General features: G+C 71.4%; 51 protein-coding genes and 4 pseudogenes (1 of these 55 cut by a window edge). 22 read left to right on the top strand and 33 right to left on the bottom strand.

All coding sequences use genetic code 11. The features are described from left to right. The 6 genes from ABZ876_RS19425 to ABZ876_RS19400 all read right to left on the bottom strand — a co-directional run. Positions 1 to 769 carry the 5' portion of an LLM class F420-dependent oxidoreductase gene (locus ABZ876_RS19425; protein ID WP_361782226.1) on the bottom strand. The gene continues 155 nt to the left of window position 1, outside the view, so the window shows 769 of its 924 coding nt (coding positions 1-769); it begins with the start codon at positions 767 to 769; its stop codon lies beyond the left edge, outside the window. 124 nt (positions 770 to 893) lie between these two features. Continuing rightward, positions 894 to 1,370: a DUF6099 family protein gene (locus tag ABZ876_RS19420; protein ID WP_361782223.1), complete on the bottom strand. Its 477-nt coding sequence runs from the start codon at positions 1,368 to 1,370 to the stop codon at positions 894 to 896. A gap of 189 nt (positions 1,371 to 1,559) precedes the next feature. Then, the gene (locus ABZ876_RS19415) at positions 1,560 to 1,913 is read right to left on the bottom strand and encodes a nucleotide pyrophosphohydrolase (RefSeq protein WP_361782220.1); all 354 of its coding nucleotides are present in this window, start codon (positions 1,911 to 1,913) and stop codon (positions 1,560 to 1,562) included. 4 nt (positions 1,914 to 1,917) lie between these two features. Continuing rightward, positions 1,918 to 3,111, bottom strand: coding sequence for an ATP-binding protein (locus ABZ876_RS19410; RefSeq protein ID WP_361782217.1), 1,194 nt, complete (start codon positions 3,109 to 3,111; stop codon positions 1,918 to 1,920). A gap of 142 nt (positions 3,112 to 3,253) precedes the next feature. Next, a complete protein-coding gene (locus ABZ876_RS19405) occupies positions 3,254 to 3,670 on the bottom strand; it encodes a cell division protein SepF (protein WP_361782680.1) in 417 nt (138 codons plus the stop codon). Positions 3,671 to 3,689: 19 nt separating this feature from the next. After that, positions 3,690 to 3,863, bottom strand: a complete 174-nt coding sequence (locus tag ABZ876_RS19400) for a hypothetical protein (RefSeq protein WP_361782214.1) — start codon at positions 3,861 to 3,863, stop codon at positions 3,690 to 3,692. Between the two features lie 155 nt (positions 3,864 to 4,018). Here ABZ876_RS19400 and ABZ876_RS19395 point away from each other — a divergent pair, with 155 nt between their 5' ends. Both ABZ876_RS19395 and ABZ876_RS19390 read left to right on the top strand, forming a co-directional pair. Beyond that, a complete protein-coding gene (locus tag ABZ876_RS19395; protein WP_361782211.1) occupies positions 4,019 to 8,146 on the top strand; it encodes a bifunctional nitrate reductase/sulfite reductase flavoprotein subunit alpha in 4,128 nt (1,375 codons plus the stop codon). A 220-nt stretch (positions 8,147 to 8,366) separates the two neighbouring features. Further along, positions 8,367 to 10,052, top strand: a complete 1,686-nt coding sequence (locus tag ABZ876_RS19390; protein ID WP_361782208.1) for a hypothetical protein — start codon at positions 8,367 to 8,369, stop codon at positions 10,050 to 10,052. A 55-nt stretch (positions 10,053 to 10,107) separates the two neighbouring features. Here ABZ876_RS19390 and ABZ876_RS19385 read toward each other — a convergent pair whose 3' ends face one another. Then, the gene (locus ABZ876_RS19385) at positions 10,108 to 10,872 is read right to left on the bottom strand and encodes a YcnI family protein (protein WP_361782205.1); all 765 of its coding nucleotides are present in this window, start codon (positions 10,870 to 10,872) and stop codon (positions 10,108 to 10,110) included. 37 nt (positions 10,873 to 10,909) lie between these two features. Then, positions 10,910 to 11,494 (bottom strand): hypothetical protein, encoded by a 585-nt coding sequence (locus ABZ876_RS19380; RefSeq protein WP_361782202.1) that lies wholly within the window; start codon positions 11,492 to 11,494, stop codon positions 10,910 to 10,912. A 119-nt stretch (positions 11,495 to 11,613) separates the two neighbouring features. On the opposite strand from ABZ876_RS19380, the gene ABZ876_RS19375 reads away from it, so the two are divergent. From ABZ876_RS19375 to ABZ876_RS19350, 6 genes are all read left to right on the top strand, one after another. Further along, positions 11,614 to 12,012 (top strand): helix-turn-helix transcriptional regulator, encoded by a 399-nt coding sequence (locus tag ABZ876_RS19375; protein ID WP_361782200.1) that lies wholly within the window; start codon positions 11,614 to 11,616, stop codon positions 12,010 to 12,012. Between the two features lie 156 nt (positions 12,013 to 12,168). Then, complete coding sequence (modA, locus tag ABZ876_RS19370; protein ID WP_361782197.1) at positions 12,169 to 13,005, top strand: molybdate ABC transporter substrate-binding protein; 837 nt, start codon at positions 12,169 to 12,171, stop codon at positions 13,003 to 13,005. Beyond that, complete coding sequence (gene modB, locus ABZ876_RS19365; RefSeq protein ID WP_361782194.1) at positions 13,002 to 13,853, top strand: molybdate ABC transporter permease subunit; 852 nt, start codon at positions 13,002 to 13,004, stop codon at positions 13,851 to 13,853. Before modA ends, modB begins: the two co-directional genes overlap by 4 nt. Next, complete coding sequence (locus ABZ876_RS19360; RefSeq protein WP_361782191.1) at positions 13,850 to 14,941, top strand: ABC transporter ATP-binding protein; 1,092 nt, start codon at positions 13,850 to 13,852, stop codon at positions 14,939 to 14,941. The genes modB and ABZ876_RS19360 overlap by 4 nt, the downstream gene beginning before the upstream one ends. Before the next feature lie 93 nt (positions 14,942 to 15,034). After that, the gene (locus ABZ876_RS19355; protein ID WP_361782188.1) at positions 15,035 to 15,454 is read left to right on the top strand and encodes a TOBE domain-containing protein; all 420 of its coding nucleotides are present in this window, start codon (positions 15,035 to 15,037) and stop codon (positions 15,452 to 15,454) included. Between the two features lie 212 nt (positions 15,455 to 15,666). Further along, complete coding sequence (locus ABZ876_RS19350; RefSeq protein ID WP_361782185.1) at positions 15,667 to 16,332, top strand: DedA family protein; 666 nt, start codon at positions 15,667 to 15,669, stop codon at positions 16,330 to 16,332. A gap of 46 nt (positions 16,333 to 16,378) precedes the next feature. On the opposite strand, the gene ABZ876_RS19345 is transcribed toward ABZ876_RS19350, so the two are convergent. Together ABZ876_RS19345 and ABZ876_RS19340 are read right to left on the bottom strand one after the other, a co-directional pair. Next, positions 16,379 to 17,353, bottom strand: a complete 975-nt coding sequence (locus tag ABZ876_RS19345) for a YbhN family protein (protein WP_361782182.1) — start codon at positions 17,351 to 17,353, stop codon at positions 16,379 to 16,381. Continuing rightward, a complete protein-coding gene (locus ABZ876_RS19340) occupies positions 17,350 to 18,870 on the bottom strand; it encodes a hypothetical protein (RefSeq protein WP_361782179.1) in 1,521 nt (506 codons plus the stop codon). The genes ABZ876_RS19345 and ABZ876_RS19340 overlap by 4 nt, the downstream gene beginning before the upstream one ends. A 253-nt stretch (positions 18,871 to 19,123) precedes the next feature. Here ABZ876_RS19340 and ABZ876_RS19335 point away from each other — a divergent pair, with 253 nt between their 5' ends. The 6 genes from ABZ876_RS19335 (at position 19,124) to ABZ876_RS19310 (ending at position 25,435) form a co-directional block, all read left to right on the top strand. Next, the gene (locus tag ABZ876_RS19335) at positions 19,124 to 19,537 is read left to right on the top strand and encodes a BlaI/MecI/CopY family transcriptional regulator (RefSeq protein WP_361782177.1); all 414 of its coding nucleotides are present in this window, start codon (positions 19,124 to 19,126) and stop codon (positions 19,535 to 19,537) included. Beyond that, positions 19,534 to 20,436 (top strand): M48 family metalloprotease, encoded by a 903-nt coding sequence (locus ABZ876_RS19330; protein ID WP_361782174.1) that lies wholly within the window; start codon positions 19,534 to 19,536, stop codon positions 20,434 to 20,436. Before ABZ876_RS19335 ends, ABZ876_RS19330 begins: the two co-directional genes overlap by 4 nt. 174 nt (positions 20,437 to 20,610) lie before the next feature. Further along, positions 20,611 to 21,279, top strand: a complete 669-nt coding sequence (locus tag ABZ876_RS19325) for an RraA family protein (protein WP_361782172.1) — start codon at positions 20,611 to 20,613, stop codon at positions 21,277 to 21,279. Positions 21,280 to 21,670: 391 nt separating this feature from the next. Further along, entirely contained in the window at positions 21,671 to 22,570 is a 900-nt protein-coding gene (locus tag ABZ876_RS19320; RefSeq protein ID WP_361782169.1) for an aminoglycoside phosphotransferase family protein, read from the top strand. Positions 22,571 to 22,608: 38 nt separating this feature from the next. Continuing rightward, positions 22,609 to 24,501, top strand: coding sequence for an ABC transporter ATP-binding protein (locus ABZ876_RS19315; protein WP_361782166.1), 1,893 nt, complete (start codon positions 22,609 to 22,611; stop codon positions 24,499 to 24,501). A gap of 196 nt (positions 24,502 to 24,697) precedes the next feature. Then, the gene (locus tag ABZ876_RS19310) at positions 24,698 to 25,435 is read left to right on the top strand and encodes a GAF and ANTAR domain-containing protein (RefSeq protein ID WP_361782163.1); all 738 of its coding nucleotides are present in this window, start codon (positions 24,698 to 24,700) and stop codon (positions 25,433 to 25,435) included. A gap of 72 nt (positions 25,436 to 25,507) precedes the next feature. Here ABZ876_RS19310 and ABZ876_RS19305 read toward each other — a convergent pair whose 3' ends face one another. From ABZ876_RS19305 to ABZ876_RS19265, 9 genes are all read right to left on the bottom strand, one after another. Then, positions 25,508 to 26,446: an isocyanide synthase family protein gene (locus ABZ876_RS19305; protein WP_361782160.1), complete on the bottom strand. Its 939-nt coding sequence runs from the start codon at positions 26,444 to 26,446 to the stop codon at positions 25,508 to 25,510. A gap of 137 nt (positions 26,447 to 26,583) precedes the next feature. Beyond that, on the bottom strand, positions 26,584 to 27,840 hold the full coding sequence (locus ABZ876_RS19300; protein ID WP_361782157.1) for a cytochrome P450: 1,257 nt from the start codon (positions 27,838 to 27,840) through the stop codon (positions 26,584 to 26,586). 12 nt (positions 27,841 to 27,852) lie between these two features. After that, positions 27,853 to 29,679 carry an asparagine synthase (glutamine-hydrolyzing) gene (asnB, locus tag ABZ876_RS19295; protein ID WP_361782154.1) on the bottom strand — a complete coding sequence of 609 codons (1,827 nt, stop codon included), beginning with the start codon at positions 29,677 to 29,679 and terminating at the stop codon, positions 27,853 to 27,855. A 13-nt stretch (positions 29,680 to 29,692) separates the two neighbouring features. Beyond that, a complete protein-coding gene (locus tag ABZ876_RS19290; RefSeq protein ID WP_361782151.1) occupies positions 29,693 to 31,093 on the bottom strand; it encodes an MFS transporter in 1,401 nt (466 codons plus the stop codon). Beyond that, complete coding sequence (locus ABZ876_RS19285; RefSeq protein WP_361782148.1) at positions 31,090 to 31,917, bottom strand: ABC transporter ATP-binding protein; 828 nt, start codon at positions 31,915 to 31,917, stop codon at positions 31,090 to 31,092. The genes ABZ876_RS19290 and ABZ876_RS19285 overlap by 4 nt, the downstream gene beginning before the upstream one ends. Further along, complete coding sequence (locus ABZ876_RS19280; RefSeq protein ID WP_361782145.1) at positions 31,914 to 32,990, bottom strand: iron ABC transporter permease; 1,077 nt, start codon at positions 32,988 to 32,990, stop codon at positions 31,914 to 31,916. The genes ABZ876_RS19285 and ABZ876_RS19280 overlap by 4 nt, the downstream gene beginning before the upstream one ends. A 2-nt stretch (positions 32,991 to 32,992) precedes the next feature. After that, positions 32,993 to 34,075: an ABC transporter substrate-binding protein gene (locus ABZ876_RS19275; RefSeq protein WP_361782142.1), complete on the bottom strand. Its 1,083-nt coding sequence runs from the start codon at positions 34,073 to 34,075 to the stop codon at positions 32,993 to 32,995. Between the two features lie 227 nt (positions 34,076 to 34,302). Next, on the bottom strand, positions 34,303 to 34,968 hold the full coding sequence (locus tag ABZ876_RS19270; RefSeq protein ID WP_361782139.1) for a sigma-70 family RNA polymerase sigma factor: 666 nt from the start codon (positions 34,966 to 34,968) through the stop codon (positions 34,303 to 34,305). A gap of 212 nt (positions 34,969 to 35,180) precedes the next feature. Next, a complete protein-coding gene (locus ABZ876_RS19265) occupies positions 35,181 to 35,936 on the bottom strand; it encodes a hypothetical protein (RefSeq protein WP_361782137.1) in 756 nt (251 codons plus the stop codon). A 219-nt stretch (positions 35,937 to 36,155) separates the two neighbouring features. Between ABZ876_RS19265 and ABZ876_RS19260 the strand changes: the two genes are divergently transcribed. Then, complete coding sequence (locus ABZ876_RS19260) at positions 36,156 to 36,737, top strand: WHG domain-containing protein (RefSeq protein WP_361782134.1); 582 nt, start codon at positions 36,156 to 36,158, stop codon at positions 36,735 to 36,737. Positions 36,738 to 36,813: 76 nt separating this feature from the next. Here ABZ876_RS19260 and ABZ876_RS19255 read toward each other — a convergent pair whose 3' ends face one another. Continuing rightward, entirely contained in the window at positions 36,814 to 38,253 is a 1,440-nt protein-coding gene (locus ABZ876_RS19255) for a DHA2 family efflux MFS transporter permease subunit (RefSeq protein WP_361782132.1), read from the bottom strand. A gap of 95 nt (positions 38,254 to 38,348) precedes the next feature. On the opposite strand from ABZ876_RS19255, the pseudogene ABZ876_RS19250 reads away from it, so the two are divergent. Then, positions 38,349 to 38,598: pseudogene (locus ABZ876_RS19250) on the top strand (FBP domain-containing protein); the annotation flags it as partial. A 117-nt stretch (positions 38,599 to 38,715) separates the two neighbouring features. Here ABZ876_RS19250 and ABZ876_RS19245 read toward each other — a convergent pair. From ABZ876_RS19245 to ABZ876_RS19215, 7 genes and pseudogenes are all read right to left on the bottom strand, one after another. Next, positions 38,716 to 39,366, bottom strand: a complete 651-nt coding sequence (locus ABZ876_RS19245; protein ID WP_361782705.1) for a hypothetical protein — start codon at positions 39,364 to 39,366, stop codon at positions 38,716 to 38,718. Between the two features lie 7 nt (positions 39,367 to 39,373). Continuing rightward, positions 39,374 to 39,769 (bottom strand): annotated as a pseudogene (locus tag ABZ876_RS19240) (response regulator); the annotation flags it as partial. A 133-nt stretch (positions 39,770 to 39,902) separates the two neighbouring features. Then, positions 39,903 to 40,571, bottom strand: coding sequence for a potassium-transporting ATPase subunit C (locus tag ABZ876_RS19235; RefSeq protein ID WP_361782129.1), 669 nt, complete (start codon positions 40,569 to 40,571; stop codon positions 39,903 to 39,905). 5 nt (positions 40,572 to 40,576) lie between these two features. Beyond that, positions 40,577 to 42,712, bottom strand: a complete 2,136-nt coding sequence (gene kdpB / locus ABZ876_RS19230; RefSeq protein WP_361782126.1) for a potassium-transporting ATPase subunit KdpB — start codon at positions 42,710 to 42,712, stop codon at positions 40,577 to 40,579. Continuing rightward, on the bottom strand, positions 42,712 to 44,373 hold the full coding sequence (kdpA, locus tag ABZ876_RS19225) for a potassium-transporting ATPase subunit KdpA (protein ID WP_361782123.1): 1,662 nt from the start codon (positions 44,371 to 44,373) through the stop codon (positions 42,712 to 42,714). Before kdpA ends, kdpB begins: the two co-directional genes overlap by 1 nt. 7 nt (positions 44,374 to 44,380) lie before the next feature. Further along, positions 44,381 to 44,470, bottom strand: coding sequence for a K(+)-transporting ATPase subunit F (gene kdpF / locus ABZ876_RS19220; RefSeq protein WP_234513787.1), 90 nt, complete (start codon positions 44,468 to 44,470; stop codon positions 44,381 to 44,383). Positions 44,471 to 44,751: 281 nt separating this feature from the next. Beyond that, positions 44,752 to 45,205: pseudogene (locus ABZ876_RS19215) on the bottom strand (amino acid permease); the annotation flags it as partial. Between the two features lie 116 nt (positions 45,206 to 45,321). Between ABZ876_RS19215 and ABZ876_RS19210 the strand changes: the two are divergent. After that, on the top strand, positions 45,322 to 45,567 hold the full coding sequence (locus ABZ876_RS19210) for a hypothetical protein (protein ID WP_361782119.1): 246 nt from the start codon (positions 45,322 to 45,324) through the stop codon (positions 45,565 to 45,567). A gap of 62 nt (positions 45,568 to 45,629) precedes the next feature. Here ABZ876_RS19210 and ABZ876_RS19205 read toward each other — a convergent pair whose 3' ends face one another. Next, on the bottom strand, positions 45,630 to 46,451 hold the full coding sequence (locus tag ABZ876_RS19205; RefSeq protein WP_361782116.1) for an SDR family oxidoreductase: 822 nt from the start codon (positions 46,449 to 46,451) through the stop codon (positions 45,630 to 45,632). 37 nt (positions 46,452 to 46,488) lie between these two features. Here ABZ876_RS19205 and ABZ876_RS19200 point away from each other — a divergent pair, with 37 nt between their 5' ends. Together ABZ876_RS19200 and ABZ876_RS19195 are read left to right on the top strand one after the other, a co-directional pair. After that, positions 46,489 to 46,698: a hypothetical protein gene (locus ABZ876_RS19200; protein ID WP_361782113.1), complete on the top strand. Its 210-nt coding sequence runs from the start codon at positions 46,489 to 46,491 to the stop codon at positions 46,696 to 46,698. 276 nt (positions 46,699 to 46,974) lie between these two features. Continuing rightward, complete coding sequence (locus ABZ876_RS19195) at positions 46,975 to 48,183, top strand: phospholipase D-like domain-containing protein (protein WP_361782677.1); 1,209 nt, start codon at positions 46,975 to 46,977, stop codon at positions 48,181 to 48,183. Positions 48,184 to 49,116: 933 nt separating this feature from the next. Here ABZ876_RS19195 and ABZ876_RS19190 read toward each other — a convergent pair. Then, a complete protein-coding gene (locus tag ABZ876_RS19190) occupies positions 49,117 to 49,287 on the bottom strand; it encodes a hypothetical protein (RefSeq protein ID WP_037952753.1) in 171 nt (56 codons plus the stop codon). A 139-nt stretch (positions 49,288 to 49,426) separates the two neighbouring features. Between ABZ876_RS19190 and ABZ876_RS19185 the strand changes: the two genes are divergently transcribed. Both ABZ876_RS19185 and ABZ876_RS19180 read left to right on the top strand, forming a co-directional pair. Further along, complete coding sequence (locus tag ABZ876_RS19185; protein ID WP_079133780.1) at positions 49,427 to 49,600, top strand: CsbD family protein; 174 nt, start codon at positions 49,427 to 49,429, stop codon at positions 49,598 to 49,600. A 449-nt stretch (positions 49,601 to 50,049) separates the two neighbouring features. After that, positions 50,050 to 50,901, top strand: a complete 852-nt coding sequence (locus tag ABZ876_RS19180) for a YihY/virulence factor BrkB family protein (protein WP_361782110.1) — start codon at positions 50,050 to 50,052, stop codon at positions 50,899 to 50,901. Positions 50,902 to 51,286: 385 nt separating this feature from the next. Here ABZ876_RS19180 and ABZ876_RS19175 read toward each other — a convergent pair whose 3' ends face one another. From ABZ876_RS19175 to ABZ876_RS19165, 3 genes are all read right to left on the bottom strand, one after another. Then, entirely contained in the window at positions 51,287 to 52,132 is an 846-nt protein-coding gene (locus tag ABZ876_RS19175; protein WP_361782107.1) for an RNA polymerase sigma factor SigF, read from the bottom strand. Between the two features lie 96 nt (positions 52,133 to 52,228). After that, positions 52,229 to 53,992 carry a thiamine pyrophosphate-dependent enzyme gene (locus tag ABZ876_RS19170; protein WP_361782104.1) on the bottom strand — a complete coding sequence of 588 codons (1,764 nt, stop codon included), beginning with the start codon at positions 53,990 to 53,992 and terminating at the stop codon, positions 52,229 to 52,231. Positions 53,993 to 54,005: 13 nt separating this feature from the next. Then, positions 54,006 to 55,589, bottom strand: coding sequence for an FMN-binding glutamate synthase family protein (locus ABZ876_RS19165; protein ID WP_361782102.1), 1,584 nt, complete (start codon positions 55,587 to 55,589; stop codon positions 54,006 to 54,008). Positions 55,590 to 55,619: 30 nt separating this feature from the next. On the opposite strand from ABZ876_RS19165, the gene ABZ876_RS19160 reads away from it, so the two are divergent. Further along, the gene (locus tag ABZ876_RS19160; RefSeq protein ID WP_361782099.1) at positions 55,620 to 55,814 is read left to right on the top strand and encodes a hypothetical protein; all 195 of its coding nucleotides are present in this window, start codon (positions 55,620 to 55,622) and stop codon (positions 55,812 to 55,814) included. 554 nt (positions 55,815 to 56,368) lie between these two features. On the opposite strand, the pseudogene ABZ876_RS19155 reads toward ABZ876_RS19160, so the two are convergent. Continuing rightward, positions 56,369 to 56,584, bottom strand: a pseudogene (locus ABZ876_RS19155) (RNase J family beta-CASP ribonuclease); the annotation flags it as partial.

The following is a 56,584-nucleotide window of genomic DNA, read 5'->3' as shown; positions in this document are numbered from 1 at the left end:
CCTTCAGCTCGCCGACTTCGCGGCCGATAGCGGCGGCGCGGCGGGCCACCTCCTGGTCGTCCCTGCCGACACAGGCCACCAGCACGTTCGAGTACGTCAGGGCGTCGGCGCCGCGTCCGGCCTCCTCCGCCGCCGCACGGACCCGGCCGAACTGGCGCTCACTGTCCTCGACGGAGGCGAAAGGGACGTTGAACTCATCGCCGAACCGCGCGGCCAGCCGCGGGGTGCGGGTCGCGCCGTGGCCGCCGATGAGTACCGGGACCTTGGACTGGGCGGGCTTGGGCAGGGCGGGCGAGTCGGTCAGGTCGTAATACCGGCCGTGGAAGGTGAAGGTCTTGCCGGGCTCGGTCGCCCACAGACCGGTGACGATCGCCAGCTGCTCCTCGAGACGGGCGAACTTCTCCTTGGGGAACGGAATGCCGTACGCCTTGTGCTCCTCCTCGAACCAGCCCGCCCCCAGGCCCAGTTCGACGCGGCCTGCGGACATCTGGTCGACCTGGGCGACCTGGATGGCGAGGGCACCGGGCAGGCGGAAGGTGGCGGCGGTCATCAGCGTACCGAGGCGGATGCGCTTGGTCTCGCGGGCCAGGCCGGCGAGGGTGATCCAGGCGTCGGTGGGACCGGGAAGGCCGTCCCCGGCGCCCATCTTCAGATAGTGGTCCGAACGGAAGAAGGCGTCGAAGCCCAGCTCCTCCGTGGCCTTGGCGACGGAGAGGAGGGTGTCGTAGGTCGCCCCCTGCTGGGGCTCGGTGAAGATGCGAAGATCCATACCTCCATGGTGCACGCTCGAACACCGGGCGGCTTCGGCGCTGCCGCCGGTCTTCGGCGGACTCGCTCGGGTGGAATCCGCGGGACTCGGCCGGGTGCTCCCGGCCTGGGCACGGAGGGCGTGCTCAGCCCGCCGTTCTGTAGCGCTCCCGTATCTCGCCGTCCCGGGCCGCCAGTCTGCGCAGCATCTCTCTCACCCGGTCCCTCGACTCGTCGGCCGCGTCTATGGCCTCCATGCACTGCCAGTAGGTGCCCTCGTCGTCCGCCGCGCTCGCGACCGCGACGAGGGCCATGCCGAGTTCCGTCAGGAGGGTGCCCAGGTCGACGAGGGCCTTGCCGGCATCACCGAGATCCGTGAGCTGGGCGGCCCGCAGGTCGGCCACGTCGATGGGGGGAGTGTCCAGGACACCGCAGCCTCTGCCCGCCAGTTCCGTCAGACCCAGTGCCTCGCCGCGCAGTTCGGGTGGTCCCGAGACCGCCAGGCGACTGCCGATCGCCTGCGCCAGAGCGTAGGCCTGCCACGCCTCCTTCATGATCCTCGGCCCGCCCTCGCTCCCCGCCAGGGCGCGCCTGCTCGCCACGATGAGCCGCACCGCGTCCATGCGCTGCCCCCACTCTGTCCCGACGGGCTCCCACACGTCATGCCCGAACTCCGTTGTCCACTACCCAGAGTGAGGGTTCGCGGGCCGAAAAGCCAGAGCTGGACCGAAATCTGTGGACAACCCGAGGGATGGGGACAACTCAATGACTCCGGAGAGTGACCGCCAGCGGTTGCGGGGGCGGGTTCCGTCTCAGTCGGTGCCCGGCGCCGGGAACCGCTCCTCGTTGCGGTCGATCTTCGCGTCGAGCGCCGCCAGCGCGTCGATGCCGAGGACGTCGCACAGCTGGAGCAGATACGCGAGCACGTCCGCGACCTCGTCCCTCACCCGATGGGCGGTCGCGGGGTCGTCCATCACCCGGCCGGACTCCTCGGGTGTCAACCACTGGAAGATCTCGACCAGTTCGGACGCCTCGACGCTCAGCGCGGCCGCCAGGTTCTTGGGCGTGTGGTAGGGCTGCCAGTTGCGCGCCGCGGCGAAGTCCGCGAGGCGCCGCTGGAGCCGCGCCACATCGAGGCCCTCGGGTGCTCCGGGTTCCGGAGGCACGGGCTCAGGCTCTGGTGTCACGGCTCAGGTCTACCACCGTCACCCCGTCGTCCGCCTCTGTCGCCCGGGGCGCCTCGCTCACCGCGCCCACCAGGCGGATATGGCCGCGTTCGCACATCCGTGCCGCCAGCCGGAGCAGTTCCCGTGTCTGCCTGGAGTCCATGCAGCGGTCGAATCCGTCCGCCAGCACCGTGAGGGTCTGCAGGGCCGCCGGCACCTCCCCCACCGGGTCGACTTCGAGGACGCCCGGACCGGTCAGGAGCACCAGCGCCAGGGCCACATAGCGCAGTTCGCCGTCGCCCAGGAGTTCCAGCGGTGTGCGCAGCCCGTCGCCCCGGTCCAGCAGAGCGCGGATCCGTCCGTCACCGAGCGGCTCGGCCAGCAGATCCACCACCCCTCCCGCGCATCCGGCCCCGACCGCCGAGGTCAGCAGCGCATGCCGGCGGACGCACTCCGCGCGGGTACGCCACAGCACGTCGGCGAGGTTCTCACACCCCGGCAGCAGCCGGCCCGCGCCCGGCGGGACGGGGGCGCGCATCCGGCGGGGGCGCGGGTCACAGGCGAAGACCGAGCGCAGGGCGACCACCATCTGCTCGGCCGCGGCGAGCACGCGGCGCTGGCCGTCGGTCTTGCCCGCGACCCGCAGTGGCAGCAGGGCGGTGCCGAGGCGATCGTCCGGAAGCGGAGCCCGGGTGACCGGTGAGGAGCCCGCCGTGTGCCAGGCCGCCTGCACCGCCGCCCGGCCCGGGTCGCGCAGCGCCGTCTCCAGCAGTACCAGCCCGCCGGAGGTCAGCCGCTCGCCGACGATGCGCAGCTCGGGCTCGGCCTGGACGGCGAGGTCGAGCCGGACGGGCCCCTGAGGGCCGTCGGCCGTGCAGCCGATGCGGAAGCCGCGCCGCCGCTGGGCGTCGGGCCGCGCCCGCTCGGGGACGCAGGCCGCCGGGGCCGGGAACGCCTCCCCCAGCTCGGCTCCGCCGCCGAGCCGCGCCAGCGCCTCGTACGCCTGTAACGCCCGGGATTTGCCCGAGCCGCTGGGCCCGGTGAAGAGCGTCAGCGGGCCCAGCGGGAAAACGGCCTGCCGGTGCCCGGCGAACGCGGACAGCCGCAGCTCGGTGACGCAGGGGCGGTCCGGCCGGTCCGGATGGGCGTCGGGGGTGCCGGGGCGGTCCGGCAGGTACAGCGCGGGGGTGGCGGTCATGTCCGGGACGGTAGGGTCGCCTGCCCCGGGCGAACCGTTCCGCCCTCGCGTCCTTCCTACGATCGGGCGACCGAGGAAGCGGCACGTCGACGCCCTCGGTCACCGGCCCGCACGACCGACCCGTATGGGCGGACCCCGGCGATCAGACGCCGGGAACCACCGCCCCCTCCATCAGGCCCCGCACCTCGGTCCCCGGCGGGGTCAGCAGGAAGACATTGCGGTCGACGCGGTGCATCCCGCTGGCCAGGCCGAAGACGACACCCGTGCTGAAGTCCAGCACCCGCTTGGCGACCTCGGTCTCCGCACCCGTGAGGTCGAGCAGCACGGGCACCCCCGCCATCAGCGTCTCGGCGACCTCGCGGGCGTCCGCGAACACATTGACCCGCAGGACGACGAAACGGCGGCGCGCCTCGGTCTCCGCCTCGGGTATGGACCGGTGGCCGACCGCGGACGGCCAGGCGTCCCGGCCACGCAGCGGAACGACCTGAGCGAGCCCTTCCCACTGTTCGTCGGTGACATCGTGGCTGTTCACCGGCCCTCCCCGCTGGCTCGCACTCATCGTCTGCATCGGTCAATTCTTACGCATGGTCACCCGTTCGGCCCAACAGCGACACGGGCTGCGACACCGGCGGGGGCAGCTTCGGCCACTTCGGCCCCTCGGCCCCCTCCACCTCGGTGACCTCGGCCCCCTCCACCTCGGTGACCTCGGCCACCTCCACCGTGACCTTCGCCACCTCGGCCACCACTGCCACCTCGGTTCCTTCGCCGCTTCGGCCCTATCGCACCCCGTCGGTACCGCCCTCGCGCCCGCCTCACACCGGCCGAGCGCCTCCTGTGCAGCTCCCGTAACCCCTCAAGATCGAGGCGCGTGACATCGGCGTAACGGCCGGTTCTTACGGTCGTCGTCATGACGACAAGTCCCGGAACGCAGCAGATACGGACCGTCTGCTCGTACTGCGGCGTCGGCTGCGGGATCGTGCTCGACGTCGCGACCGGCGCCGACGGCCGCCGCCGCGTCGTCAAGGCGTCCGGCGACAAGGAGCACCCCGCCAACCGCGGCCGGCTGTGCACCAAGGGGGCGACCACCGCGGATCTGCTGGCCGCTCCCGGGCGGCTGACCGCAGCGCTCGTCCGTGACGACCGCGGTGCGGAGCCGGCGCCCGCGTCCGTCGACGCGGCCGTCCGCACGACCGCACGCCGGCTGCGGGAGATCGTGGACGAGCACGGCCCGGACGCGGTCGCGTTCTACGTTTCGGGGCAGCTCAGCCTGGAGGCGCAGTATCTGGCGAACAAACTCGCCAAGGGGTTCGTGCGGACGAACCGGATCGAGTCCAACTCACGGCTGTGCATGGCGAGCGCCGGCGCGGGCTACAAACTGTCGCTGGGTGCCGACGGGCCGCCGGGCTCGTACGACGATCTGGACAAGGCGGATGTCTTCCTGGTCATCGGTTCGAACATGGCCGACTGCCATCCGATCCTCTTCCTGCGGCTGATGGACCGGGTCAAGGCGGGCGCCAAGCTGATCGTGGTCGACCCCCGGCGCACCGCGACCGCGGCGAAGGCGGACCTGTTCCTGAAGATCCGGCCCGGGACCGATCTCGCCCTGCTCAACGGGCTGCTGCACCTGCTGTATGAGAACGGTCGCACGGACGCAGACTTCATCGCCCGGCACACCGAGGGCTGGGAGGCGATGCCCGGCTTCCTCGCCGACTACGCGCCCGCGGCCGTCGCGGAGATCACGGGTCTTGCCGAGGACGACATCCGGGAGGCGGCTCGGCTCATCGGCGAGGCCGGGGAGTGGACGAGCTGCTGGACCATGGGGCTCAACCAGTCCACGCACGGCACCTGGAACACCAACGCGCTGGTCAATCTGCATCTGGCGACCGGGGCGATCTGCCGCCCGGGCAGCGGCCCCTTCTCGCTCACCGGCCAGCCCAACGCCATGGGCGGCCGGGAGATGGGCTACATGGGGCCCGGGCTGCCGGGCCAGCGGTCCGTCCTCGTGGCCGAGGAGCGGGCGTTCGTCGAGGAGTTGTGGGGGGTGCCGTCCGGCACCCTCCGCGAGGACGGGGTCGGCCGCGGGACCGTCGAGATGTTCCGGAAGATGGCCGAGGGAGAGATCAAGGCCTGCTGGATCATGTGCACCAACCCCGTGGCGTCGGTGGCCAACCGGAAGACCGTCATCGAGGGGCTGGAGGCCGCGGAGTTCGTCGTCGTGCAGGACGTGTTCGCGGAGACCGAGACCAACGCGTACGCCGACGTCGTGCTGCCCGGCGCGCTGTGGACCGAGACGGAGGGCGTCCTCGTCAACAGCGAGCGGGGGCTGACCCTTGCACGGCCCGCGGTGGACCCGCCGGGCGAGGCGACGGCCGACTGGCGGCTGATCGCGGCCGTCGCGCGCGAGATGGGGTACACGGACGGGTTCTCGTACGACAGCGCGGAGGAGGTCTTCGAGGAGATCGGGCGGGCGTGGAACCCGAAAACGGGCTGGGATCTGCGAGGGGTGACCTACGGGCGGCTGCGGTCCGGGCCCGTGCAGTGGCCGGCCGCGCGGGAGGACGGCCCGGCGCGCAACCCCATCCGGTACGTCGAGGACGGGCTGTCCTTTCCGACGCCGAGCGGGCGGGCCGTGTTCCACGCGCGGCCGCATCTGCCGCCCGCGGAGCTCCCGGACGACGACTTTCCGTTCCTGCTCAACACCGGGCGGGTGCAGCACCAGTGGCACACGCTGACGAAGACCGGGAAGGTCGCCAAGCTCAACAAGCTCAGCCCCGGGCCTTTCGTGGAGGTGCACCCCGAGGACGCCGAACGGCTCGGGATCGTCGACGGCGACCGGCTCGAGGTGGCCTCGCGGCGCGGGCGGGCCGTCCTGCCGGCGGTGGTGACCGACCGGGTGCGGCGGGGGTGCTGTTTCGCGCCGTTCCACTGGAACGACCTGTTCGGCGAGTATCTGAGTGTCAACGCGGTGACCAGCGACGCGGTGGACCCGGTGTCGTTCCAGCCGGAGTTCAAGGTGTGCGCGGTGGCGCTGACGAAGGTGGCGGAACCGCCGGCCGTCGAGCACGGCGGCCAGGCTCCCGCCCTCGCCCCGGCACCGGACGCGGCCCCGCTCACCACCCCAGCGGACACCACCCCGCCCCCCGCCGCACCGGCCGGCGCCGCCTTCGGTTTCGTGCCCTCACCACCGCCGGTCCTGACCAGCCGCGAACGCCAGTACCTGACCGGTTTCCTCGCGGGTCTCCCCTCCGGCATGCCGGGCGTGCCCGTGCTGCCGACGGACGCGCCCTTCAGCCCCGAGCACGCCCTGTGGGTCAACGGGGTCCTCGCGGGCCTGTACTCCAGGTCCGGGACGGATGGCACGCCCCGGGAGCCGGCCGGGCGAGAGGTCGTCGTGCTGTGGGCCTCGCAGACGGGGAACGCGGAGGAGTTCGCGGCCGCCACCGTGCGGCGGCTGACCGCGACCGGACACCGGGTCACCCTGGCGGGCATGGACGAGACGGATGTGCGTCACCTCCCGCGCGGCGCCGATCTGTTGCTGATCACCAGCACGTTCGGCGACGGGGAGGCCCCCGACAACGGCTCCGGCTTCTGGAACGACCTCTCCGGTCAGGAGGCCCCGCGGCTCGACGGCGTGCGGTACGCCGTGCTCGCCTTCGGGGACTCGTCGTACGACGACTTCTGCGGGCACGGGCGCCGGCTGGACGCGCGTCTGCACGAGCTGGGCGGGGTGCGCCTCGCGCCGCGCACGGACTGCGAACCCGATTACGAGCCGTCGGCGGGGGCCTGGCTCGAGGAGGTCCTCGGAGCCCTCGCCGGCCCGGCATCGGAACAGGACCCGAAGGCGCCCGGTGCGGGAACCCCGGCCCCGGCGGCGCCCGGCGCGGGCGAACCGGCTCCGGCGGCGGCGCCCCGGGCCGCGAAACCCGCCCCGGCCGCCGCCCGCCTCGTCGGCAACCGGCCGCTGAGCCGGCCCGGTGCGGGCAAGGAGGTGCGGCGGTTCACCTTCGACACGAGCGGCACGGACCTCTCGTACGAGGCCGGGGACGCGCTCGGGGTGCACCCGGTCAATTCCCCCGCCCTCGTGGAGGAGTGGCTGGAGGCCACGGGGATCGACGGCTCCACGGCGGTCGAGGCCGTGGACGGCGGCGAGACCTCCTTCGCGGACCTCCTGCTCCGGCATCTCGACATCACCCGGATCGGCCCGGACCTTCTGCGCTTCGTCGCCGAACGCGCCCGTGACGGCCGGGAGCTGCGGCAGCTGATGCGGCCCGACAACAAGGACGGGCTGGCACGCTGGTCCTGGGGGCGGCAGGCGGTCGACGTGGTGGCCGAGCACGCGGTGAAGGCGTCGGCGGAGGAGTGGACCGGGGTGCTCAAGCGGCTGCGGCCGCGGCTGTACTCGATCTCCTCGAGCCCGCTCGTCGATCCGCAGCGGGTGTCGCTGACGGTGTCCGTGGTGCGCTACGAGGGCCTGGGCGGGCGGCAGCGGGCGGGGGTCTGCGGCGGTTTCCTCGCGGACACCGAGCCGGGCACCTCCGTGCCGGTCTTCGTGCAGCGCTCCCCGCACTTCCGGCCCCCGGCCGACGGCTCGACGCCGATGGTGATGGTGGGGCCCGGGACCGGAGTCGCGCCGTTCCTCGGTTTCCTCGAGGAACGGCGCGAACTGGGACACAAAGCGCCGAACTGGCTGTTCTTCGGGGAGCAGCACCGCGCCACGGACTTCTACTACGAGGAGGAGCTGGCGGCGCTCCGGCGGGGAGGCCTCCTCACCCGGCTCGACACCGCCTTCTCCCGGGACCAGCGGGCCAAGATCTACGTGCAGGACCGGATGCGCGAGCACGGCCTGGAGCTGTGGCACTGGCTGCGGGACGGTGCCCGCCTCTATGTCTGCGGGGACGCCTCCCGCATGGCCAAGGACGTCGACCGGGCGCTGCGGGACATCGCGACCGTGCACGGCGGACTGAGCGAAGCGGAGGCGGCCGCGTATGTGAAGCAGCTGGCCGCCGAGAAGCGCTATGTGCGTGACATCTACTGACCAAGATGACCGATCGAGGAGACCGGCGGAGGAGACCGGCGGAGGAGTGCGTACATTGCCCAGTCGGTACACCCCCGTACAGGTAGTTCTTACGACCCTCACACCGGACTCTTCACCTCCAGGGGGTCGACGTTCATCCTGTCGCCTTACGTTCCGTGGCGTGCAGTTGGCAGAAGTGAGGCCCTCTACAAGCGGCCGATGGACGCGTCTGCGCCCTCTGGTGGCGCCGGACGAGCAGGAACAGACCCCCGCGCAGTGGCACCGCATCCTGACGCTGCTCGCGAACATCAGCCTGCTCATCGGCACCCGCGCGGTGTGGTCCTCCGCCGCAAGCCACAAGCTGGTGATCGCCGCGATCATCTCCATCTGCTACGCGTCGATCCTGGTCACCGGTGTCCTGACGCTGGTGGTGCGGCGCAGCCGGTCGCTGGCTCGGCTCGACCTCGTCGTCCTGGTGACGGCGGTCACACTCGTCTACTGCGCCCTGACCGTGAAGCACACCTTCAGCGACGAGTCGATCCTCACCACACAGGCCGCCCGTGAACTGATACACGGCCACCCGGTGTACGGGCAGCCGTGGCCCTGGCTGTTCGGCCACGGTATCGCCTACACCCCGACGGTGACGGGCGGCTACGACTACACATACGGCTACCCGCCGCTGACCGCCCTGCTCACCGCGCCCCTGCTGTGGATCGGCCACGGTGCGGTGCCGGAGACGCTGGTCGTCACGACCGCGCTCGTCCTCGGCACGATCGTCCTGTGGAAGATGCTGCCGACGCCGTGGCGCTCCGCGGCCACCATGGTGTGCCTCGGCTTCGGGATGATCCCGGCGTACGCCCGGCTCGGCTACCCGGCGGTCGTCGCGCTCGCCTTGCTGATCCCCGTCGTGGTGCGCTGGACGCGGATGGGCGCGGGCGGTCCGGCCGACTGGGCGCGGGCCGCGTGTCTGGGCGCGGCCTGCGCCACCCAGCAGCTGCCCTGGTTCCTGGCGCCGTTCCTGCTCGCCGGGGTCTACGCGCTGCGCCGCGGGGAACTGGGGGCGCGCGGGGCCGCCGCGGCCGTGGGGCGCATCCTCGCCATAGCCGCCGGAACGTGGCTGCTGATCAACGCGTACTTCGTCGTGAGCGAGCCACGCACCTGGATATCGGGCATAGCGCTGCCGCTCACCCAGGGCGCGGTGATCCACGGCCAGGGCCTGGTGGGCATCTCCCTGTACTACACCGACGGCAGCGACCGGCTGACCTGGTACTCGCACGCCAGCATGCTGCTGGCGGCGGGACTGCTGGCACTGTTCGTGCTGTTCGTGCGCCGGCTGGGTCCGGCCGCGACCGTGCTGCCGTGGTGTGCGTTCTTCCTCGCGACCCGCTCGCAGGACGGGTACTACCTGCTGATGACGCCGCTGTGGCTGGCGGCCGCCGTCACCGTGCCGCCCACGGCCTTCACCACCGCCTGGCAGCCCCGGCTGCCGTACGGACGGCGGGTGGCCCGCACGGTGCTGGCCGGCGCCCTGGTGGCCCCGGCCCTGGTGGCCGTGGCGGTGGCGGCGACCGGCACGCCGCCGCTCCATATGAGCGCCGCTGCCGCCTCCCGGACTCCCCTGACGGTCCAGACCCTGAGGGTACGGGTCGCCAACACCGGTGACGCGGCCGTGGAGCCGCACTTCGCGGTGACCACCGGGCAGGGTATGAGCCGCTACTGGAAGGTGCTCGACGGACCCTCGTCGGTCGCCGGTCATGCGACGGCGACCTATCGGATCCAGGCGCCGGGCGGCCGCTTCGTGATCCCCAGGAAGGGCATCCGCATCCGGTTGCGTGCCTTCTCCGCGTCACCGATGACCCTGTCGAGCCAGGACATTCACCTGGAGCGCGAGCAGGTGCCCACCAGGACGTCGGGCGACCGCGGCTGACGTCCGGCTCCCCGTCCCGCCGACGGTGACCGCCGTCGGCGGGACGGGAGTCCGGTTATTCGGAGGCGGAGGTGCGTCCGCGGCCGCGGACGATCGCGAAGGCCGCGGCGGCCAGACCGAGGACGCCGACGACCAGGCCGGCGATGCCGAGCCCGCGGGCGGTGGAGTCGTCGGAGGAGGCGCTCTTCGTGGTGGCCTCGCCCGGCTTGGCGGCGGTGCCGCTGCCGGAAGCGGCCGCCGTCGAGGCGCCGCCCTCCGCCGCGCCCTCGGCCGTTGCCTTGGCCGTAAGCCTGAGGACCGGCGCGGGGCTCTCCGGCTCGTCCCCGCCCTTGGGGGTCTCCTCGATCCAGCGGACGACGTTGCCGTCGGAGTAGGACTGCAGTGTCTTGAAGGTCAGCTGGTCGGTGTCGTCGGGGAGTTGGCCGAAGGCGACGTGGAAGTCCTGGTACTGGCCGTGCCGGATACGCCCGCCGGTCCAGGTGATCTCGGAGACCGCGTCGGTGATGGTTCCGTCGTCCGTCTTGACCGGCGTCTTGAGTTTGGTGGTGGTCACCTGCGCGGTCCAGCCGGCCTCGGGAGTGACCAGCACGCCCAGCACCGGGTGGTCGGTGGGCAGGAACACCTGCACCTTGGTGGTCGCGGCGGTGTCCTCCTCGTTGGGCACGCGGAAGGTCAGCACGCCGTCCGTGGCGCCCTTGGCGTAGCTCTCGGGATGGACGGTGACATGGGCGAAGGCCGCGCCCGCGGCGGCGAGGACACCGGCGGCCGTGAGGGCGGCGACGGTGGAGGCGCGGCGCAGGGTGGTACGCATGGGGGACATGGGTGGTGGTGCTCCGTACGTGTGCTCGGTGTCGGGGTCAGATCGAGTACGGGGCTGCCGGGGGCGGTCCGCGCCGGGACAGGGCGTGGCGGAGCAGCGCCTGCCGGAGGGGGCGGCGCGGGCGCTCGTCCGGTCGCGGGAGTCCGGCGTACACGGGCAGGGGCACCGTGCGCCACCAGGCGACGAGGCGCGGGACGAAGGCCACGGCCTTGCGCAGCAGCGACCACAGGGCGGCCTCGCCGCGCCTAAGGCACCAGGAGGCGAGGAGAGCGGCGGCCAGGTGCGCGGTGACCGCGTGCGAGGTCAGGGCGTGCGGCTGGGTGGCCATGTCCATGCCCTGAGGCATCCCCGGCATGGACATCGTGTCCGGCGGCCCGGCCGCACCGAAGGCGAGGTGCAGTCCTCCCTGCACAAGGAGCATCGCCAGGCCGATGCCGAGGAGTGAACACTCACGCCCGGCGAGCAGCGCACTGCCCGCGAACACGGCCAGAAATGCGGCCGCGTACACCCAGCCCGCAGGCACCGCGCCGGTGGCCAGCGTGTGTCCCCCGGCGGCGAGCAGCACGCACACGACGGCGAACACCGCCGCGCGCACGCTCCGCACCGTCCAGGACACATCCATGGGGTGGGATCCTGCCATGCGGGCGGAGGGGGTCACCCGGGTTTCCGCAGATCCGGGCGCGCCGGGGGCGTCGGGTGCGTGGCGCGGCCGGGGCCCCGAAGGCGCCTATCGTGGCGCCCATGCAGTCCTACACAATCGGTCAGGCCGCCCGTCTGCTGGGGGTGAGCCCGGACACCGCGCGGCGGTGGGCGGACGCGGGCCGGGTGGCGACCCACCGCGACGAGAGCGGGCGCCGGGTCATCGACGGCAAGGACCTGGCCGCTTTCTCGGTCGAACTGGCGCGCGGCGGCACCGGGGAGGACGACGCCCCCTCGTACACCTCCGCCCGCAACGCCTTCGCGGGGATCGTCACCGCCGTGAAGCTGGGTGACGTGGCCGCCCAGGTGGAGATCCAGGCGGGTCCGCACCGCCTGGTCTCGCTGCTGACCAGGGAGGCGGTGGAGGAACTCGGTCTGGAGGTGGGAATGGAGGCGACCGCCCGTGTGAAGTCGACGAACGTGCACATCGACCGCCCGTAGAAACGCACATGCGGGACTGCGTCCGCGGTCCTCCCAGCTCATGCGATGCAACAGGAGACTTCCGGATGGCATCTGCGTCAGTATGATCGGCGTATCGGAGGGGTCCGGGGGATCTCTCCCTCGACGCACAAGAGGCACAAGGGGAGTGGACCCGTGATGACCCGATCCGCGCGCCGGACCCGCCGGATGCTTCAGGTGGCCGGTGCGGGGGCCGCCGCGCTGCTGGCCCTCAGCGCCTGCTCCTCCTCGTCCGGGTCCGACTCCGGCTCCGACTCCGCCAAGAAGTCGGGCTCCTCGGCGTCCTCGGCGCCGAAGCTGTCCGGCACGGTCACCGTGTTCGCCGCCGCCTCCCTGAAGGAGAGCTTCACGGCCCTGGGCAAGGAGTTCGAGAAGGAGCACCCCGGCACGAAGGTCAGCTTCAACTTCGGCGGCAGCGACACCCTCGCCGCGAGCATCACCGGCGGCGCCCCCGCCGACGTCTTCGCCGCGGCCAGCCCCAAGACCATGGCCGTCGTGACGGACAAGAAGGACACGGCCGGCACCCCGGTGACCTTCGTACGCAACCAGCTGGAGATCGCGACCCTGCCCGGCAATCCGCACAAGGTCTCCTCCCTGAAGGACCTCACCAAGTCCGACCTGAAGGTCGTGCTGTGCGACAAGACCGTCCCCTGCGGTGCCGCCGCACAGAAGGCGCTGGACGCGAGCAGGCTGAGGCTCACCCCGGCGTCCTACGAGCAGGACGTCAAGAGCGCCCTGACGAAGGTGGAGCTGAAGGAGGCCGACGCGGCGGTCGTCTACCGGACCGATGTGAAGGCGGCGGGCGACAAGGTGCAGGGCGTGGAGTTCCCCGAGTCGGCCAAGGCCGTCAACGCCTATCCGATCGCCCTGCTCAGGAACGCGCCCAACACCGAGGCGGCCGAGGCGTTCATCGCGCTGGTGCGCTCCGCCGAGGGCCGCAACGTCCTGACCGAGGCCGGGTTCCTCCAGCCGTGACCCGTTCCGACACCTCCGGCGCCGCGGCCGCCCCCCTCACGGGCGGACCGCGGCGCGGGCGTGTCCGCGGACCCGGGGTGCCGCTGCCGCTGCTGCTGCCGGCGCTGGCCGGTCTGGCGTTCCTGCTGCTGCCGCTGGTGGCCCTGCTGGTGCGGGCCCCGTGGCGCGCCCTGCCGGCCCAGCTGACCGGCACGGAGGCGTGGCAGGCGCTCCAGCTGTCCCTGGTGAGCGCGACCGCCGCCACCGGGGTGAGCCTGGTGCTGGGCGTCCCGCTGGCGTGGCTGCTGGCCCGCACGGACTTTCCGGGGCGGGGGCTGGTACGGGCCCTGGTGACCCTGCCGCTCGTGCTGCCCCCGGTGGTGGGCGGTGTGGCCCTGCTGCTTGCGCTCGGGCGCAACGGGGTCGTGGGGCGGTGGCTGGACGCATGGTTCGGGATCACGCTGCCGTTCACCACGGCCGGGGTGGTGGTGGCGGAGGCTTTCGTGGCGATGCCGTTCCTGGTCATCAGTGTGGAGGGCACGCTGCGGGCCACCGACCGACGGTACGAGGAGGCCGCGACGACTTTGGGCGCCTCCCGCTTCACCGCTTTCCGCCGGGTCACCCTGCCGCTGGTCGCGCCGGGCGTCGCGGCCGGAGCCGTACTCGCCTGGGCCCGGGCGCTCGGCGAGTTCGGGGCCACGATCACCTTCGCGGGCAACTTCCCCGGCCGGACCCAGACGATGCCGCTCGCCGTGTACCTGGCACTCCAGAACGACCCGGCGGCGGCGATCGCCCTGAGCCTGGTGCTGCTGGCCGTGTCGATCGCGGTCCTGGCGGGACTGCGGGACCGTTGGATGACGGCGTCATGACCCACACCGGCCACACCGCCGCCCGGCCCGCTGCCGACGATGCGTCCGGCCAGGGCCTGGACGCGCGCATCGTCGTCGAGCGCGGCTCCTTCCGGCTCGATGTCGCGCTGGCCGCGGCGCCCGGGGACGTCGTCGCGCTGCTCGGGCCCAACGGCGCCGGAAAGACCACCGCACTGCGGGCCCTGGCCGGGCTCGTGCCGCTCTCCGATGGTCATCTGCGGCTCGACGGCGCCGAGCTGGACCGTACGCCGCCCGAGTCGCGTCCCGTGGGCGTCGTCTTCCAGGACTATCTGCTCTTCCCGCATCTGACCGCCCTGGACAACGTGGCGTTCGGCCCGCGCTGCCGGGGCGCGTCCAAGGCGCAGGCGCGGGCGGTCGCCGCCGGGTGGCTGGAACGCATGGGTCTCACCGATCACGCCGACGTCAAGCCGCGGCGGCTGTCCGGCGGCCAGGCCCAGCGGGTCGCGCTCGCCCGGGCACTGGCCATCCGCCCCCGCCTGCTGCTGCTGGACGAGCCGCTCGCCGCGCTCGACGCCCGTACCCGGCTCGAGGTGCGGGCCGGGCTGCGACGTCACCTCGCCGAGTTCGAGGCGGTGGCGGTGCTCGTCACCCACGATCCGCTCGACGCCATGGTCCTCGCCGACCGGCTGGTGGTCGTCGAGCACGGCCGGGTGGTCCAGGAGGGTACGCCGTCGGACATCGCCCGCCATCCGCGTACGGACTACATCGCCCGGCTCGTGGGGCTCAACCTGTACCGGGGCGCGGCCGAAGGACACTCCGTACGGCTCGGCGCCGGCCCCGCGGTCACGACCGACGAGGCCCTGTCCGGGCCGGTCTTCGTGGCGTTCCCGCCGGGCGCCGTGACCCTGTACCGGGAGCGGCCCACCGGCTCCAGTGCGCGCAATCTGTGGCGTTGCGAGGTCGTGGGCTTCGAGACCCACGGTGACCGGATCCGCGCCGAACTGACCGGTGAGCTGCCCCTGGTCGCGGATCTGACCACCGTCGCCGCGGCCGAACTCGGTCTCCAGCCGGGAGCCACGGTCTGGGCGACCGTCAAGGCGGCGCAGACGCACGCGTACCCGGCCTGACACGCCGCGCGGGCGCGAGCCGCCGATCCGGCCGTCGTGGGCTCAGCATGGGGACAGACGCTGACATGACCCCACGTTCCGCGAGGCGCGCCCATGAACCTGAGCATCCGCAACCGGCTTCCCGGCACCGTGACGACCGTCACCCCCGGCGAGGTCATGGCGACCGTCAAGGTCAGACTGACCGGCGGCCAGGACGTCACCGCCGCGGTCACCACGGAGGCCGTCGACGAGCTGGACCTCGCCCCGGGCGCCTCCGTGTACGCGCTCGCCAAGTCCACGGAGGTCGCGCTCGCCACCACGGCGGTGGAGAACGTCTCCATCCGGAACCAGTTGCCGGGCACCGTCGACCGAGTCACCACGGGAGGGGCCATGGCGTCGGTCACGGTCAGCGTCGTCGGCGGCACGCTGACGGCCGTGATCACGAGGATCGCCGTGGAGGATCTCGGCCTGGCGCCCGGCTCCTCGGTCGTCGCCCTGATCAAGTCGACCGAGATCTCTCTCGCGACAGCCTGATCTCGAGAGCCTGAGCGCGAAAGCCTGATCGCGAGAGCCTGAGCGCGGCAGGCCGGCATTCGCGCGGACACGGTCGCGCTCACCCGTCAGGGTGAGCGCGGGAACGTTCGCCGTCCGGCTGTCGTCTACAGTTCAGTAGACGGTCTGCGGGATTGCAGTCAGCCGCCGGGCGACGCGGTGTCGCGCCCGGCCCCATGGAAGGGCTCGCGACGATGGCCACCCTCCTGTCACCGGGAGCGCAGCTCGCGGTGAATGTGCTCGACGCCCAGTCCCTGCTCGCCGCCTTCGGCGTGCTGGGTGTGGGCGTCGTGATGTTCGCCGAGACGGGCCTGCTCATCGGCTTCTTCCTGCCCGGCGACTCCCTGCTGTTCACGGCCGGCCTGCTGTGCACCGGCTCGGGACCGCACGGAGTGAAGCTGTCGTTGCCGGCGCTGCTCGTCGCGGCGGCCGTGGGCGCGCTCGCCGGAGCCCAGTGCGGCTATCTCGTCGGGCGCAAGGCGGGCGGCGCGCTGCTCGCCCGCAGCCGCTCGGCCCGGCTGAAGGAAGGCGCTCAGCGCGCCGAGGAACTCCTCGACCGGTACGGACACGCGAAGGCGATCGTCCTGGCCCGCTTCGTCCCCGTGGTGCGCACGGTGCTGAACCCGATGGCCGGGGCGCTGCACGTGCCCGCGCGCACCTTCGCCCTCTGGCAGGTGGCCGGCGGCCTGGTGTGGAGCCTCGGCCTGACCCTCGCCGGGTACGCACTCGGCTCCTCGGTGCCGAACGTCGACACCTATCTGCTGCCGATCATCGCGGTGATCGTCGTGGTCTCGCTGACCCCGCTCGCCCTGGAACTGCTGCGCTCCCGCCGTGCCCCGAAGGAGCGTGCCCGGGGATGAGTCACCGCTCGACGTCACGAGGGCCGGGCACGGACTGCCACCGGGATCACAGTGCCTTGCGCCGCACCAGCACACCGAGCACCACGAGCCCCGGGACAAGAGGCAGCCATACGGTCAGCAGCCGGTAGCCGAGGACCACGGAGGCCGCCGCGCTGCCCGGGACTCCGGCGAGGGTGAGGGCGAGCGCGAGCGCGGCGTCCAGGGAGCCGATGCCGCCGGGGGTGGGCAACAGGACGGCCGCGCTGCTGGCCGCCAGGTAGGCCAGCGCCACCCGCCCCGGTGGCAGGGGCAGGCCGAGCGAGCGGGTGACCGCGATGACCACCAGCGCGTGCAGCGAGGCGAAGGCCAGGGAGCCGCACCACAGGGCGGCTGCCCGGCCGGGCAGCCGGTGCACGGCCCGTACGTCCGCCGACACGGCCCGCACGGCACGCCGCAGCGGTCCGGACAGCAGCAGCAGCGGGAGGGCGGCGGTCACAAGGAGCGCCGCCGCCATGAAGGCCGCGGAGACGCGTGGCAGACGCAGCAGCCCGGGTCCGGTGAAGGCGAGGACGGCGATCAGCAGGCCGCGGGCCGCGCCCCCGGCGGTGGCCTTGACCGCGAGTGCGGTCGCCGAGTGAGGCACGGACAGTCCGCAGCGGGTCAGAAAGCGCAGGTTGACGGCGCCCGCGCCGAGGCCCGCGGGCAGCAGGTGGTTGGCTGCGGACGCGGCGAACTGCGTCGCCACCAGCCGCCCACCGGGCAGCGTCTGGGACACCGCGCCCTGCTGGGCGACGGCCGAGCAGACCCAGGTCGACACGGCGGCCGTCGCCCCCATCAGCAGCCAGCCCGGTTCGGCGCCCGCGAGCCGGGCGGCGCCGGCCTCGATCACGGGCCAGTGGCGCCGGGCGAGCAGCGCGGTGCACAGCAGCACCACCAGGGTGACCGCGGCGTGCCAGGGAGCGCGGGCGGACAGGGCCCTGGTCCGGGCCGGAGCCGTTTCCGGGGCGTCGGGAGCCGCCTCCGTCGCCGTCGGCGGGGTCATCCGCGTCCGCCCACGGCCGCCGAGGGCCTGCTGGTCCTGGGGGCGATGTAGAGGCGGGTGCCGTGGAAGGAGTGTGCGGGCCAGTTCCGGGCGTAGGACGGCGGACGGCCCGTGGGGGTGCCCAGGTAGGCGACGGGGATGCGCTGTGCGGTGCGGGCGATGTCGGTGGCGGTGCTGTTGGCGTTGCTGCCGCTGGTCGACGCCGAGGAGCAGCCGGTGTAGAAGGCGATCGGGACGGCCTCGCTCCCGGCCAGCAGACAGGGCGGCCGGACGCCCAGCCGGTGCAGTTCCGCGGCGGTACGGGACCATCCCTGCCGGTCGGCGGTGGTGCGGGACACGGTGCGGTGCAGCACCGTGTACTGCACCGCCAGATGGCCCGCCAGCCCGAGCGCCAGGAGCGACGCGGTGAGGGGCCGCCACCGGCCGTCGGGCGCGGTGACCAGGTGGAGGAGGGCGTCGGCGACCGGGATCGCGAGCAGGGCGTACGCAGGGAGCAGGAAGCGGGGCGCGGCGTATCCGATCAGGAAGAGGTAGGGGAAGGCCGCGCTCGCCGTGCAGGCCAGCGGCACCATGGTGCGGGCGGGGCGCCGGGCCCCGAGCGCGACGAGCGCCGCGAGCACGGCGAGCAGGGGCAGCGTGAACCACCAGGCCGTCACCGCCGGGTTGGGCAGCGCGCCGGTGCAGGGGCGGCACAGTGAGCGCCCGGCGAGGCCACGCAACTGGTCGGCGACGGCGACGTCCCAGCCCAGGCCGCCCTGGATGCGAGAGCCCTCGGACAGGCGCCGCACAAGCCCCCCGTAGCCGGCGTACGCCTCGGCGATCCACTCGGCCGCTCCGACGGCCAGACCGGCCACCAGCGCGGACAGCGGCGCGAGGCGTCGCCACCGCCGTAGGGCCACCGACAGGACCAGCAGGGGCATGGTGGTCCACAGGGCGTCCATGGGCCGCATCCACGCCATGAGCGCGGCGCTCGCGGCGAGTCCCCGCACGGCCGGCCGGTCGGTGCTGTCGGCGTGGACGCGCAGGAAACAGCCGGTGCCGGCCAGGGCGCCGACCGCGACCCAGTAGTTGGGCATGACCTGGGGGCCGTAGAACAGGGTGACCCACAGGCTCGCGAACAGGGCCCCGCCGAGCGCGAGCACCCGGACCGGAAAGAGACCGCGCCAGGCGCGCAGGGCGAGGAACAGGGCTGCCCCGGACAGCACCGCGAGATAGACCCGGAGCAGCGCGGTGGACGAGGACCACGAGGTGACGGGCGCTGCCAGGAGGGATATGCCGCGGGCACGCGGGGCGCTGAAGAACGAGGCGGGCGCGTGGGCGCTGACCTGGCTGACGTACACCGTCTCGTCCCAGCCGAGCCCCATCCCCGGCCGTACGAGGAGGAGCTGGGCCAGCGTGAAGGCGCCGGCCACCACGGCGATCAGACCATTGCCGCGGCCGCGCCACGACGAGCCGGCGACCGACGGCCCCGCGAGCCGGCGGACTCCCGCGAGCGTGATGTTCGAGCTGTTGGCCACGGCTCACCCCTCACTTCCCTACAGACTGTAGGGGCCCCGCACCCTACAAGCCGTAGGGTCGACGGCGAAAGTCGGGAATGAAGTCGGTAAAACACGGACAAGTTAACCCGGGTGGAGGGGTGTTGCAGGACGAGACGGCTCGCCACACCGATCAGCCGTGTCCGACACTCCGCCGAACGGGTGATCCTGGCTCCCCGTCGACAGCTCCGACGGCCGCTACTGCCGCTTCCCTACGCGCTGTAAGGTTGCGGGCATGGCTGGCAGGGGCCCCCAGGGCAGGGCGGAACGGCGCAGCGCCGGTGAGCTGGAGAGCGAGGTGCTCGCCACGCTGTGGGCCGCCGAGGGGGCGCTGACGCCGGCCGAGATCCAGACCGAGATCGACGGCAGCCTCGCCTACAACACCGTCCACACCATCCTCAAACGCCTGTACGACAAGGGACTTGTGCTGCGCGACGTCGACGGACGGCGCGGCGCGTACCGGCCGGCGAAGAACGCGGCCGAGCTCACCGCGGAGGCCATGCACGAGGCCCTCGACCGGGGCCCGGACCCGATCGCCACACTCCAGCAGTTCGTGACGGGGCTGAGCCCCGAGGAGGAGCAGGCTTTGCGCGATCTCCTGAGCGGGGGTGCGCACCGGCACCGGCAGCCCGGCGGGGGCACCCCATGAAGATCGACGTCTACCTCCCGATCCTGCTCTCGCTGCTGCTGCCCGCGGTCGGTCCGCTGCTCCGGCGGCGGGTGGCGCCCGCGCTCGCGGCCCGGGTACTGACCGCCTCCGCCGTGGTCACGGCGGCCGCCACCACCTGGTCGCTGTTCCTGCTCGCCGTCACCCTGATCGACCGGGCCCCGCCGGTGGTCGCGGAGGCCCGGGACGACGGCCACCGGTTGCCGGACCCGGTCCCGGAGGCGGTCGCCGTGGCCGCCGCGCTGGCCCTCGTGCTGGTCGCCGTGCGCGTGTACCGCATCTGCCGCGCCGAGCGCGTCACCCGCCGCGTGCTGCGCGCCCTGTGCGCGGGATATCCGCCGGACACGGAACTGGTCGTCGCCGCCTCACCGGTACCGCAGGCGTTCGCCGTTCCCGGCAGCGGCGGCGCACCGGGCCGGATCCTGGTCACCTCGGCGATGCTCTGCGCTCTCGAACCCGCCGAGCGCCGCGTGCTGCTGGCGCACGAGCGCGCCCATCTGCGCCACCGGCACGCGCTGCTGGTGGCCGCCGTGACGCTGGCCGCCGCGGCCGACCCGCTCCTCGCGCCCGTCCGCGCCACGGTCGCCTTCCTGGTCGAACGCTGGGCGGACGAGCAGGCGGCCGACGCGGTCGGCGACCGCCCCACCGCGGCCCGGGCCCTCGCGCGCGCCGCGCTGAGCACGGGACACCGGGCACCGTCGTACGCACTGCACTTCACCGACCGCGCGGTCACCCACCGCATCGCGGCCCTTCAGGTCGCTCCGCCCCCGCACCTGTGGCCGCTCGCCGCGATGACGCTGGCGCTCGGAGCGCTGCCGGCACTGGGAGCCGCGGATGCGACCGGGGATCTGCTGCACCTGCTCATGCACGCCTTCATGTGATCCCACCGGCGGCTCCCGGCCCACTCCCCCGCGTCCCGGCCCAACCTCGGGCCCCCGGGAGGGAGTTGTTGGCGCATCGCCGGTCCGGCCTCACCGGGGGCGCGAGCACACCGCCGGTGCCCACGACGTACGGCGGGCGTAGATTCGCTGATCCAGCACCAACGGAGGGAACGCATGTGCGACATCACCGGGTCCGGCGACGCGTTCCGGGACATCCCGACGACCACCCTCGCCGATCTGCTCGGCCGTGAACGGGTCATGGACATCGGCATCCGCCCGTTGTGGCCCGGGACCCCGCGCGTGGCCGGCCCGGCGTTCACGGTCCGCTGCCCTCGCGGCGACAACCTCATGCTGCACGCGGCCATCCACCGCGCCGAGCCCGGCTCCGTCATCGTCGTCGAGTCAGGGGACGTGGACTACGCCCTGGCCGGCGGCAACGTCTGCGCCGTCGCCAAGCGCCGGGGCGTCGCGGCCTTCGTGGCCGACGGCGTCATCCGTGATCTCGCGGAGGTGCGGGAGATGGGCTTCCCGGTCTTCGCCCGGGGCGTCATCCCCATTCCGGGCGCCAAGAACGTCGTGGAACCCCTCAATGTCGAGGTGCGGTGCGGCGGTGTACGGGTGAGCCCCGGGGACATCGTGGTGGCCGACGGGGAGGGCGTGGTGGTGGTCCCGGCGGACCGCCGCGAGGAGATACTCGCCGCCGCCCGCAGGAAACTGGCGAAGGAGGCGGCGGAGACCCTCGACGCCTGGGAGCAGGCGCACCGGGCGAAGATCGACGCCCTGCTCGCCGAGAGGGGCTTCGCGGAGCACGGCCCATCTGACGCACCGTCCACCAGCCGGTGAGCAATCCCCCGGCAGGGTCACCCTTCACCACACGGGGGAATCGAACGGCGTCGCGCAAACCGTTCCCCTAGGGCGACTTGAGTAGGGGCGAAGATCTCGAACTTTCGTCCGAGAATTCGCCCCCGGGTACCCGTTACGAGTTCATGATCACGGTGGTTGTTCGGTCGCTTGTCCGCATCGACACAACCCCTGGAGGAATCATGAACCCCGTTCCCGTCCCAGCCGCCGTTCACCCCGTGTTCGAGAACCGGCCCCTGCGGACCTCCACCGCCCGGCACGGAGTTGACGTCCAGGGACGGACCCGCGCCGCCGGACGCCCGATCGACGTCCAGGACCGCACCCGCGCCGCCGTCCGCCCGTCCTCATCACGCCCGGCACCGAGGTTGGGCGCATGACCGTCCACACCGTCCACAGCCCGCTCCCGCCCACCCTGGCCGCCTGGGCCGAGGGCGTCGTCGGTCCCCTCCGGTCCGTGCGGGACCTCCCGCGGCCCCGCCCCGCCTCCCGGGTCTGGGAGCTGACCTCCGGCACCGGCCGCGCCTTCCTCAAAGTGGCATCGACACCGGCGTTCTACGCCCTCGAGACCCGCGCCTACCGCGAGGCGGCCCCCGCGCTGGAGCGGGACAGCGTGCCGCGGCTGCTGGAGACCGACGCACGGCACCGGGCCCTGCTGCTGAGCGCGGTCCCCGGCCGCCCCGTGCGGAGCCTTGCGCTCACCCCCGGCCGGCGGCGTGCCCTGCACCGCCGCGCGGGCGCATGGCTGTGCCGGTTCCACGGCGACGCCCGGGACCTCACCGCCCGGGACCGCGCGGAGGCGGCGGACGAGGTCGAGCGCGCCGTCCTGGAGGCGGAGGCGCACCTGGCACGCGCCGGGAACCTGATCGGGCCGGCGGAGCGGGACGTCGTCCGCCGGCATGCCGCCGTACTGGCGCTGCTCGGCCCGCTGCCCGCCGGATACGCCCACGGCGACTACCAGGAGCGCAACTGGCTGTACGACACCGCCACCGGCGCGCTCGCGGTGGTCGGCCTGGAGCGGGCCCGCCCGCACGCCGCGGTCTTCGACGTCGTCCGGCTCGCCTGCGGGCCCTGGGCACGGTGGCCCGAGCTGAAGACCGCCTTCCTCGACGGCTTCGGACGCGGGCTGACCGGCGAGGAAGAGGCCGCGCTGCGCTGTCTGTCCGCCCTCGACGCAGCGAGCGCCGTCGCCCGGGGACTGCTGCACGAAGAACCGCGGGTGGTCGCCCGCGGCCGCACGGCCCTGGACCGGCTGCTGGAGGGGAACGCCGTATGAGTCGTACGAGTCGGGTGAGGGGAGAGAACACGAGCCGGGTGCGATCAGGCACCGTACCTCCGCAGCCGGCCCCGGCCCCGGCGCCGCACCCGCCGCCGGCCGAGTTCGGGTACGAGGGCCTGCACGGCAGGAACCCGCTGGGCGGCACGACGTTCGCGGCGATGAGCGCCCGGCTGCCGTCGGTGCTGCGCCGCACCGCGCTGATGGCATGGGAGGCCGAGCGCCGGGCCGTTCTCCTGCTGCTGGGCTGCCAGTTGCTGACCGGCCTGTCCGCCGCGCTCCTGCTGTCCTGCACCGCCCGCGCCATGCGCCATCTGTTCGGCGCCGGACCGGTGTCCGAGCGCCTGCACTCGGCGCTGCCCGCCCTTGTGGTGATCTCCGTCGCGGCGGCCGCCGGCCGGATCGCGGCCTCGCTCTCCTCCTACGCGGACGGACGGATCACCCCGCGGCTGACCACCGCGGCGGACAGTGCCCTGGTGGCGGCCGTGTGCCGGGCGGAGGCGAGCGCATACGCGGAGGACGGGTTCACCGACCGGCAGGAGGCGGCGGAGATGGGGGTGGTCCGCACCCATGTGATGGTGCGGGACGCCACCCGGTTCACCGCGGCCGTCGTGCGGATGGTGACCGCGAGCGGCGTGCTGACCGTGCTGCACCCGCTGCTGCTGCCCCTGCTGCTGCTCGCGGTGGTGCCCGCTGGGGCGGGCGCGGTGCTGTCTGCGAGGGTCACCTATGAGACGCACTACGCGGGGGTGGGCGACCGCACCGTACGGCAGATGATGCGCTGGTGGTCGACGACCTCGAAGTACGGCGACGAGGTCCGCGCCAACGGCATGCGGCGCTATCTGCTGTTCTGGTACCGGACGGTGTCCGAGCGGATCGACGCGCGCACCCTGCGGGCGGCACCGCGGATGCTGCGGATCGAGCTGGTGAGTGCGGCGATCGGCGGCGTCTTTCTGGTGGCGACCTGGACGGCGCTGGCGTGGCTGACCCTGACCGGGCGTATCGCGTTGCCGGTCGCGGCGACGGCCGTGGTGGCCGTGCAGACGACGCTGGCGGCGCTGAGCCAGCTGGTGATCCACGGGGCGGCCATGTTCCACACCTCCCTGTACCTGGCCGACATGCGCTCGTTCCTCGACCTGGCCGCCGAACACGCCCCGAAGCAGACGGCGTTGCTGCCCGGCGGTCCGGTGCGGGAGATCCGCCTCACCGACGTCGTCCATCGCTACCCCGGCAAGGCCACCCCGGCCGTGGACGGTGTCTCGCTGACCCTGCGCCGGGGGCGGATCGTGGCCGTCGTCGGCGAGAACGGCTCGGGCAAGTCGACGCTGGCCCGCCTCATCGCCAGGATCCACCCTGCCGCCTCGGGCACGGTGACCTGGGACGGTGTCGATCTCGCGACGGTCGCCCCGGACAGCGTGTGGGCGCACACCGGTCTCGTCCCCCAGAACTTCGCGCAATGGCCGCTGCGGGTCCGCGAGAACGTCACACTCGGCCAGCCGCACGGGGACGACGACGGGCCGGTGTGGGAGGCACTCGACGCGGTCGGCATGCGCGAGGCGGTCGGGGAACTCCCGCACGGCCCCGACACACTGCTGGCCCGTGAGGTGTTCGGCGGCACGGAGCTGTCAGGCGGGCAGTGGCAGCGACTGGCCTGCTCCCGCGCGTTCTACCGGCGGCCGGGGCTGCTCATCCTGGACGAGCCGACCTCCCAGATGGACGCGCGCGGAGAACACGCCATCCTCGAACGCATCAAGGCCATCGCGTGCGACCGCATCACCGTCGTCATCACCCACCAGCTGGAGAACACACGGGTCGCCGACGAGATCGTGGTCATGCGCCACGGCCGCATCGCCGAACAGGGCCGCTACGACGAACTGGCCACCGCCGGCGGCTTGTTCCAGGAACTGCTCACCCTGTCCAAGGACCGCTGACCCCCCGCGGAGCCGGGGCCCCGGTACCGGTGCCCCGGCTTTGCGGCCGCTCGTCGGGCTCGTGGGACCCGCGCCACACATCGCCGTCCTCGAGCGACGTGCGGGAGCGGGCGGGGCATACGGAGAGACGAGCACGAGGTGACGGCGACGCAGCGCTCCGCCGAGGCCGGGGCCGAGGTGAGGAAGGTGAGACACGATGCGCCCTCAGGGGGCCGAGAACCACCGGGTGATGCCGATGGTGGACTGGCTGCTGGAGACCGCCTCCCTGCGCGACTTTCTCCAGCACCTGGTCGACGACGCGGTCCGGGCCGTCCCCGGCGCGGACGGCTGCGGCGTCACCCTGCAACGCCGCCACCGGCCCCTGACCGTGGTCAGCACCGGCGGGGTGGCCGACAAGCTCGACGAGCGGCAGTACGGGCAGGACGACGGTCCGTGCCTGCAAGCCATGCGCACCGGGCATGTCGTGCGGGTGGCGGACCTGCTCGGCGAGGACCGCTGGGGCACCTACCCCTCCTTGGCGGTCTCCCTCGGCATCCGCTCGTCCCTCTCGTTGCCGATCCCGGTCCGTGCGCACACCGCGGGCGCCCTGAACTTCTACGGCGCCGGGCCGCATGCCTTCACCCACCGGGACGAGAGGGTGCTGGCCCAGTTCGCCGCGCAGGCGGGCGGGGGCATCGCCCTCGCCCAGCGCCTGGCCGACGCGGAGGACTTCACGCGGGACCTGCAGACCGCCCTGCGGTCCCGCGCCGTCATCGACCAGGCCATCGGCGCGATCATGCAGCAGCGGCGGTGCAGCGCCGACCAGGCGTTCGCCGTTCTGCGCACCCTGTCCCAGCAGACCAACAGGAAACTGCGCGAGGTCTGCGCCCGACTGCTCACCGATCTGGGCGGACAGCCGCCCGAGCAGCAGCCGCCTCTGCGGCCCCGGCCCTGACCTCCCGCCCGTCCGGCGGCCGCCGGACGCAGGGACACGGCAGCCGACCACCTGCTGCCGGCACCGCATGACTTACGCCTGTTCGAAATGACTGGGCCTGCCGTCCCGCTGGACCAGGCGCCCCAGCCGCTCCGCCGTACGGCGAGGCATCAGGGTCCAGGTGCCGTCGGCGCGGCGCAGGGCGGCCGAGTGCCAGGGCGTGGTCCAGGCGTCGGGGGCGTCGAGGAGGCGGATGCCGAACTTGGGGGCGCCGGTGGGCTGGGGGTGGATGGACAGGCGGACGGCGTCGGGATGATGCTCGGCGATCAGGCCGCCCCACGCCCTGCTGCGCTGGATGACGCCGTACGCACGCTGCCGGCACCGGCGTTGCAGGGCGGAGCGGCTGCCGGCCCAGTCGGCGGTGTCCTGGACGAGGAAGCGGGTGATGCCCCGGTACAGGGCCAGCGCGTGGTCGTCGGCGCGGATCGCGGCGCGCAGCGCGTCCACGGTGGGGGCGAAGCGACGGCGCACACGGGCACGTCTCGCGTCATGGTCGAGGCCGAGGTCGCCGAGTGCGTCGCGCAGGTCGAAGACGGACAGTGTGGTCAGCCCCTCTTGGGCTATGAGGAGGCGGAGTTCGTCGGCGTAGGCGTCGATGTGCTCGTCGGGCACCTGGACGAGGTCGCCGAAGACATGGCCGTCGGAGCAGATGACCAGGTGGGCACCGGGCGGGTGGATCCGCTGGATCTCGGTGCACAGGGCGTGCAGGAAGGTGAGCGAGAGGCGTTCTCCTTGGTCGGGGAGGTGGCCGAGGACCTTGGCCGGGTTGGGGGATTTGCAGGGGAAGCCGGGCAGGGTGAACACGATGGGGGCGCCGTCGCGTACGAAGTCGGCGATCCGGCGCAGTTGGTGGGGGAACGCCTGCGCGCAGGCGGGGGCCCGGTCGGTCGTGCGGTGGTGCGGCATCAGCAGGTCGAGGATCGCGGCGCTGATGCTCGTGGGGCGGGTGTCGGGCGCGGTCGTCAGCGGCATGGAGGGGCTCCGGAGGGTGTGAGGGCATGTCGGCATGGCGCCGCGGCGCAGATCCGGGCGCCGTCGGGCTGTCGGAGTGGGTGAGCCGGTGCCCGGGTCGGGCGGTGGTGCCGCACCCGGTCCGCGGGCAGTCCGTGTCAGAGGCGCCGGTCGTAGCCGACGGGCAGGTGGTGGGTGCCGCGGCCCAGGACGGCCGGGATCCACTCGATGTCCTCGTCCCTGACGGCCGGATGGAGGCCGGGCAGCCGGGTGAGCAGGGTGCCGAGGGCGATCTGGAGTTCGGCGCGGGCGAGGGCGGCGCCGGGGCAGAAGTGGATGCCGTGGCCGAAGGCGAGGTGGGGGTTGGGGGTGCGGTCGAGGTCGAGCGTGTCGGGGTCCGTGAAGCGCCGGGGGTCGCGGTTGGCGGCGCACAGGGAGACGATCACGGAGTCGCCGGCCGGGACCCGGGTGCCGTGCAGGTCGCTGTCCTGTTCGAAGAAGCGCCAGGTGGTGAGCTCGAAAGCGCTGTCGTAGCGCAGGAGTTCCTCCACCGCACCCGGCAGGAGGCCCGGGTCGTCACGCAGGCGGGCGAGCGGGCCGGGATTGCGGAAGAGGGCGATCAGGGCGGTGGTGATCTGGTTGGTGACCGGCTCCTGACCTGCCACGAGGAGCTGGAAGATCATCGAGTCGAGCTCTTCCTGGGACAGCTCCCGGCGGTCGCGCGCCACGACGAGGCGGCTGAGCAGGTCGTCGTCCCCGTACTCACGCTTGTGGGCGACGACCTCGGCGATATAGCTCTGAAGGCCGTGCAGGCGTGCCTCGTACCGCGGCCGTCCGGGGTCGGTGGGGCCGACCGGCTGGACGACCTTGCCCCAGTCACGGTCGAAGCGGGCCGCCAGCTCCTTCGGGAGGCCGATGACCTCGGCCAGGACGTGGAAGGGGAAGGGGGCGGCGAAGCCGGTGACGAGGTCGGCGGGGCCGGTCTCGGACAGAGCGTCGACCAGTTCGTCCGCCCGTGCCTGGATCCGGGGCCGCAGGCCGTCGATCCGACGCGGCGTGAAGGCGTCGGTGACCAAGCGCCGCATCCGGGTGTGTTTCGGCGGGTCCTGGTGGAGGAGGTGGGCCTGGAGCTGGGAGTGCTGCGGTTCGGGCATGATCGAGGCGCGGGCCCGCCAGCGGTCGTTGCCCCGGTCGTGGTTCTTGCCGAGGCGGTCGTCGTTCAGGGCGGCGTGCGCGGCGTCGTAGCCGGTGACGAGCCAGGCCCGGACGCCGCTGGGGAAGAGGACACGGTGGACCGGGCCGGCTTCGCGCATCCGCCGGTACAGGGGGTAGGGGTCGGCCTTGTAGGGGCAGCCCGTCAGCGGCACGGGCTCCGGCAGGGCCTCGCCGGCCGTCCCGGATTCCTGGATGGTCATGAAAGAGCCTCCTCAGAGGGCGAGTTCGGGCTGGTGGTGGTCCAGCCACAGGGCGAGGTCGACGACGCGTTCGAGGCGCAGGCGGTGTCCCCACTCCAGCCGGTCGGGCGGGCTGTCGAGGCAGGGCTTGATGCGGGTCTCGTCGGCCAGGGCGCGGACCTGTTCGCCGGCCAGCGCGTCGCGGGCCATGGCCTGAAGGCCGCGGTTGTAGTCGGGGTGGTGGGTGGCCGGGTAGTGGTTCTTGGGGCGGTACAGCACCGAGTCGGGGGCGAGACCGGCGCCCGCCGCGCGCAGCAGGCTCTTCTCACGGCCGTCGAAGCTCTTCAGCGCCCAGGGCGTGGTGAAGACGTACTCGACGAGGCGGTGGTCGCAGTAGGGGACGCGCACCTCCAGTCCCTGGGCCATGCTCAACCGGTCCTTGCGGTGCAGGAGTTGGCGCAGCCAGCGGGTCAGGGACAGATGCTGCATCTCGCGCTGCCGGTGTTCGGCGGGGCTCTCGCCGTCCAGGTGCGGGACGGCGGCCAGGGCACTGCGATAGGTGTCGTCGCGGAACTCGCCGATGCGCAGGTCGAGTTCGGGGTTCAGCGGCATGGCGGCCTCGTCGCCGGTGACCAGCAGCCAGGGGAAGGTCCGGGCGGCGAGCGCCTGCGGGCTGTGGAACCAGGGGTAGCCGCCGAACACCTCGTCGGCGGCCTCGCCGGACAGGGCGACTGTGGAGTGCCGGCGTATCTCGCCGAAGAGGAGATACAGCGAGGTGTCCATGTCGCCGACGCCGATCGGCGAGTCGCGAGCCACGACGACCGCCTTGCGGTGCTCGGGGTCGAGCAGGGCGCGCGGGTCGAGTACGACGGTGCTGTGGTCGGTGCCGATGAAGGCGCCGGCCTCGGCGGCGTACGGGGTGTCGTGCCCGGTGCGCAGGACGTCGCCGGTGAACTGTTCGGCCTGATCGCTGTAGTCGACGGCGTAGGACCGGAGGCGGGCGCCCGGCCCCTCGCGCAGCCGGAGCTCGTCGGCGAGCAAGGCCGTCAGGACGGTGGAGTCGATGCCTCCGGACAGCAGGCTGCACACGGGTACGTCGGCCTCCAGTTGGCTGCGGGCCGCCGCGCCGACCAGCTGCCGGGTCCGCTCCACGGTCGTCTCCCGGTCGTCCGTGTGGGCGCCGGCCTCCAGCTGCCAGTAGCGGCGTTCCCGGATGCCGTCCCGGTCCAGCACCAGCAGCCCGCCCGGCTCGACCTCGCGTACCCCGGACCAGACCGTCGGACCGGTGTTGAACAGCAGGCTGTACGCCTCCCGCAGTCCGTCCGCGTCCACCCGGGGCCTGATCTCCGGGTGGGCGAAGAGGGCCTTCGGCTCCGAGGCGAAGGCCAGACCGCCGTCGACCACGGACCAGAACAGGGGCTTGACACCGAGCCGGTCGCGGACCAGCACCAGCCGCTGGGCGCGCTCGTCCCATACGGCGAAGGCGAACATGCCCTCGAGATGACGGGCGACGTCCTCGCCCCATTCGGCGTATGCGCGCAGTACGACCTCGGTGTCGCTGCGCGTGCGGAACTCGTGGCCCAGGGCGCGCAGCCGGGACCGGAGTTCGTGATGGTTGTAGACCTCGCCGCTGTAGGTGAGCACGAGATCCGGCCGCTCCGGCCGGTCCGTCATCGGCTGCACGCCGCCGGCCGGGTCGATGACGGCCAGGCGGCGATGGCCGATCGCGACGCGCTCCCCGAGCCAGACACCCCCGGTGTCGGGCCCTCGTGGGGTGAGCGTGCCGGTCATGGCCTCGATGACCGGCGCCTGGGTACGGGCGTCGAGGTGGAAGGACGCCCAGCCGGTGATTCCGCACATGGGGACTCCTGGGTCAGGGGGAGAGGGTGTCGGCGGTCTGCTGCGGCGCGGAGGCGTTCCACCGGCCGGGCAGGAGGAGCAGGGGTACGGCGGCACAGGCGGCGACGGCGGCCAGAGCGAGCCCGGCGTGGACGCCGTGGTGGGGTCCGGCAAGGCTCCATGCGGCGGTGGCCAGGGCCGGGCCGAGGGCGAAACCCAGGCCGCGGGCGAGCTGGACGGTCGATCCGGCGGTCGCTGTGCGCTCCGGCGGGACGACGCCCATGACCAGGGCCTGGGTCGGGCCGCCGTTCAGTCCCATGCCGATGCCCGCCAGGGCGAGCCGCCAGGCGGCATCCATCGGTGACCAGTCACCGCTCAGCGGAACGAGAAGCAGCAGACCGACGGCCGTGAGCATGGCACCGGCCACCGCCGTTGGCCGGGAACCGCAGCGGTCTGCGAGACGTCCGCCGGGCGGTCCGGCCAGGCCCATGCCGAGCGGGAAGGCGAGCACGGTCAGACCGGTTGTGGTGGCGCTGACACCGCCGTCGCGCTGAAGGTGCAGAGCGATCACGTAGTGCAGGGCGGCGAAGCCGGCCGCCAGGGCCAGGACGGCCCCGTGCACCCGGGCCAGGCCCGGGACCCGCAGCACGCCGGTCAGCGGACGTCCCCCGGGGCCGCGCAGCCACCACCACAGCGGCGGGATCGCGGCGAGCGTGAGCACCCACCATCGCGGATCGTCCGGGGCGAGGGTCAGCGTCAGCAGCAGCGCCGCGACACCGCCCGCCACCAGCAACGCGTCCACCAGTGAGCGCCGGTCGGGCAGGCGCAGTCGGCCGTCCCGTGGCATCGCCCTCCACGCCACCGCCACGGCGAGCACACAGAAGGGGATCTTGAGGAGGAAGACGGCGCGCCAGCCGACATGGTCCAGCAGCAGTCCGCCCAGGGCCGGTCCGGTCACCGCACCAAGAGGCCCCAGGGTGGCGGGCACGCTCATCGCCCGCCCTCGCAGCTCCGGCCGTACGGACCGGATCGCGAGCACCGGCATCAGCACGAACAGCACCGCGGCGAAGACGCCCTGTGCGAGACGAGCGGCGATCAGCCAGGCCGCCCAGGGGGCGGCGGCCGCCAGGGCGCTGCACAGGGCGAATCCGGCGGTCGCGGCCGGCACGGCGGAGCGCACGCCCCCGCCGTCCAGCCACCGCCCCAGGGGCAACAGCAGTGCGACCACCGGAAGTTGGTAGGCCAGTACGGCCCACTGCGCGGTCGCCGCGGAGACATGCAGACCGTCGGCGATGCTCGCCAAGGCCACGTTGACGATGTTCATGTCGAGCATCGCCACAAACGACAGGACGCCCGCCACGGCCACCAGCGGCCACCGGTCCCGGCCGACGGGTATGTGACCGGGCTGCTGCGCACCGGGCCCTCGGTGAGTCACCTGACGCCCCTCACCGTCGCGGGTCGGCTGCCGGACACCGGCGCCTGAGGGCCGGCCTGTGCCCGGTGGTCGAAGGCGATCAGCGCGTCGCCGGTGAGGGGATGGTCGACCACGACCGCCCGGACGCCGAAGACCTCCGCCATGAGCTCGGGGGTGAGGACATCGCGCGGCGGCCCCGAGGCGACCACGGACCCGGCGTGCAGGACGTGCAGCCGGTCGCACACGGAGGCGGCGGCGTTGAGGTCGTGCAGCGACACCAGAGTCGTACGGCGTCCGGTGCGCAGCAGGGCCAGCAGGTCGACCTGGTGGCGGATGTCGAGGTGGTTGGTCGGCTCGTCCAGGACCAGGACGTCCGGGTCCTGGGCGAACGCCCTGGCCAGCAGGACGCGTTGGCGTTCGCCGCCGGACAGCGCCGTGAACCGGCGCCCCGCGTGCGCGTCCATGCCGACGTCGGCCAGGGCCCTGGAGACGATGTCCCGGTCGGCGGCGTCCTCCCCGGCGAACGCCCGCTTGTAGGGCGTACGGCCCATGGCGACGACCTCGCGTACGGACATTTCGAAGTCGCTGCCCCGCTCCTGCGGCAGCGCGGCCACGTGCCGCGCCGACCGCACCGGGGACAGCTCGCGAAGGTCGGTGCCGGCCAGCAGGACGCGCCCGGCCGTGGGCCTCAGATGCCGGTAGACGGTGCGCAGAAGCGTCGACTTGCCACTGCCGTTGGGTCCGACCAGCCCAGTGATCTCCCCTTCGGCCGCGACCAGATGCGCGCCCGCCACCACCGTGCGGCCCGCGTATGCGACGTGCAGATCCTCGATGTCGATTCTCAACTGCCGCTCCCCAGGCGCCTGTCCAGCAGATACAGCAGGGCCGGAGCGCCCAGCAGCGAGGTGACCACGCCCACCGGCAGCTCCTGTGTGTCCATCGCCGTACGGCACACGATGTCGACCGTCACCAGCAGCACCGCCCCGAACAGCGCCGAGACGGGCAGCAGGCGCCGGTGGTCGCCGCCGACGGCCAGGCGGCAGACGTGCGGCACCATCAGGGCGACGAACGCGATCGCGCCCGAGACCGCGACGAGGACACCGGTGAGCACGCTGGTCACGGTGAACAGTTCGCGGCGCAGCCGAGTGACGTCGATGCCGAGGCCGGCCGCGGTCTCGTCGCCCATCAGCAGGGCGTTCAGGCCCCGGGCGCGCGCCTGGAGCCAGAACAGGGCGGTCGGTACGGTGACGGCGGGTACGGCCAGCAGCTGCCAGCTCGCCCCGCCGAGGCTGCCCATGAGCCAGAACAGGACGCTGTGGGTCTGCTGCTCGTCCCCGGCCTGCAACACCAGATAGCTGGTGAAGCCGGACAGGAACTGGCCGATGGCGACCCCGGCCAGCACCAGCCGCAGCGGCGCGAAACCTCCGCCGCGCCTCGCCACCGCCCACACCAGCGCGAAGGTGGCCAGAGCCCCGGCGAAGGCCGCGCCCGACAGGCCCAGTCCGAGGCCGCCGCCCGCGCCGAGGCCGAGCACGATCGCGGCGACCGCGCCCAGAGAAGCGCCGTTGGAGATGCCCAGCAGATACGGGTCGGCCAACGGGTTGCGCACCAGCGCCTGCACCGCCGTACCGACGACCCCGAGTCCGGCACCCACCAGCGCGGCCGACAAGGCTCTGGGCACGCGTAGTTGCCACACGATCAGGTCGTCGGTGCCCGGGCGGGGAGCCTCGCCGGAGAGCCTTCGCCACACCACGCCCCACACCTCGCCGGGCGGGATCGACGTCGAGCCCCAGGCGACGGCCGCCGTCAGAACGGCCAGCAGCGCCACTCCCAGGACGACCGCCGACGGCCCCGCCGGCAGACTCCGCGCCTTTGCCGCGGCGCCCTTGGACCCGCGGCGCACCAAGAGGGAGGACACCACTAGCCGACCTTGCCGGGGTAGAGGGTCTTGGCGATCTCCTCGACCGTGTCGGCGTTCTCGACCCCCGCGATCGTGGTGCGTTCGGAACCGATGCGCAGGAACCGGCCTTCCACGACCGCCTTCAGCCCCTTGGTGGCCGCGTTGGACTCAAGCCACCGCTCGGCTTCGTCGAACGCCTTCTTGTTCGCCGGCCCACTGCCCCGGTCGCGCACTCCGAGCTGGATCCAGTCCGGGTTCCTGGCGATCACGTCCTCCCAGGAGGCCTGCCGGTAGTCGCGGTCGCAGTCGGCGAAGACGTTGCGGGCACCGGCCAGGGTGATGACCGCGTTGGCGACCTGACGGTTGCAGGTGACGGTGGGCTGCTTGGTGCCGGCGTCGTAGTCGAAGAAGAAGTACGTCGGCCGTGCGCTCTCGGCCGTGCCGCCGACCGCCTTGCGGACGGCGTCCGTCTTCTCCTTCATCCCCGCGACGAGTTTCCGCGCCTGTGCGCTCGTGCCAGTGACCGCGCCGAGTGAGACGATGTCGGCCTGGACCGCGGACAGATCGGTCACCGGGCTCTTGCGCTGCGCCGCGCAGGCGGTGGATTTCAGGTAGATGTGCTTGATCCCGGCCGCCTTGAACTCCTCCGGCGTCGGGGCGTCGCCCATCCCTTGACCGCCCATGCCGCCCATGGAGGCGAAGGTGTCGATGTACAGGTCGGCGCCGGAGCCGAGCAGCTTCTCCTTCGGGATCACGCTCCGGCCGAGCACCGGCACCTTTCGCGCCTGCGCGTCGAGCCCGCCGGGCAGTGTGCCCTTGCCCGGCGGGAAGCCGGTGCCGACCACCTTCGCTCCGGCGCCCAGGCGCAGCAGCAGCTCCAGGCCGGCGGCGTTGCTCGTGACGATCCTCTTGGGAGCGGCGGAGAAGGTGGTCCTGGCACCCATGCAGTCGGTCATGGACACCGGGTAGGCGCCGGAGACGGCGTTCTCGGCCTTCTCCCCCGCGTTCTCGTCCGTCGCGCCTTTCCGCCCGCCGCCGCAGCCAGTCGCCAGCAGGCCGCCGAGCACGACTGCCGCCGTGCCGCCCCACACACGTGAACGCATCGAAAACTCCCCAGGATCCACTCGGTACGCGGGCGACCTCCGTCACCCGGTCCAGAAGTCGGGCCGAACCCCCGTCGAGTTCCGCCCTGTCGGGAATCCGGCTCGGGACAACCACTCTCGGCAGGCATGCGGTGAGACCCGGGAACCCGGCAGGGAGCCGCCTCGCATCAAGGCCCCGGTGCCGGCCGCCTCCGGCCGGCACCGGCGCCCTTCCACGGGAGCGGGGTTCAGGCCGCGACGACGGCGGGCTTGTCCTCCCCCACTGCCTCGAGGGCGGGCGAGGTGCTCCCTTCGTCCAGCAGATCCATCAGAGTCGCCCGGGCACGGGCCACGCGCGAGCGCACCGTGCCGACCGGGCAGTCGCTGACCTCGGCGGCCTCCGCGTAGGGCAGCCCGACCACCTGGGTGAGGACGAACGCCTCCCGGCGCTCGTCCGGCAGTGAGGCCAGCAGGTCCAGCAGAGCGATCCCGTCGTCGAAGCCGGGCAGCCCGCTCGGCTGGGCCAGTTCAACGGCCAGCTGCCAGTCCGGTACGTCGGACAGGCGGGGCCTTGCGGCGGCGTACCGATAGCTGTCGATCACCGCGCGGCGCGCGATGGACAGCAGCCAGGCACGCGCCGAGGAACGCCCCTCGAACCGGTGCAGGCTGCCGAGCGCACGCAGGAACGTGTCCTGTGCCAGGTCGTCCACGGCCTGCGGGTCACCGCAGAGGTGGGCGACATAGCGCTGGACGTCGCGGTGCACTGCGCGCACGAACCGCTCGACCGCGTCCGTGTCACCGCTTCGGGCAGCGAGCGCCCAAGCGGTGATCGACTCGTCGGGCGACGCCGTCGTGTCGGCGCTACGGCGCGATGTGTCGCCGGTGCGGCGCGAGGTGGGCAGGGCAGGGGTCATCACCTGGTGTCCTTCTCGGTCATCCGTGATCCGGACCGGCGGCATGCGAGTACGCGGACGGTCCGGATGAGTGGGGAGACGGCCCTACGGCGCGGCGCTACGGCGCTACGGCGCTGTACGGCTGGAGCGCCTGCGCGACTGAGACGGCGCCCGCGCGGGCGTACGGCCGTGGCCCGAGGCGCGCAGGGGCAGCCCCGGGAAACCAGCTGTCCTCAGACGACAGCCGTCCCCACGGGCGGACCCCGAGAGGTGATCGCGTGGACGAGAAGGAGAAGACGCGGCCCCCGGTCCGAGCGCCGGCGACGCACCCGCAGGCGCGGGCGATCCGGCGTGGCGGGCACGGCGAGCAGCAGCCGCAGCGGCGCGGCCAGCCATCCGGCCACGGCCCGCAGGATCCGGAACGCGGCCCTCTCGCCGTACGCCAGCCACAGCCCGCACAGCAGGGCGGCCAGCAGGTGGGCGGCGAGCATACCGACGGACGACGAGCCACCGCCGGTCATCGAGTGCCCCAGGTGGTCCATGGGGCTTGTACTCATGTGGTCCATGGGGCTCGTACCCATGTGATCCATGGGGCTCGTACCCATGTGATCCATGCGGCTCATGTCCATGGACCCCATATCCATGGAGTCCATCCCCCTGGAGCCCATCGCCATGGAGCGCATGCCGTCCATGCCCATGCCGCCCGTGGATGTGACTGCCCCGGATGCCCCGCAGGACGACTGGGCGAACGAGAACGCCTCGTGCAGCACCGTCTGCGCGGCGACCACGACCGTCACGACCAACGGCAGTCCGCGCTCACGCCCCGCCAGGCACCAGCCGGCAGCGCCGGTCAGGGCCACGCCCACGGCCAGCGCCCACGAGGGCACCTCGCCGCCGGACATCAGAACGTGGCCGAGGGCGGCGAGCAGCACGCATACGGCCGCGAACACCGCGGCCCGTATCGTGCGAGCACACCACCCTGCTGTCATGGCGCCTCATCCTCGCATCCGGGCTTCGGTCGTCATGCGGGGGTACGGAATCCGACAGGGCACTTCACTCAACGCGTCACACGTGATCCAGACCACGACGTCCTGCCGGAACTGGCAAGGATTTCTACCCGACTTCCGGGAGAGAACGCTTTTCGACGATGATCCAGCGGCCACTGACTTATGATCCAAGGGAATAAGCTTGAGCCATTAGGGGAGTGGATGAAGGCACGCCCGGGCCTGACCGTCGACAAGATCGCACAGGCCGCTGCCGCCTTGGCCGACGAGGTCGGCCTCGGAGGGGTCACCCTCTCGGCCCTTGCCCGCAGCTTCGGCGTCAAGGACGCCAGCCTGTACTCGCACGTCAAGAACATTCAGGACGTACGGACCCGGGTGGCCCTGCTCGCAGCCGAGGAGATGAGCGCCGAACTCGCCGTCGCCATCGCCGGCCGGTCGGCCGAGGACGCGCTGATGGCCTTCGCCGACGCCTACCGCGCCTTTGCACTGCGCTACCCGGGACGGTACGCGGCGACACAGATGCGGCTGGATCTGGATCAGATCGCCGATGAGAAGGGGTTCGTCCGCAGCATCGAGCTGACGTACGCGGTACTGCGCGCCTACAACCTGGAAGAGCCCGACCTGACCGACGCAGTGCGTTTTATGCGCAGTACGTTCCACGGCTTCATCAACATCGAGTCGGTCGGCGGGTTCGGGGACCCGCGTGACATCGACGAGTCCTGGCGCAAGGCCGTCGCGGCGGTGCACTCGGCGCTACGGCAGTGGCCCCGCACCAAGGCCTCCTAGCGCGCCTTCGGAGTCCAAAGGCTGCTCTCGACCTCGACGGTGAAGTCGACATGAGACTCGCGCCTGTGAAACCTGCTCAGGCCTGCTTGGAGCTGCCGGGCGGGAGGAACAGCGCAGGGACCGCGGTGACGGCCACGAAGCCGAGGGCCCACCGGAAGACGGCACCGAACTCCGCGGCCGCACCGCCTGCCGAGGAGACGTAGTGCTGCAGGAGCAGTGCGATGACCGTGGTGCCCACGGCACCGCCGAGCTGCTGCGAGACCGCGTTGGCCGTGGTGGCGGCCGGCACGCTGGTGGTCGGCAGCGAGTGGTAAAGCGTGACCATGACGGGCGCCGCCGCCAGGGCCAGGCCGATGCCCTGTGCGAAGAGGGCGGCGAGCAGGAGGACGTTCACCTCGGCGGTGTCGGCCAGGGCGAACGTCGTGAGGCCCGCCGCGACCAGGAGTAGCCCGACGAGGACCAGTGCCCGGGGGTTGCTCTTGGTGTCGATGACCCGGCCGACGAGCAGCACCGCCACCGCCGTTCCGACCCCCTGCGCCACCATGATCGCTCCGGCACCCAGGGGGCCCTTCCCGCCGGCCTGCTGGAAGAACAGCGGGACCAGCACAACGACTCCGTAGAGACCGAAGTTGTTGAGCAGGGTGATGGAGGTGGAGGCCGCGAAGGCCCGGTCACGGAAGAGTGAGAAGTCCACGACGCCGGGGGTCTTGGACCGGACGGCCCGCACCCCGTGCACGGCGAGCAGCAACACGCCCACCGCGATCGGCAGGAGCACCGGCGTGCCGGTCGGCGACGTGCCCTTGGCCAGGTCGCTGAGGCCGAGGATGGTCGCGGCCAGGCCGCCGCCCATGGTGAGCAGCCCGGCGAGGTCGAGACGCCCCGGCATCTGCCCCTTGGCGTTCGGGAGGTTCCGCGCGGACAGGACGATCACGGTGAGGATGATCGGCACATTCAGGAAGAACACCCACCGCCAGGAGAACTCCTGGATGAGCGTGCCGCCCAGCACGGGGCCGAGCACCGGCGCGACAAGCAGCGGAACGGACATCATCGTCATCATCCGGCCCATCTGGGCTCGGCCGGCGACCTCGACGACGATGATCCGCATCAGCGGGAAGAGCATGCTTGCGCCGAGGCCCTGCACCGCCCGGAAGGTGATGAGGCTGTCCAGCGACCACGCGGTCCCGCACAGGAGCGAGCCCAGCAGGAAGACGGAGAGCGAGGCGATCCAGGTGGCGGTCGCGCCGAAGCGCTGAGCCGCCCATCCAGTCGCCGGGATGACCGACGACATCGCGAGGAGATACGCGGTGGACGCCCACTGGGCGTCCACGAGGCCGACGTCGAAGTACTCGGTGAACGAGTGCATGGCGACGCCGACGATCGTGGTGTCCAACAGGGCGACGAACGCTCCCAGGGCCAGGACGAGTGCCACGACGACGGGCGAGCGCTCCGTCGGCGCGGTGGCCGCGTCGGCCGGCGCCTCCTCCTCGGTGCTCGTGGTGCTGGTCTCCTCGGACATGAACTTGCCTTTCCTCCGCAGTGTCTGGCAGTGACAAGCCCAACCTAGGAACCTTAGGGTTTTGCCTACTATACATAGGTACTGCTGGCGTCCGGATCACGAAGAAATTGACCGACCCGGAAATCCGCTCACGTTCGTCAACTGCCCGAAGGGCGAGATCAGTCGCCTCACCGTGCCGCGGGATCTTCCCTGACTCCCCTGGAGTGGCCTGGACTTCCTCGGATGGCGCGACCCGGCCGCGCCGCAGCGGTGGGCGAGTACATCTGCAGCAATCTGTCCCGCTCCCTGTACGTGCGGGGCAAGAAGCGGGCGGAGCCCGGAGGCCGCCTCAAGGAGTCCCTCACCGAGGAGGGCGCTTTCGGTATGCAGCACACCTCGGACGTGCTCACGGGCCGCGCCGACCTGATGGAGCGTTACGTCGAGATGCTCGACGCCCCCTTCAAGGGCTGCTTGCCGAGCCGTTCACAACCCCAGCCGACAGGGCAGCATGCACACCACGACATCGGTACGTGCCCGCAGCACCGTGGCGGGGAGCAGGCCCCGCTGGTTCTGAAGGATCTTGTAGCGGCGGTGGTGGGACTCGACCTCGGGGATGAGGACGGCGATCTGGCGTCCGTCCTGGGAAGCGCGCTGTACGTAGTCGACCATCGGCTGCACGAGGGAGCGGTGCGGGCTGTCGATCACGTCGAGCCGAACGCCCGGGTCCCAGCGCTCCCATGCCTCCCGCAGGGCGCGGATCTTGTCGGGGTCGGCCTGGACGGCGACGGCGACGGCGACCCCCTCGTCCCCCAGGGTGAGGGCGGCGCTGATGGCGTGCCGCGCGATGTTGCTGACGTCGCCCAGCGGGACGATCACCAGGCTCGAACCACGCCGGTCGGGTGGGTCGGGAACGCGGCCGAGCCCCAGCTCCTCCCCCACGGCGGTGTAGTAGCGCTCGATGCGGGCGAAGAGCAGCAGCATCAGCGGGACGGCGATGACGACCACCCACGCTTCTTCCGCGAACTTCGTGGTGAGAAGGATGACGCCCGCCAGGGTGGTCAGCAGCGCCCCCGTGCCGTTGATCAGCGCGCGGCCTTTCCACCCCTCCGGTGTCTGCGTCGCCCAGTGCCGCACGAGGCCGCTCGACCAGCGTCGGCTCCGGGACGAGCGGTGCGTCCTCGGTACGGCGGACGGCGGCCCGCAGTCAGGCCGGCACCTCGTCCATGCTGAAACGCTTGGTGATGTAGTCGTCGGCGCCGGCATCCAGGGCGGCGACCTTCTCGTCGGACGCCTGGCGGGCCGAGAGCACCAGGATCGGCACGCGCGTCCAGCCGCGCAGGGCCTTGATGACGTCGGCGCCGTCCATGTCGGGCAGCCCGAGGTCGAGCAGCACCACGTCGGGCTGACGCGCGGCGGGGAGCCGCAGGGCCGTGGCCCCGTCCGGGGCGGCGTCCACGCCGTAGTGGCGTGCCTGCAGGTTGATGACGAGGGCCCGTACGAGCTGCGGGTCGTCCTCCACCACGAGCACCCGGGTCATGGGGCTGTGTCTCTCCTGTCGTACGTCGGTCCGTGCCCGGCGGAAGCGGGTCAACCGGCTTCATGGCGGCGGGAGCCTGCGGATCCGGGATGCTCCCGGATCCGCCGACTCCCGTTGGGGTCGCGTAAGGCCGTCACTGCTTCGCTGTGAGGTCCTTGAGCGCGATGTTGAGCTCCAGGACGTTGACGCGGGGTTCACCCATGAAGCCGAGGGTGCGGCCGGCCGTGTGGTCGCGGACCAGCTGCTCCACCTGCACGAGGGGCAGATGGTTCTTCGCGGCGATCCGGTGGACCTGGAGTTCGGCGTAGGCCGGGGAGATGTCCGGGTCCAGGCCCGAGCCGGAGGAGGTCACCGCGTCCGCGGGTACCTGTGACGGCCGGACCGTGTAACCGGGCACCGAGTTGTCCTTGACCACCGCGGCCTTGGCGTCCCGCACCTGTTTGATCAGGTTCTCGTTGTCGGCGGACAGGTTGGTGGCACCGGACAGGATCAGCGTGTACCGGGTGTTCAGGCTGTTGCTGCCGAGCCCGCCTGCCGGGCGGCCCTGGAACCACCTCAGGTCCGGCTGCGGGGTGTCCTGGCCCTCCTTCAACGGCAGGTTGTAGGACTGCCCGATCAGGGACGAGCCGACGACCCTGCCGTCCGCCTTGATCTCGGAGCCGTTCGCCTTGTCGCGGAACAGCCCCTGGGCGATGCCGGTGACGACCAGCGGGTAGAGGACGCCGGTCACCAAAGTCAGCACCAGCAGGGCCCGCAGGCCCGCCCACAGCAACCGGGCCGTGTTCGTAACGGAGTTGTTCATGGCGATCAGCCGATTCCGGGGATTAGGGAGAGAAGCATGTCGATGATCTTGATGCCGATGAACGGCGCGATCAGGCCGCCGATGCCGTAGATCCCGAGATTGCGCCGCAGCATCCGGTCCGCACTGACCGGCTTGTACTGCACGCCCCTCAAGGACAGCGGCACCAGCGCGATGATGATCAGCGCGTTGAAGACGACCGCGGACAGGATCGCGGAGTTCGGCGAGGACAGATGCATGATGTTCAGCTTGTCCAGGCCCGGATAGACCGCCGCGAACAGCGCCGGGATGATCGCGAAGTACTTCGCGACGTCGTTGGCGATGGAGAAGGTCGTCAACGCCCCTCGGGTGATGAGGAGTTGCTTGCCGATCTCGACGATCTCGATGAGCTTGGTCGGGTTGGAGTCCAGGTCGACCATGTTGCCGGCCTCCTTGGCGGCCGACGTGCCGGTGTTCATCGCCACCCCGACGTCCGCCTGCGCCAGCGCCGGGGCGTCGTTGGTGCCGTCACCGGTCATCGCGACCAGCTTGCCGCCCGCCTGCTCCCGCTTGATCAGCGCCATCTTGTCCTCGGGAGTGGCCTCCGCGAGGAAGTCGTCCACCCCCGCCTCCTCGGCGATCGCCTTCGCGGTCAGCGGGTTGTCACCCGTGATCATGACGGTCTTGATGCCCATACGGCGCAGCTCGGCGAACCGCTCCCGCATGCCGTCCTTGACGACGTCCTTGAGATGGATGACTCCCAGTACCCGGGCGCCCTTGTCGTCGTGCACCGCGACCAGCAGCGGGGTGCCGCCCGCCTCGGAGATCCGGTTGGCGATCGTGTCCGCGTCCTTGGCCACGGTGCCGCCCTGCTCCTGGACCCAGGCGATCACCGAGGCCGTGGCACCCTTGCGGACCTTTCGCCCGTCGACGTCCACACCCGACATACGCGTCTGGGCCGTGAACGCGATCCACTCCGCGTGCGCCAGCTCACCCTGGTGACGCTCGCGCAGCCCGTACCTCTCCTTCGCCAGGACCACGATCGAGCGGCCCTCCGGGGTCTCGTCGGCCAGCGACGACAGCTGCGCCGCATCGGCCACCTCGGCCTCGGTGACGCCCTTGACCGGCACGAACTCGGCGGCCTGCCGGTTGCCCAGGGTGATGGTGCCGGTCTTGTCCAGCAGCAGCGTGGAGACGTCACCGGCGGCCTCGACCGCACGACCCGACATCGCCAGCACATTGCGCTGCACCAGCCGGTCCATGCCCGCGATACCGATCGCGGACAGCAACGCACCGATCGTCGTCGGGATCAGACACACCAGCAGCGCCACCAGCACGACCATCGTCAGATGCGTGCCCGCGAAGGTCGCGAACGGCGGCAGCGTCGCCACCGCGAGCAGAAAGACGATCGTCAGCGAGGCGAGCAGGATGTTCAGCGCGATCTCGTTGGGCGTCTTCTGCCGGGCCGCACCCTCGACCAGGCTGATCATCCGGTCGATGAAGGTATCACCCGGCTTCGTCGTGATCTTGATGACGATCCGGTCGGACAGCACTTTCGTGCCACCGGTGACCGCGGACCGGTCACCGCCGGACTCACGGATCACCGGCGCCGACTCACCGGTGATGGCCGACTCGTCCACCGAGGCGACACCCTCGATCACATCACCGTCACCGGGAATGATGTCACCGGCCTCACATACGACCAGGTCACCGATCCTCAGCCCGGTGCCCGGCACCTGTTCCTCGCCACTGCCGTCCTTCAGCAGCCGACGGGCAACGGTGTCGGTCTTGGCCTTGCGCAGGGTGTCGGCCTGCGCCTTGCCGCGGCCCTCGGCGACCGCCTCCGCCAGATTGGCGAAGATCACCGTCAGCCACAGCCAGGCACTGATGGTCCAGCCGAACCAGTCGCCCGGGTCCTTGAAGGAGAACACCGTGGTCAAAACCGAGCCGATCCACACCACGAACATCACGGGCGACTTGACCATCACCCGCGGATCGAGCTTGCGGAACGCCTCCGGCAGCGACGTGACCAACTGCTTCGGATCGAACAGGCCCGCACCGACGCGGCGCTCGTCCTGGTGACCGGTCGGCACATCGCTGTGCGGGGCCCGGGTCGGAGTGACTGTGGACATGGAGTCCTCGTGCTTCTTCGTGTGGGTGGTCATCACGCCAGCCCTTCGGCGAGCGGGCCCAGCGCCAGGGCCGGGAAGTACGTGAGACCGGTGATGATCAGGATCGCGCCCACCAACAGGCTCGTGAACAGCGGCTTCTCGGTACGCAGCGTGCCCGCCGTGACCGGCACCGGCCTCTGCTCCGCCAGCGAGCCGGCCAACGCCAGCACGAACACCATCGGCAGGAAACGGCCCAGCAGCATCGCCAGCCCGGTCATCGTGTTGAACCAGTCGGTGTTCGCATTCAGACCCGCAAAGGCCGAGCCGTTGTTGTTCGCCGCCGACGTGAACGCATACAGCACCTCGGAGAACCCATGCGCACCCGAGTTCAGCATCGAGTGCGGCGGCGTCGGCAGCGCCATCGAGGCGGCGGTGAACGCCAGCACCAGCGCCGGGGTGATCAGAATGTAGGCCGCGGCGAGCTTCATCTCCCGCGCACCGATCTTCTTACCCAGATACTCCGGGGTGCGGCCCACCATCAGACCCGCGATGAACACCGCGATCACCGCCATGATCAAAATGCCGTACAGACCGGAACCGGCACCACCCAGCGCGATCTCGCCCAGCATCATGCTCAGCATCGTGATACCGCCACCGAGCCCGGTGAAGGAGGAATGGAAGGAGTTCACCGCACCGGTCGACGTCAGCGTCGTCGCCACCGCGAAGACCGACGAGCCGCCGATACCGAAACGGGCCTCCTTGCCCTCCATCGCTCCACCCGCAACCTGCAACGCCGGACCGTGGTGGGCGAACTCCGTCCACATCATCAGCGCGGTGAAACCCAGCCAGATCGTGAACATCGCGGCCAAGATCGCGTAGCCCTGCTTCACCGAGCCGACCATCACACCGAACGTGCGGGTCAGCGCGAACGGGATCACCAGGATCAGGAAGATCTCGAACAGGTTCGTGAACGGGGTGGGGTTCTCAAACGGGTGAGCGGAGTTGGCGTTGAAGTAGCCACCGCCGTTGGTACCGACCTCCTTGATCGCCTCCTGCGAGGCCACCGCCCCGCCGTTCCACTGCTGCGAGCCGCCCATGAACTGGCCGACCTCGTGAATCCCGGAGAAGTTCTGGATCGCCCCGCAGGCCACCAGAACCACCGCCGCGATCACCGACATCGGCACCAGGATCCGCAGCGTGCCACGCACCAGATCCGCCCAGAAATTCCCCAGCTCACCGGTACGCGAACGCGAGAACCCACGCACCAACGCCACCGCGACCGCGATACCCACCGCAGCCGACACGAAGTTCTGCACGGCCAGACCGGCGGTCTGCACGAGGTGCCCCATGGTCTGCTCGCCGTAGTACGACTGCCAGTTCGTGTTCGTCACGAACGACACGGCCGTATTGAACGACTGCGCCGGATTGACCGACGAGAAGTTCAGCGAACCGGGCAGGACACCCTGCAGCCGCTGCAACAGATACAGGAAAAGCACACCCCCCACGGAGAACGCCAGGACACCGCGCAGATACGCGGGCCAGGTCATCTCGGTGTCGGGATTGGCACCGATGCCCTTGTAGATCCACTTCTCCACGCGCAGATGCTGCTTGGAGGAGTAGACCCGGGCCATGTAGTTGCCGACGGGGACATAGACCAGCGCCAGCGCGCCTATCAGGGCGAGCAACTGGAGCACGGCTGCGAGTACGGGACCCATGCTGTTCTCAGAACCTCTCCGGGAAGATCAGGGCGAGGACGAGATAGCCCAGCAGGGCGACGGCCACGACCAGGCCGACGGCGTTCTCGACGGTCACAGCTTCGTCACCCCCTTGGCCACGAGGGCCACCAGCGCGAAACCCGCGAGCACGGTGATGACGAAGGCCAGATCGGCCATCGTGAACTCCTGGAATGAGGTTCGGTTGAAACGGACGTGTTCGAGGAAAGCGCCTCGCCGGCCGGATCCGGCCGTCCGTTGACGGCTCCCATACGGCGGCCTACACACCCTTGACGGGGTTCTTACGACCCCGGCCCGTACCGGTGAGCAGGCCGCCGTGACAGGCGGTGACTCGTGTCACGCCAGCCGGAAGCGCAGCCGTCAGATCACCGCGTCCGTCTCCCGCCGCACGGCATGGGCGACCACCGCGCCTCGCTGGTTCTGAAGGAGCCGCTGCCACAGCCGCTCCGGCTCGGTCTCCTGGATCAGCACCGTGACGCGGGTGACCGGTTCGCCGGCGGCCACCTCACGGACGTAGGCGGCGATCGGACGGCCCAGACCGCGCCGCTCGCACGTCAGCCGCACCAGCGCCACCCCCGGGTCCCATTCCGCCCAGGCACGCTCCAGCGCATGCAGCTGGGCCCGGTCCTCGGGGTCCGGGTGGCACACGGTCACCGCGCGGACCTCGTCGCCGAGCGGGGCGGCCGCGGTCAGCGCCTCCGACGTCAGCCGGGACAGGGACGACGCGGGGGACGACCACCAGCGAGCGCCGGCGGTGCGGGGTCTCGGGGATGCGGCCCAGGCCGAGCCGCTCGCCGATCCGGCCGTAGGGCTTCCGTCAGCCCCACGGGGACGGCATGCGCAGCGTAGGTACGGTTCTCGCCCTCGTGGTTCTCGCCACGGTGGTCGCCACCTTCACGCCGCCGGCGCATTCCCGCCCCCTCCCTGCCGGTGGTCGCCGGTCTCGGAGTGGCCCTGCTGCCGGGCACCCCGCAGATCGCCTACGGCCGACGCCTCGAACTGGACTCGCGCGCCCTGGCAGCCAGCCCGCTGCTGTGGCACGAGCTCGACAGCGGCCTGCGCCGGTCCCCCGAACACGGGACGCTGATCCACGGAGAGGACGTCCTGCAACGGCTGGGCGACCAGATGGACGGCAAGACGGCACAAGCGATCCTGCGGGCCTCCGGACTCTCCTGACCTGCGGCGCGGCGAGGTCGAGGGCGCCGCACATGAGGACGCGGATGGAGGAGACCGGGGTGTCAGAGCTCCGTCTCTCCGCGTGGTTCGATGCGGAAGTCGAACGCGAGGGTCCCCGGATCTAGGGCCGTCGCCCCTCCGTCGACGGTGAGCACCGAGCCATTGACATACGACGCCGCCAGGGAGAGCAGCCAGGCGATCGCCTCCGCGACCTCACGCGGCTCGCCCGGCCGGCCCAAGGGCAGGATCCTGGTCGCCTCCGCATAGGCGGACTCCACGCCGCCGTCCTTCAGATCCGCTTCCTCGGCGAAGCGCGCCATGCGCCGGTCGGCCATCTCACTCCGTACCCAACTGGGACACACGACGTTGGCACGCACCCCCTGACGCCCGTAGTCGACGGCCACGGAACGGCACAGCTGCGACAAGGCCGCCTTGGACGTGGCGTACGGGGCGTTGCCCGCCCCGTTGCGCAGCGCGGACACCGAGGCGACGGCGACCACCGAGCCCCGCGCGTCCAGCAGGTGCGGGATCGCCGCGCGCAGAAGCAGCAGCGGACCGGTGACGTTGGTTCGCATCACCTCGTCCCAGTCCTCGAGCGACAGGTCCCCGACGGCTCCGCCGCGCCCGATGCCCGCGTTGAGCACCAGCCCGTCGATTCGCCCGTAGGCCGCCAATGTCACGCGGACGAGACCCTCGGCAGCGTCGGGATCACCCACGTCGGACGGATACGCCAATGCCCCGGTCTCGCGTTCGAGACGCCGCAACGGTTCGGCGCGCCGCCCGGAGACGACCACCTGGTGCCCGCCCTCACGCAACAGCCGGGCGGTGGCCGCCCCGATGCCCGTACCTCCACCGGTCACGATGACAACCCGCTTGTCGGTCACCGCTGTTCAGGCCCCCGCTCCGAGATCGCAGACGCAAGTGATCCTATCGACGAGCTGCGCCTCCTGGAGGCGGACCGCCTGGACCGGTTGGCGCGAACTCGACCGGCTCCACCTCGGCACGTCCACCGGCCCCACCGGCCTGTTCCGGCAGGTCACCGCCCTCACCAAGACCCAGACCGACCTCCTGGCCAAGCTCGGCATCCCCGCACCGAAGCAGATCATCGCCCTCGAACCCGCACCCCGCTGACCAGCACGAACAGCAGCGCCCAGAGAAACGCCTCTCAGGCGCCCTCGCCCATGTCCGCGCAGGTCAGGCCCCAGATTCGGGACTCTAGGCCGCTGAATTACGCGGAACGCAGGGAGTGACATCCTCAGCAAAGACTGTGCGGCTGGCGTCGCGGTGTCGGTGGGCTCGGTCCAGGCAGACTGCTGGAGTGCCGCGGTGCCGGCCGGGAATGTGGTTGTTCGGGCTCGCCCAGCGGCCCGTGACGTTCTGTCTTCATGGTCCAGTGGGAGATTCGGCGTGATAATCGACGGCATACCGGCACCCCCTGCGCGCGACACCGTGCCTGACGCAGCAGCGCGCAAGCAGCGCCTACGCCGTCGCCTGGAGCGACTGATCGGCGTGGCCGCCACCGAAGGCAATGACCTGGTGCCCCTGCGCAACGGTGATGAGATCTTCCCCGCGATGCTCGGGGCGATCCGTTCGGCTCGGCACACCGTCGACATGATGACGTTCGTGTATTGGCGGGGTCAGATCGCCCGCGACTTCGCCGTCACTTTGGCCGACCGCGCCCGCGCGGGGGTGCGCGTGCGACTGCTGCTCGACGGCTTCGGCGCCAAGGAGATCGAGCGGCGGCTGCTGGACCTCATGAGCGCCGCGGGCGTGCAGGTGGCCTGGTTCCGCAAACCCGTGTGGCTGTCACCGTTCAAACAGAATCACCGTTGCCACCGCAAGGCCCTCATCGTCGACGAACACACCGCCTTCACCGGCGGCGTCGGCATCGCCGAGGAATGGAGCGGCAATGCCCGCAACCCTGCCGAGTGGCGCGACACCCACGTCCAGGTGCGCGGCCCGGCCGTGGACGGCATCGCCGCCGCGTTCGCGCAGAACTGGGCCGAGTGTCACGACGAACTCTTCGATGACCGCGACCGTTTCACGGAACACCCGCAGGCCGGCTCGTCGGTGGTGCAGGTCGTGCGTGGCTCCGCAAGCATCGGCTGGCAGGACATGCAAACCCTCATCCGGGTCATGCTCACCTCCGCCGAGGAACGCTTCCGGCTGGCCACCGCCTACTTCGCCCCTGACGCCTACTTCATCGACCTGCTGTGCCAGACCGCACGTCGCGGCGTGCATGTCGAGATCCTGCTGCCCGGCCCCCACACCGACCAGCGCGCCTGCCAGCTCGCCGGTCAACACCACTACACGCGCCTGCTACAGGCCGGCGTGCACATCCGCCAGTATCAGCCGACCATGATGCACGCCAAGATCATCACCGTGGACTCGGTCGCCTCCCTCATCGGATCCACCAATTTCAACCGCCGGTCCATGGACCACGACGAAGAGGTGATGCTCGCCGTCCTGGACGAGGAGTTCACTGCCTCCCTCGACCGCGACTACGAGGAGGACCTGCGCCACAGCGTGGGCATCGAGCTCACTCGATGGAGACGACGGGCAGTGCTGCAACGCGCCAAGGAAGCCGCCGTCACCCCGATCCGGCGCTTCCTGTGAGCCGACCGGCACCCTGGCACAATGGCGAACCGCAGGATCCGCGCGAGCCAGCCAGCGCCGCACGCGTGAAGGGAAGACACGCCGTACCCGCGGTCCCACAGACCGATCGTCCTCCCGACAGCACGCGAAAGCCGCTCACCGGGGCGGTTCCGGGGCCGGTCGGCGGGGCCGCTCGGCCCCAGGTAGGCGCCCCCCTGGCGTCCCTGCCGCAGAACGAGACGTAGCGCACTGCGAGTTGCCGCATCTGGCCGCTGAGAACCGGAAACGGCCTCGGTCACCGGTGGACACGCTGCCGCGACGGCCCACCGCATGGTCGTCCGCGACCTTGCTCACCGCGGTCCATACCCAGATCTGTCAGGTCAAGCCGACCCGCACGGGCGGCGTTGAGGGCGGGGTGCGTACAAGAAGCCGGCCTCGTGGTACAGGAGCCCTGGAGGAGAAGGCCCCGCCCCTGCCCGGCTCCGAGCCGCTCTCCGCATCCAGCTATCGAAGCACTGCTACGTCTCCCCAGGGTCAGGCTTCGAACGGAAGCCGACGCTGAAAGGCAACGGGAGGTCCGTACGGGCGTGGACGGGGCTGCGACGGATCAGCTCGGCCGTGGTCGCCTTCTACCTGGCCGCGTGCGTAGCCGTGTCCCGGTCGCCGGCCGCTGCGTCCGGGAGTCGCGCCGCGGGAGCTCCGCACGCCGCCGCAGCCCGGCTGGGCGCACGGCCGCCGGTAACGCCGGGGGCGGGGACACGGCAGGAGGTCGCGCGGGTTCCGTCGCGCGTGCGTGTCCCGCCCCCGACTGCAACACGCCTACCCAGCTGCCGTTTGGGACACCTATGGGCTGTACGGTCTCTTACGTCCCAGGTCGCCTCACGTCCGGCATGCGCACGGGGCCCGGCCGTCATATCGGCCGGACCCCGTGATGAGGGCGCGCTGCGGGTCAGATCACCATCGGTACCAACGACCTCGGCCGCCACCGGCGGTGGTGGAGCGCATGACGAAGCCGAGAAGCCACAGCACCAGGACGGCGACGGCGACCCACCAGAGGATCTTGATGGCGAAGCCGGCACCGAAGAGGAGCAGTGCAAGAAGCAGAACAAGCAGCAGGGGAACCATGTTTATCAACCTCCTGCACGCTCGTCTGCCCTGCAATTCCGTCGCCATTCACCGACTACGCTTTGTTTGTGAAAGGAACGCCGGGGCACAAGCGGGTTACCGCGACAGCGGCACACCAGCTATCAGGAGGTACTCTTCCATGACTGCCGGCGAGAAGGCCAAGGCAAAGAGCGAGCAGGCCGAGGGCAAGGCCAAGGAAGCCGTGGGAAGCGCCATCGGAAACGACCGTATGGCTGCTGAGGGGCAGGCTGAGAAGAGCACGGGTGATGCCCGTGAGGCCAAGGAAAAGGCGAAGGACGCGTTCAAGCACTAAACCTGCGTTCTCCACCGGGAATTCGAAAGGGGCCTGCCCGGCGTGACTCCGGGCAGGCCCCTTTCGACGGATCGCCGAGGGCGGAACACGCAGGCACTGAGACTCGCCTCAACTGCTCATCGAGCTTCTCACCCGCCACCATGCCGACGTTTTCCCGTCCATGGCTGTCGCCCAGGTCGCCACCAGGCCCGCACCCACAAGTCCCCGGCGGACACGGCCGACGTGCCGACGTGCCGACGGCTCTGTTCACCGCACGGTGGCTGAGAGAGGCAAGGCCGTCCGCCGGCCAGAGCGGCGGCTCGAAAAGCGTGCCGGGCATGCGTACAGTGAGGGCCAGAGTGTCTCGGGCAGCGGGCACTTGGTGCGGTACGTGGCACATGCGGCCGGGTGGTGTCGCACCGTGGCGCCGGATGAGGCGGCCCGAGGACGGGGGTGAGAGCGTCCACGTCATGGATGATGCAGACGGGCACACGGCTCGATGGTGGGCGGCGCTGCGCCGGACGCCGGTGGCCGTCTGGAACGACGACGTCACGGACTGGGCCGCTGCGCTGACCTATTACGCGGTCCTGGCCCTGTTCCCCTTGCTGCTGGTGATCCTCTCGATCCTGGGTCTGACCATGCCCACGGCCAAGCCGGAGGTCATCGACCGCATGTCGCAGGCCGCTCCGGTCGCATCCCGCGCTCTGCTGCGCAGCACCCTGCGGCAGATGGCCGGACAGTCGTCGGCGGCATGGACGTTGATCATCCTCGGAGGAGCGGGAGCGCTGTGGTCGGGGTCCAGCTATCTGAGCGTCTTCCGCCGGGCGTTGCACGCCATGCATCGGACCAGCGCGCACCGCCCGGTCTGGCGCACTGCTCCGCGTATCATCGCCACGGCCCTCCTCCTGATCTCCCTGCTTCTCGCGTCGACCCTCGCGCTGCTTCTCACCGGCAGCCTGGCCCGGCGTCTGGGCCGGGTGCTGTCTCTGGGTACCTGGCCCCAGGCCGCCTGGGACACACTGCGGTGGCCGGTCGTGGCCGCCGTCGCCGTCGCCCTGGTACTCGTCCTGTACCGTTCGGGCCCGGCGCCCTCCCGCCCTGTAGGGAAGATGGCGCCCGGCGGCACATTGGCGGTAGTGCTCCTGTTGGGGGTCTCACTCGGATTCGCCTTCTACACCTCCCATGTCAGCACCTATCACCGTCTGTACGGTTCACTGGCAGGCGTCGTGGTCTTCCTGGTCTGGCTATGGCTGTCCAACCTGTCCCTGCTGGTCGGCGCTCAGTTCAACGCAGAGCTGGCAAAGCCCGTGCACGGCGAATGAGCCGGTCTTCCAGCACCTGCGGCGGGACCGCCCGCAGCCTTCCCTTCGGCCGGTTCGCTCAGTACGGCACGCACGCGCCGACACCGCACGAACCGTGAGCAGGCCGCTCGGTTGACCTGTGGCGGTGTCTGCCCGTCGGCCGCGTGGGCAGTCGCGGCCTCCGGCCTCGCGCGGTGCGCCGCGTCTCGGGGTAGGAACGGTGCTCGGAGCGCCGTATCTGTCATCGGCCCGTACCCGATCGCGGGGAGTGTGGAGGCGGACCGCACCCCTCAGCCGCGGGGCCCCGCCCGATCTGCAGGTCCTCGCAAAAGTGAGGCACTACACCCGGCATCTCCCCCGCTCCGCAGGACGCCCGGCTGCCGTCCGGCTGCCGGGCCCCCGTCCGTCAGACGGTGCTGAGCATGCCTTCACGCAGGCGGGCCAGGAGACGGGAGATCAGCCGGGAGACGTGCATCTGGGAGACACCGAGACGTTCACCGATCTGGGCCTGGGTGAGTTCCTCCACGAACCGCCAGTGGATGATCTTGCGGTCGCGTTCGTCGAGCTCGGCGATCATCGGGGCGAGGGCATGGAAGTCCTCGATCAGGCCGAGGGCGGCGTCCTCGTCGCCGATGAAGTCCGCCAGCGCGGCCTCGCCGTCCTCGCTGCCGTTGATCGCCGCGTCCAGGGAGGCGGACTTGTAGCCGTTGGAGGCCAGTTGGGCCTCGACGACCTCGTCCTCCGGAAGGCTCATCAGCTCGGAAAGCTCTTTGGTGGTCGGTGTCCGGCCCAGTCGGCTGCGCAGTTCCTCGTTGGCGCGGGCGAGTTGGACGCGGGCTTCCTGGAGCCGGCGCGGGACATGTACGGCCCAGGAGGTGTCGCGGAAGAACCGCTTGATCTCGCCGACGATGTACGGCACGGCGAAGGAGGTGAACTCGACCTCGCGGGTCAGCTCGAAGCGGTCGATCGCCTTGATGAGTCCGATCATGCCGACCTGGACGATGTCCTCCATCTCCTCCGGCCCGCGGCTGCGGAACCGGCCGGCCGCGTAGCGGACCAGGGACATGTTCATCTCGATCAGCGTGTTGCGCGCGTACTGATACTCGGGCGTTCCCTCCTCCAGGACGGCCAGCCGGTCGAAGAACGGCTTCGACAGCTCCCGCGCGTCCTTCGGCGCGACCTTGGAAGGGTCCGTGATCTCCGGCACATCCACCGTCTGCTCGGCGGTCAGCGCGGTCGTCGTCGGCATCATGGCGCCCTCCCAGTCGATCAGCCTCGTCGTCGCCGGTCCATCCTCCGGCAAGCACGCGCCTACCCCGTCCGCCGATCGGCATTCCTCGAACTGTTGTCAGTCCCCGCCGGGCTCTCCATGGCTGCGTACGATTTCCTTCACCTTGGCGACGGCGAAACCCCAGCCCTGCTCGACGGTCGGCCTGGCCGGGACGGCGATCTCGTCGGGGTTGGTGAGGACGTCCAGCAGGACCGGGCCCGGACTGCCCAAGGCGCGTCGCACGGCGCCCTCCACGTCGGCCGGGTCGGTCACACGGATGCCGGTGATGCCCATGGCTTCGGCTACGGCGGCGAAGTCGGGGTTGTCGAGCACCGTGCCGAACTCGGGCAGGCCGGACTGCTCCTGTTCGAGTTTCACCATGCCAAGCCGGCGGTTGTCGAAGACGACGAGCTTGACGGGAAGGCGGTACGTCTTCAGGGTCATGAGGTCGCCAAGGAGCATGCTCAGTCCGCCGTCGCCGCAGAAGGCCACGACCTGGCGTTCGCGGTCCAGGCACTGGGCGCCCAGGGCCTGGGGCATGGCGTTGGCCATCGAGCCGAGGTTGTAGGAGCCGATGAGGCGCCGCTCGCCGCGCATCTCGACGAAGCGCGAGAGCCACACGGTGGCCATGCCCGTGTCGGAGGTGAAGACGGCGTCATCGGCCGCGATCCGGTCGACGGCCGCGGCCAGCGCCTCGGGGCGGATGTCGTGGGCGCGGTTGTCCAGCGCGGAGCGGATACGGCCCACCACGCCCTTGTCGTGCGACGGATCGGCGAGCCGGGCCTGACCGGCGCGCCACTGGTCGAAGCGTTCACGCGCCTTCTCCAGGTGAGAGCGGTCACGTGCGCCTTCGAACCCGGCGGGCGCGGCGGCGAGGTCGGCCAGGAGGTCGCGTACGGTGGCGCCGGTGTCTCCCACGAGCCCGACGTCGACCGGTACCCGGCGTCCGATATGGGTGGCCTCGGTGTCCACCTGGATGACGGTCCGGCCCTCGGGATACCAGTCCCGGTAGGGGAAGTCCGTGCCGAGCAGCAGCAGGGTGTCCGCGTCCTGGAGGGCCGCAGCGGCGGCGGGGTTGCCGATCAGCCCCGTCTGGCCGACCTGGAAGGGGTTGTCGTCGCCTTCGAAGCCCGCCTTGGCCTTCAGGGTGAGCACCATCGGTGCGGCCAGGCGGTCGGCGAGGGTGAGGACGTCCTCGCGAGCGGCGCGGGCGCCCTCACCGACGAGCAGGGTGACCCGTTCGGAGCGGTCGAGGAGTTCCGCGGCGCGGTGGACGGCCGACCCGTCCGGCCGGCTCACCGGGGCGTTCAGGGAGAACCGGGCCGGCCGGTCGGCGGTCAGTTCCCGCTCGCCCAGGTCACCCGGCACCGTGAGAACGGCGACGCCCCTGCGGCCCAGTGCGTGACGCACCGCCGTCTCCAGCATCTGCGGAAGCTGGTCGGGGGAGGTGATGGTCGCGCGGAACACGGCCACGTCCCTGAAGAGGGCGTCGTTGTCCACCTCCTGGAAGTAGTCGCTGCCGAGTTCGGCGAGTGGCACCTGGCCGGCGATGGCCAGGACCGGGGCGTGGCTCTTGGCCGCGTCGTACAGCCCGTTGAGGAGGTGGACGGAACCGGGTCCGACCGTCCCCATGCACACGCCGAGGGTGCCGGTGAGCTGCGACTGGGCGCTCGCGGCGAAAGCCGCCGCCTCCTCGTGCCGGCAGCCCACCCATTCCAGGCCCTCGGTGGTGCGGATGGCGTCGGTCAGGGGATTGAGCGCGTCTCCCACGACGCCGAACACCTGGCGCACGCCGAGCTCGCTCAACGCGTCCACGATGACGCGGGCAACAGTACGGGTCACGTAGTCCTCCAGGTCACACGGTGAAACGGTCAGGGTCGGCGGCCTGCCAGTCGGCCGCCCAGGAGGCGGGCGGCTCGGCGAGCAGCTGCCCTGGCGCAAGCCACTCGTACAGCTCCTCGAAGGAGCGCTCGGTGCAGGGTTCGACGCGCCGGCGGAGCATGTGCGGACGCAGCTGCGCGGGGTCGGTGACACCCATGGACGCCATGATCTGCAACGCGCTGGCCACGGTCGCTTGCTGGAAGCGCTGGACGCGCGTCGTCTTGTCGCCTACGTCGAGGGCGCGGGCACGCCGTGGGTCCTGGGTCGTGACACCCGTGGGGCAGGTGTTGGTATGGCACCTCTGCGCTTGGATGCACCCGACGGCGAACATCATCGCCCGCGCAGCGTTGCCGTAGTCGGCGCCCTGCACCATGCGTTTGACCAGGTCGGTGCCGGTGGCGATCTTGCCGCTCGCCCCGATCTTGATCCGATCGCGCAGGCCCACGCCCACGAGGGCGTTGTGAACGGTGTGCAAACCCTCGGTGAGCGGGGTGCCCACATGGTCCGCGAACTCCAGCGGCGCCGCACCGGTCCCACCCTCGGCGCCGTCCACCACGATGAAATCAGGCGCAGTGCCCTCCTCCAGCATGGCCTTGCACACGGCCAGGAACTGCCGGCGGGAGCCCACACACAGCTTGAACCCGGCAGGCTTGCCACCGGACAACTCGCGCATGCGAGCGATGAAGCGCACGAGTTCGCGCGGGGTGGAGAACACCCGGTGGTACGGCGGGGAGACGACCGTCCGCCCCTCGGGCACGTCGCGGACCCGGGCGATCTCGGCGTTCACCTTGGCTCCCGGCAGAACACCGCCGATGCCGGGCTTCGCGCCCTGCGACAGTTTCAGGGACACACACCTGACGTGATCGTGTGCGGCCTTGTCGGCGAACTCGGCCGCGTCGAAATCGCCTTCCCCGGTACGGCAGCCGAAGTACCCTGTGCCGATCTCCCAAACGAGGTCGCCTCCCGGACGGAGGTGATACTCGGACAGCCCGCCCTCACCGGTGTCCTGGGCGAAACCCCCGGCCGCGGCGCCCCCGTTGAGCGCGAGGACCGCGTTGGCGGAGAGCGAGCCGAAGCTCATCGCCGAGACGTTCAGCAGTGCCATGTCGTACGGACGGCTGCAGTCCGGTCCGCCGATCCTCACGCGCGGCGGGTCCTTCGGCACCGGGCACGGCGCCATCGACGGGACCAGGAACTCGTAACCGGGCTGGTACACGTCCCGCTCGGTGCCGTACGGCTCCTCCGCGTCGGTGCCCTTGGCGCGCTCGTAGACGATGCTGCGCACATCCCGGTCGAAGGGGCGCCCGTCATAGTTCCGCTCGATGAAGTACTGCTGCAGCTCCGGGCGTACGCGCTCCAGGAGGTAGCGGGCATGGCCGAGGACGGGATAGTTGCGCAGCACCGAGTGCCGCCGCTGCACCAGGTCCCAGGCGCCCAGCACCCCCGTGAACATGAGCGGGACGGCCGCGAACCACCAGTAGGGCGAGATCCCGAGCGCCGCGGCCAAAGCCCCGAGAGCGGCCACCAGAGTCACGAGAACGATTCCAACGCGTGTCACACCTGGCGCATTGCCCGGTTATCGATCGCCATGCGCGACAGCCGGGCACTGGACGCTCCCAGTCGCCGCGGCCGCCGGACGGGCCGCGAGCCCCCGGCCACGCTCGTCAGGGGGGTGGACCGCATGGGCCTCTCCAACGCCCTCGCCCTCAGCGCCGTGTCCACACGGGAACACGGCATCACCCCCAGCGCGTACCGCATGGGCAAGACCCGGGCGGCAACCTGACGTCCGACCCGGCGCGGAGATGGGACCGAACCGAGGTTTCGACGGTCATCGGGCCGGAAACCCGGTCGGCCTGACACTCCATCAGAACAAGCGTCGAATGAGCGTCGCGGTGACTTCGCACACATCCTCACGGAGTAAGGGCAACACATCGTGATTGCTCACGCGGCCACAAGGAGGTTTTCCTGCCTTGGGCACGGGCTGTGAGGCGGCCGGAGCGTCAAATGAGCGTCATGTCTGACGGACTTCTTCTCCTCCTTTGGCCGCTGCACCGGGCTGTCCGCGTTTCTGATCCCCGTGGCCGTCATTTTGCTGCTCGGGCGGCAGGTCAGCGGCTGGAGGCGCTGCGGGATGCCCGGTGCAGCGCTCGCCACCGGGCCGCCCGGGCCGACCCGGTGGGCCGGTGGGCCGGTGGGCCGGTGGGCCGGTGGGCCGGTGGGCCGGTGGGCCGGTGGGCCGGTGGGCCGGTGATGAGGCTGGACATCAGGACCGACTCGTCGCCGAGTTTCACCTCGTGCACATCGGCGTCCGCCCCCGGACGCCTGCCCGGGTGTGGCTCAGGCGTCGATGATGACGGGGATGATGAGGGGTTTGCGGCGGTAGGTGCGGAACGCCCAGTTCGCCACGGCGCGGGCGAGGAGTTGTTCGAGTTGGCGCGCGTCCCCGACACCTTCCTCGGCCGCGGTGGCCAGGGTCTTCTCGATGACGGGGACGACCGGCTCGAAGGTGGCTTCGTCGTGCACGAAGCCCCGGGCCAGGAAGTCGGGGGCCTC

Origin of the sequence: Streptomyces sp. NPDC046931 (genome assembly GCF_040644655.1) — a bacterium.
Taxonomy (GTDB): domain Bacteria; phylum Actinomycetota; class Actinomycetes; order Streptomycetales; family Streptomycetaceae; genus Streptomyces.
Note: the sequence above shows the minus strand (reverse complement) of the source record. Positions and strands in the feature narration are given on the sequence as shown.

What these genes read in the sequence shown, in the direction of transcription:
- ABZ876_RS19420 (WP_361782223.1), bottom strand. Translation starts at nt 1,370, where the DNA reads ATGGACGCGGTGCGGCTCATCGTGGCGAGCAGGCGCGCCCTGGCGGGG.
- ABZ876_RS19410 (WP_361782217.1), bottom strand. Translation starts at nt 3,111, where the DNA reads ATGACCGCCACCCCCGCGCTGTACCTGCCGGACCGCCCCGGCACCCCC.
- ABZ876_RS19405 (WP_361782680.1), bottom strand. Translation starts at nt 3,670, where the DNA reads ATGAGTGCGAGCCAGCGGGGAGGGCCGGTGAACAGCCACGATGTCACC.
- ABZ876_RS19395 (WP_361782211.1), top strand. Translation starts at nt 4,019, where the DNA reads ATGACGACAAGTCCCGGAACGCAGCAGATACGGACCGTCTGCTCGTAC.
- ABZ876_RS19385 (WP_361782205.1), bottom strand. Translation starts at nt 10,872, where the DNA reads ATGTCCCCCATGCGTACCACCCTGCGCCGCGCCTCCACCGTCGCCGCC.
- ABZ876_RS19380 (WP_361782202.1), bottom strand. Translation starts at nt 11,494, where the DNA reads ATGGATGTGTCCTGGACGGTGCGGAGCGTGCGCGCGGCGGTGTTCGCC.
- ABZ876_RS19375 (WP_361782200.1), top strand. Translation starts at nt 11,614, where the DNA reads ATGCAGTCCTACACAATCGGTCAGGCCGCCCGTCTGCTGGGGGTGAGC.
- modA (WP_361782197.1), top strand. Translation starts at nt 12,169, where the DNA reads ATGACCCGATCCGCGCGCCGGACCCGCCGGATGCTTCAGGTGGCCGGT.
- ABZ876_RS19360 (WP_361782191.1), top strand. Translation starts at nt 13,850, where the DNA reads ATGACCCACACCGGCCACACCGCCGCCCGGCCCGCTGCCGACGATGCG.
- ABZ876_RS19355 (WP_361782188.1), top strand. Translation starts at nt 15,035, where the DNA reads ATGAACCTGAGCATCCGCAACCGGCTTCCCGGCACCGTGACGACCGTC.
- ABZ876_RS19350 (WP_361782185.1), top strand. Translation starts at nt 15,667, where the DNA reads ATGGCCACCCTCCTGTCACCGGGAGCGCAGCTCGCGGTGAATGTGCTC.
- ABZ876_RS19345 (WP_361782182.1), bottom strand. Translation starts at nt 17,353, where the DNA reads ATGACCCCGCCGACGGCGACGGAGGCGGCTCCCGACGCCCCGGAAACG.
- ABZ876_RS19335 (WP_361782177.1), top strand. Translation starts at nt 19,124, where the DNA reads ATGGCTGGCAGGGGCCCCCAGGGCAGGGCGGAACGGCGCAGCGCCGGT.
- ABZ876_RS19330 (WP_361782174.1), top strand. Translation starts at nt 19,534, where the DNA reads ATGAAGATCGACGTCTACCTCCCGATCCTGCTCTCGCTGCTGCTGCCC.
- ABZ876_RS19325 (WP_361782172.1), top strand. Translation starts at nt 20,611, where the DNA reads ATGTGCGACATCACCGGGTCCGGCGACGCGTTCCGGGACATCCCGACG.
- ABZ876_RS19320 (WP_361782169.1), top strand. Translation starts at nt 21,671, where the DNA reads ATGACCGTCCACACCGTCCACAGCCCGCTCCCGCCCACCCTGGCCGCC.
- ABZ876_RS19310 (WP_361782163.1), top strand. Translation starts at nt 24,698, where the DNA reads ATGCGCCCTCAGGGGGCCGAGAACCACCGGGTGATGCCGATGGTGGAC.
- ABZ876_RS19305 (WP_361782160.1), bottom strand. Translation starts at nt 26,446, where the DNA reads ATGCCGCTGACGACCGCGCCCGACACCCGCCCCACGAGCATCAGCGCC.
- ABZ876_RS19300 (WP_361782157.1), bottom strand. Translation starts at nt 27,840, where the DNA reads ATGACCATCCAGGAATCCGGGACGGCCGGCGAGGCCCTGCCGGAGCCC.
- asnB (WP_361782154.1), bottom strand. Translation starts at nt 29,679, where the DNA reads ATGTGCGGAATCACCGGCTGGGCGTCCTTCCACCTCGACGCCCGTACC.
- ABZ876_RS19275 (WP_361782142.1), bottom strand. Translation starts at nt 34,075, where the DNA reads ATGCGTTCACGTGTGTGGGGCGGCACGGCGGCAGTCGTGCTCGGCGGC.
- ABZ876_RS19270 (WP_361782139.1), bottom strand. Translation starts at nt 34,968, where the DNA reads ATGACCCCTGCCCTGCCCACCTCGCGCCGCACCGGCGACACATCGCGC.
- ABZ876_RS19265 (WP_361782137.1), bottom strand. Translation starts at nt 35,936, where the DNA reads ATGACAGCAGGGTGGTGTGCTCGCACGATACGGGCCGCGGTGTTCGCG.
- ABZ876_RS19260 (WP_361782134.1), top strand. Translation starts at nt 36,156, where the DNA reads ATGAAGGCACGCCCGGGCCTGACCGTCGACAAGATCGCACAGGCCGCT.
- ABZ876_RS19255 (WP_361782132.1), bottom strand. Translation starts at nt 38,253, where the DNA reads ATGTCCGAGGAGACCAGCACCACGAGCACCGAGGAGGAGGCGCCGGCC.
- ABZ876_RS19235 (WP_361782129.1), bottom strand. Translation starts at nt 40,571, where the DNA reads ATGAACAACTCCGTTACGAACACGGCCCGGTTGCTGTGGGCGGGCCTG.
- kdpB (WP_361782126.1), bottom strand. Translation starts at nt 42,712, where the DNA reads ATGACCACCCACACGAAGAAGCACGAGGACTCCATGTCCACAGTCACT.
- kdpA (WP_361782123.1), bottom strand. Translation starts at nt 44,373, where the DNA reads ATGGGTCCCGTACTCGCAGCCGTGCTCCAGTTGCTCGCCCTGATAGGC.
- ABZ876_RS19190 (WP_037952753.1), bottom strand. Translation starts at nt 49,287, where the DNA reads ATGGTTCCCCTGCTGCTTGTTCTGCTTCTTGCACTGCTCCTCTTCGGT.
- ABZ876_RS19185 (WP_079133780.1), top strand. Translation starts at nt 49,427, where the DNA reads ATGACTGCCGGCGAGAAGGCCAAGGCAAAGAGCGAGCAGGCCGAGGGC.
- ABZ876_RS19180 (WP_361782110.1), top strand. Translation starts at nt 50,050, where the DNA reads ATGGATGATGCAGACGGGCACACGGCTCGATGGTGGGCGGCGCTGCGC.
- ABZ876_RS19175 (WP_361782107.1), bottom strand. Translation starts at nt 52,132, where the DNA reads ATGATGCCGACGACGACCGCGCTGACCGCCGAGCAGACGGTGGATGTG.
- ABZ876_RS19160 (WP_361782099.1), top strand. Translation starts at nt 55,620, where the DNA reads ATGCGCGACAGCCGGGCACTGGACGCTCCCAGTCGCCGCGGCCGCCGG.